Source organism: Flavobacterium sp. RHBU_24, assembly GCF_046613695.1.
Classification (GTDB): Bacteria; Bacteroidota; Bacteroidia; order Flavobacteriales; family Flavobacteriaceae; genus Flavobacterium.
In genome coordinates, this window is the sequence record NZ_JBKJHD010000006.1 from 115,343 (window position 1) to 173,013 (window position 57,671).

The 57,671-nt window shown below is 44.5% G+C and carries 54 protein-coding genes and 1 other RNA gene (2 of these 55 running past the window's edge); 25 read left to right on the forward strand and 30 right to left on the reverse strand.

Translation table 11 applies throughout. From position 1 onward, the window contains the following. Positions 1–120, forward strand: partial view of a response regulator gene (locus ACLI09_RS08165; RefSeq protein ID WP_411419114.1) — the end only. 288 nt of this gene lie to the left of the window's left edge; only the last 120 of its 408 coding nucleotides appear in the window; the start codon falls outside the window, past its left edge; the stop codon is at positions 118–120. A 10-nt stretch (positions 121–130) separates the two neighbouring features. Here the strand turns inward: ACLI09_RS08165 and cphA are convergent, their stop codons facing one another. The 9 genes from cphA to ACLI09_RS08210 form a co-directional block, all read right to left on the reverse strand. Continuing rightward, the gene (gene cphA / locus ACLI09_RS08170) at positions 131–2,749 is read right to left on the reverse strand and encodes a cyanophycin synthetase (protein WP_411419115.1); all 2,619 of its coding nucleotides are present in this window, start codon (positions 2,747–2,749) and stop codon (positions 131–133) included. A 273-nt stretch (positions 2,750–3,022) separates the two neighbouring features. Further along, entirely contained in the window at positions 3,023–3,370 is a 348-nt protein-coding gene (gene rplT / locus ACLI09_RS08175; protein WP_411419116.1) for a 50S ribosomal protein L20, read from the reverse strand. A 103-nt stretch (positions 3,371–3,473) separates the two neighbouring features. Continuing rightward, positions 3,474–3,671 carry a 50S ribosomal protein L35 gene (gene rpmI / locus ACLI09_RS08180; RefSeq protein WP_411419117.1) on the reverse strand — a complete coding sequence of 66 codons (198 nt, stop codon included), beginning with the start codon at positions 3,669–3,671 and terminating at the stop codon, positions 3,474–3,476. A gap of 115 nt (positions 3,672–3,786) precedes the next feature. Next, complete coding sequence (gene infC / locus ACLI09_RS08185; protein WP_411419196.1) at positions 3,787–4,338, reverse strand: translation initiation factor IF-3; 552 nt, start codon at positions 4,336–4,338, stop codon at positions 3,787–3,789. Between the two features lie 30 nt (positions 4,339–4,368). After that, positions 4,369–6,315 carry a threonine--tRNA ligase gene (gene thrS / locus ACLI09_RS08190; RefSeq protein ID WP_411419118.1) on the reverse strand — a complete coding sequence of 649 codons (1,947 nt, stop codon included), beginning with the start codon at positions 6,313–6,315 and terminating at the stop codon, positions 4,369–4,371. Between the two features lie 234 nt (positions 6,316–6,549). Then, positions 6,550–7,296, reverse strand: a complete 747-nt coding sequence (locus ACLI09_RS08195) for a restriction endonuclease (protein ID WP_411419119.1) — start codon at positions 7,294–7,296, stop codon at positions 6,550–6,552. Next, positions 7,293–8,405, reverse strand: a complete 1,113-nt coding sequence (locus ACLI09_RS08200) for a ParB N-terminal domain-containing protein (protein WP_411419120.1) — start codon at positions 8,403–8,405, stop codon at positions 7,293–7,295. The genes ACLI09_RS08195 and ACLI09_RS08200 overlap by 4 nt, the downstream gene beginning before the upstream one ends. A gap of 119 nt (positions 8,406–8,524) precedes the next feature. After that, positions 8,525–11,500 carry an ice-binding family protein gene (locus ACLI09_RS08205; RefSeq protein WP_411419121.1) on the reverse strand — a complete coding sequence of 992 codons (2,976 nt, stop codon included), beginning with the start codon at positions 11,498–11,500 and terminating at the stop codon, positions 8,525–8,527. Between the two features lie 1,085 nt (positions 11,501–12,585). Beyond that, positions 12,586–13,572, reverse strand: coding sequence for a hypothetical protein (locus ACLI09_RS08210; protein ID WP_411419122.1), 987 nt, complete (start codon positions 13,570–13,572; stop codon positions 12,586–12,588). Positions 13,573–14,045: 473 nt separating this feature from the next. On the opposite strand from ACLI09_RS08210, the gene ACLI09_RS08215 reads away from it, so the two are divergent. The 5 genes from ACLI09_RS08215 (at position 14,046) to ACLI09_RS08235 (ending at position 17,146) form a co-directional block, all read left to right on the forward strand. Next, entirely contained in the window at positions 14,046–14,669 is a 624-nt protein-coding gene (locus ACLI09_RS08215; protein WP_411419123.1) for a hypothetical protein, read from the forward strand. Positions 14,670–14,735: 66 nt separating this feature from the next. Continuing rightward, positions 14,736–16,085, forward strand: a complete 1,350-nt coding sequence (locus tag ACLI09_RS08220) for a 2TM domain-containing protein (protein WP_411419124.1) — start codon at positions 14,736–14,738, stop codon at positions 16,083–16,085. A 64-nt stretch (positions 16,086–16,149) separates the two neighbouring features. Then, positions 16,150–16,470 carry a 2TM domain-containing protein gene (locus ACLI09_RS08225; protein ID WP_411419125.1) on the forward strand — a complete coding sequence of 107 codons (321 nt, stop codon included), beginning with the start codon at positions 16,150–16,152 and terminating at the stop codon, positions 16,468–16,470. Next, positions 16,460–16,771 (forward strand): 2TM domain-containing protein, encoded by a 312-nt coding sequence (locus ACLI09_RS08230; RefSeq protein ID WP_411419126.1) that lies wholly within the window; start codon positions 16,460–16,462, stop codon positions 16,769–16,771. The genes ACLI09_RS08225 and ACLI09_RS08230 overlap by 11 nt, the downstream gene beginning before the upstream one ends. A gap of 51 nt (positions 16,772–16,822) precedes the next feature. Then, on the forward strand, positions 16,823–17,146 hold the full coding sequence (locus ACLI09_RS08235) for a 2TM domain-containing protein (RefSeq protein WP_411419127.1): 324 nt from the start codon (positions 16,823–16,825) through the stop codon (positions 17,144–17,146). 14 nt (positions 17,147–17,160) lie between these two features. Here ACLI09_RS08235 and ACLI09_RS08240 read toward each other — a convergent pair whose 3' ends face one another. The 4 genes from ACLI09_RS08240 to ACLI09_RS08255 form a co-directional block, all read right to left on the reverse strand. After that, complete coding sequence (locus tag ACLI09_RS08240; RefSeq protein ID WP_411419128.1) at positions 17,161–17,748, reverse strand: Crp/Fnr family transcriptional regulator; 588 nt, start codon at positions 17,746–17,748, stop codon at positions 17,161–17,163. 96 nt (positions 17,749–17,844) lie between these two features. Further along, complete coding sequence (locus tag ACLI09_RS08245; protein WP_411419129.1) at positions 17,845–18,192, reverse strand: VOC family protein; 348 nt, start codon at positions 18,190–18,192, stop codon at positions 17,845–17,847. A 32-nt stretch (positions 18,193–18,224) separates the two neighbouring features. Continuing rightward, entirely contained in the window at positions 18,225–18,767 is a 543-nt protein-coding gene (locus tag ACLI09_RS08250; RefSeq protein WP_411419130.1) for a DUF4199 domain-containing protein, read from the reverse strand. Between the two features lie 104 nt (positions 18,768–18,871). Then, positions 18,872–19,336: a response regulator transcription factor gene (locus tag ACLI09_RS08255; RefSeq protein ID WP_411419131.1), complete on the reverse strand. Its 465-nt coding sequence runs from the start codon at positions 19,334–19,336 to the stop codon at positions 18,872–18,874. Positions 19,337–19,642: 306 nt separating this feature from the next. On the opposite strand from ACLI09_RS08255, the gene yaaA reads away from it, so the two are divergent. Continuing rightward, the gene (gene yaaA, locus ACLI09_RS08260) at positions 19,643–20,401 is read left to right on the forward strand and encodes a peroxide stress protein YaaA (protein ID WP_411419132.1); all 759 of its coding nucleotides are present in this window, start codon (positions 19,643–19,645) and stop codon (positions 20,399–20,401) included. Positions 20,402–20,414: 13 nt separating this feature from the next. After that, entirely contained in the window at positions 20,415–21,320 is a 906-nt protein-coding gene (locus ACLI09_RS08265; RefSeq protein WP_411419133.1) for a hypothetical protein, read from the forward strand. 64 nt (positions 21,321–21,384) lie between these two features. Here ACLI09_RS08265 and ACLI09_RS08270 read toward each other — a convergent pair whose 3' ends face one another. The 5 genes from ACLI09_RS08270 to ACLI09_RS08290 form a co-directional block, all read right to left on the reverse strand. Further along, positions 21,385–21,675: a DUF3861 domain-containing protein gene (locus ACLI09_RS08270; RefSeq protein ID WP_411419134.1), complete on the reverse strand. Its 291-nt coding sequence runs from the start codon at positions 21,673–21,675 to the stop codon at positions 21,385–21,387. A 128-nt stretch (positions 21,676–21,803) separates the two neighbouring features. Next, positions 21,804–23,393 (reverse strand): MDR family MFS transporter, encoded by a 1,590-nt coding sequence (locus ACLI09_RS08275; protein ID WP_411419135.1) that lies wholly within the window; start codon positions 23,391–23,393, stop codon positions 21,804–21,806. 6 nt (positions 23,394–23,399) lie between these two features. Continuing rightward, positions 23,400–24,482, reverse strand: a complete 1,083-nt coding sequence (locus ACLI09_RS08280) for an HlyD family secretion protein (RefSeq protein ID WP_411419136.1) — start codon at positions 24,480–24,482, stop codon at positions 23,400–23,402. Positions 24,483–24,488: 6 nt separating this feature from the next. Next, positions 24,489–25,841: a TolC family protein gene (locus ACLI09_RS08285; protein WP_411419137.1), complete on the reverse strand. Its 1,353-nt coding sequence runs from the start codon at positions 25,839–25,841 to the stop codon at positions 24,489–24,491. Further along, positions 25,831–26,454: a TetR/AcrR family transcriptional regulator gene (locus tag ACLI09_RS08290; RefSeq protein ID WP_411419138.1), complete on the reverse strand. Its 624-nt coding sequence runs from the start codon at positions 26,452–26,454 to the stop codon at positions 25,831–25,833. Before ACLI09_RS08290 ends, ACLI09_RS08285 begins: the two co-directional genes overlap by 11 nt. A 351-nt stretch (positions 26,455–26,805) precedes the next feature. On the opposite strand from ACLI09_RS08290, the gene epsC reads away from it, so the two are divergent. Together epsC and cysK are read left to right on the forward strand one after the other, a co-directional pair. Beyond that, complete coding sequence (gene epsC, locus ACLI09_RS08295) at positions 26,806–27,621, forward strand: serine O-acetyltransferase EpsC (protein WP_411419139.1); 816 nt, start codon at positions 26,806–26,808, stop codon at positions 27,619–27,621. Positions 27,622–27,643: 22 nt separating this feature from the next. After that, positions 27,644–28,552, forward strand: coding sequence for a cysteine synthase A (gene cysK, locus ACLI09_RS08300; RefSeq protein WP_411419140.1), 909 nt, complete (start codon positions 27,644–27,646; stop codon positions 28,550–28,552). A gap of 150 nt (positions 28,553–28,702) precedes the next feature. On the opposite strand, the gene ACLI09_RS08305 is transcribed toward cysK, so the two are convergent. Next, positions 28,703–29,749, reverse strand: coding sequence for a glutaminyl-peptide cyclotransferase (locus ACLI09_RS08305; protein ID WP_411419141.1), 1,047 nt, complete (start codon positions 29,747–29,749; stop codon positions 28,703–28,705). Positions 29,750–29,843: 94 nt separating this feature from the next. Between ACLI09_RS08305 and ffs the strand changes: the two genes are divergently transcribed. The 11 genes from ffs (at position 29,844) to hisIE (ending at position 38,929) form a co-directional block, all read left to right on the forward strand. Next, positions 29,844–29,942, forward strand: an RNA gene (gene ffs, locus ACLI09_RS08310) — signal recognition particle sRNA small type. 276 nt (positions 29,943–30,218) lie between these two features. Next, a complete protein-coding gene (locus ACLI09_RS08315) occupies positions 30,219–31,022 on the forward strand; it encodes an SDR family oxidoreductase (protein WP_411419142.1) in 804 nt (267 codons plus the stop codon). A gap of 36 nt (positions 31,023–31,058) precedes the next feature. Continuing rightward, on the forward strand, positions 31,059–31,715 hold the full coding sequence (gene fsa / locus ACLI09_RS08320; RefSeq protein WP_411419143.1) for a fructose-6-phosphate aldolase: 657 nt from the start codon (positions 31,059–31,061) through the stop codon (positions 31,713–31,715). A gap of 342 nt (positions 31,716–32,057) precedes the next feature. Then, entirely contained in the window at positions 32,058–32,915 is an 858-nt protein-coding gene (hisG, locus tag ACLI09_RS08325; RefSeq protein ID WP_411419144.1) for an ATP phosphoribosyltransferase, read from the forward strand. Positions 32,916–32,921: 6 nt separating this feature from the next. Further along, the gene (gene hisD / locus ACLI09_RS08330; protein WP_411419197.1) at positions 32,922–34,202 is read left to right on the forward strand and encodes a histidinol dehydrogenase; all 1,281 of its coding nucleotides are present in this window, start codon (positions 32,922–32,924) and stop codon (positions 34,200–34,202) included. 1 nt (position 34,203) lies between these two features. Beyond that, positions 34,204–35,226, forward strand: coding sequence for a histidinol-phosphate transaminase (hisC, locus tag ACLI09_RS08335; RefSeq protein WP_411419145.1), 1,023 nt, complete (start codon positions 34,204–34,206; stop codon positions 35,224–35,226). A gap of 2 nt (positions 35,227–35,228) precedes the next feature. Beyond that, a complete protein-coding gene (gene hisB, locus ACLI09_RS08340; RefSeq protein WP_411419146.1) occupies positions 35,229–36,317 on the forward strand; it encodes a bifunctional histidinol-phosphatase/imidazoleglycerol-phosphate dehydratase HisB in 1,089 nt (362 codons plus the stop codon). Next, entirely contained in the window at positions 36,314–36,892 is a 579-nt protein-coding gene (gene hisH, locus ACLI09_RS08345; RefSeq protein ID WP_411419147.1) for an imidazole glycerol phosphate synthase subunit HisH, read from the forward strand. Before hisB ends, hisH begins: the two co-directional genes overlap by 4 nt. Further along, positions 36,889–37,599 carry a 1-(5-phosphoribosyl)-5-[(5-phosphoribosylamino)methylideneamino]imidazole-4-carboxamide isomerase gene (gene hisA, locus ACLI09_RS08350; RefSeq protein ID WP_411419148.1) on the forward strand — a complete coding sequence of 237 codons (711 nt, stop codon included), beginning with the start codon at positions 36,889–36,891 and terminating at the stop codon, positions 37,597–37,599. Before hisH ends, hisA begins: the two co-directional genes overlap by 4 nt. Then, complete coding sequence (gene hisF / locus ACLI09_RS08355; RefSeq protein ID WP_411419149.1) at positions 37,593–38,345, forward strand: imidazole glycerol phosphate synthase subunit HisF; 753 nt, start codon at positions 37,593–37,595, stop codon at positions 38,343–38,345. Before hisA ends, hisF begins: the two co-directional genes overlap by 7 nt. Next, positions 38,342–38,929, forward strand: coding sequence for a bifunctional phosphoribosyl-AMP cyclohydrolase/phosphoribosyl-ATP diphosphatase HisIE (hisIE, locus tag ACLI09_RS08360; RefSeq protein ID WP_411419150.1), 588 nt, complete (start codon positions 38,342–38,344; stop codon positions 38,927–38,929). Before hisF ends, hisIE begins: the two co-directional genes overlap by 4 nt. Positions 38,930–38,932: 3 nt before the next feature. Here the strand turns inward: hisIE and ACLI09_RS08365 are convergent, their stop codons facing one another. Continuing rightward, complete coding sequence (locus ACLI09_RS08365) at positions 38,933–39,379, reverse strand: hypothetical protein (protein WP_411419151.1); 447 nt, start codon at positions 39,377–39,379, stop codon at positions 38,933–38,935. Positions 39,380–39,406: 27 nt separating this feature from the next. Then, complete coding sequence (locus tag ACLI09_RS08370) at positions 39,407–39,967, reverse strand: DUF6642 family protein (protein WP_411419152.1); 561 nt, start codon at positions 39,965–39,967, stop codon at positions 39,407–39,409. A gap of 141 nt (positions 39,968–40,108) precedes the next feature. Here ACLI09_RS08370 and ACLI09_RS08375 point away from each other — a divergent pair, with 141 nt between their 5' ends. The 3 genes from ACLI09_RS08375 to ACLI09_RS08385 all read left to right on the forward strand — a co-directional run bounded on the left by ACLI09_RS08375 (position 40,109) and on the right by ACLI09_RS08385 (position 47,793). After that, positions 40,109–42,880 (forward strand): carboxypeptidase-like regulatory domain-containing protein, encoded by a 2,772-nt coding sequence (locus ACLI09_RS08375; protein ID WP_411419153.1) that lies wholly within the window; start codon positions 40,109–40,111, stop codon positions 42,878–42,880. 12 nt (positions 42,881–42,892) lie between these two features. After that, a complete protein-coding gene (locus ACLI09_RS08380; protein WP_411419154.1) occupies positions 42,893–47,440 on the forward strand; it encodes a TonB-dependent receptor plug domain-containing protein in 4,548 nt (1,515 codons plus the stop codon). A gap of 119 nt (positions 47,441–47,559) precedes the next feature. Then, positions 47,560–47,793 (forward strand): hypothetical protein, encoded by a 234-nt coding sequence (locus ACLI09_RS08385; RefSeq protein ID WP_411419155.1) that lies wholly within the window; start codon positions 47,560–47,562, stop codon positions 47,791–47,793. Between the two features lie 52 nt (positions 47,794–47,845). Here the strand turns inward: ACLI09_RS08385 and ACLI09_RS08390 are convergent, their stop codons facing one another. From ACLI09_RS08390 to purB, 3 genes are all read right to left on the reverse strand, one after another. Further along, a complete protein-coding gene (locus ACLI09_RS08390) occupies positions 47,846–49,717 on the reverse strand; it encodes a monovalent cation:proton antiporter-2 (CPA2) family protein (protein WP_411419156.1) in 1,872 nt (623 codons plus the stop codon). 1 nt (position 49,718) lies between these two features. Further along, a complete protein-coding gene (locus ACLI09_RS08395; RefSeq protein WP_411419157.1) occupies positions 49,719–50,321 on the reverse strand; it encodes an NAD(P)H-dependent oxidoreductase in 603 nt (200 codons plus the stop codon). A 139-nt stretch (positions 50,322–50,460) separates the two neighbouring features. Next, entirely contained in the window at positions 50,461–51,813 is a 1,353-nt protein-coding gene (gene purB, locus ACLI09_RS08400) for an adenylosuccinate lyase (RefSeq protein ID WP_411419158.1), read from the reverse strand. A 523-nt stretch (positions 51,814–52,336) separates the two neighbouring features. Here purB and ACLI09_RS08405 point away from each other — a divergent pair. Then, positions 52,337–52,678: a hypothetical protein gene (locus ACLI09_RS08405; RefSeq protein WP_411419159.1), complete on the forward strand. Its 342-nt coding sequence runs from the start codon at positions 52,337–52,339 to the stop codon at positions 52,676–52,678. A gap of 206 nt (positions 52,679–52,884) precedes the next feature. On the opposite strand, the gene ACLI09_RS08410 is transcribed toward ACLI09_RS08405, so the two are convergent. From ACLI09_RS08410 to ACLI09_RS08435, 6 genes are all read right to left on the reverse strand, one after another. Beyond that, positions 52,885–53,574, reverse strand: a complete 690-nt coding sequence (locus tag ACLI09_RS08410; protein WP_411419160.1) for an SIR2 family NAD-dependent protein deacylase — start codon at positions 53,572–53,574, stop codon at positions 52,885–52,887. 31 nt (positions 53,575–53,605) lie between these two features. Further along, positions 53,606–54,427, reverse strand: a complete 822-nt coding sequence (locus ACLI09_RS08415; protein WP_411419161.1) for a M23 family metallopeptidase — start codon at positions 54,425–54,427, stop codon at positions 53,606–53,608. After that, positions 54,428–54,832: a hypothetical protein gene (locus tag ACLI09_RS08420; RefSeq protein WP_411419162.1), complete on the reverse strand. Its 405-nt coding sequence runs from the start codon at positions 54,830–54,832 to the stop codon at positions 54,428–54,430. Positions 54,833–55,025: 193 nt separating this feature from the next. Next, a complete protein-coding gene (gene rimK / locus ACLI09_RS08425; protein ID WP_411419163.1) occupies positions 55,026–56,393 on the reverse strand; it encodes a 30S ribosomal protein S6--L-glutamate ligase in 1,368 nt (455 codons plus the stop codon). A gap of 152 nt (positions 56,394–56,545) precedes the next feature. Beyond that, positions 56,546–57,046 (reverse strand): hypothetical protein, encoded by a 501-nt coding sequence (locus tag ACLI09_RS08430; RefSeq protein WP_411419164.1) that lies wholly within the window; start codon positions 57,044–57,046, stop codon positions 56,546–56,548. A 118-nt stretch (positions 57,047–57,164) separates the two neighbouring features. Next, positions 57,165–57,671, reverse strand: partial view of a hypothetical protein gene (locus ACLI09_RS08435; protein ID WP_411419165.1) — the 3' portion only. The gene runs 294 nt beyond the window's last position; the window shows 507 of its 801 coding nt (coding positions 295–801); its start codon lies off the right edge, out of view — the gene reads right to left on this strand; the stop codon is at positions 57,165–57,167.

The following is a 57,671-nucleotide window of genomic DNA, read 5'->3' on the forward strand; positions in this document are numbered from 1 at the left end:
TCAAACGATGAGCAGGACCTTAATAAGGCAAAAAAATACAGCAATATAGTAAAAGACTATTTCCTTAAGCCCATTTGCAAGGAAGACCTTGAAAAAATATTTATTTTAGACCGCGCTTAGCGCGGTTTTTTTATACATATAGCCTTTCCGTTAATTTAGCCCTATGGTTATTAATTATCGCCACAACTTTATCAATCTTTTCGGTCAGGGCAACCACGAGGTCGCCGTCACCTGCAATTTCAAGCGCATGCTTTACCGCATGCTCCTCTTCAGATATTACGGTATAAGGTATATTCTTTTCGGCTAACCCCTCCAGTATCATATCTATAATGTGCTGCTCGGTGTTGCCGCGCAGGCTTTGTTCCTGCCTTATGATAACATGGTCAAACATGCGGCTGGCAATTTGCGCGCACAGTTTTATATCCTGGTCGCGGCGGTCGCCTATGCCTGATATTATCCCTATTTTGCGGTTAGCGTGTTGTGTTTTAAGGTACTCTTCCATTGCGCTGTAGCCGTGTGGATTGTGGGCGTAGTCTACCAGTACGTTCAGGCTGCCTACCTCAAAGCGGTTCATCCTGCCGGGGGTATTTTCATATCCCGGTACAAAACTTTGCAGGCCGCTGTTAATCTGCTCCGGCCTAAAACCATATACGTATGCTGCCAGCGCGGCAGCAAGCGCGTTAGCCACCATAAATTTTATCCTTCCGTTATCGGTAAGGGGCACGTTGCCTACGTGGGCAACCGTTACCGATTTTCCGTTACTTTTTATAACAAGGTTGCCATTTTGTAATACCGCAACGGTATGGCCTTTTTCGTAGTACCTGCATACTTCTTTATTATCGTGGTCGAGGCAAAAAAAGGCAACATTACAATCAAGCTCACGCGCTATGCGGTTGCAGTAGCTGTTTTCGGCATTTAGTACCGCCCAGCCGGTGCGTTTTACACTGCGGGCCACCACCGCCTTAACCTTACAAAGGTCGTCCAGCGTATGGATGTCGCTTAATCCCAGGTGGTCTTCCTCTATATTCGTTATTATGGCTACATCACAGTTATCAAAGGCAAGCCCGGAGCGCAGTATGCCCCCGCGTGCCGTTTCGAGCACGGCAAAGTTTACCGTAGGGTCTTTTAGTATAAATTCTGCGCTGTTAGGGCCGGTAGTATCGCCGGATTTTGCAAGCCGGTTGTTTACATAAATACCGTCGGTGGTGGTAAAGCCGGTGGTATAGCCGCTGCTTTGGGCTATATGCGCCATAAGCCGCGTTGTGGTTGTTTTGCCGTTAGTGCCTGTTATGGCAACGATAGGAATGCGTGGCTGGCTGCCTTCCGGGAAGAGCATGTCTACCACAGGTTTCGCCACATTGCGCGGTGTGCCTTCGCTGGGCGCAAAATGCATCCTGAAGCCCGGCGCCGCGTTTACCTCTATAACCGCGCCCCTTATGTCTTGTAAGGGTTTTTCAAGGGTTTCGGCAACAATGTCTATCCCGCATATATCCAGGCCTATGACGCCTGCTATGCGTTCGGCTGTTACTATATTGTCCGGGTGCACCCTGTCGGTAACATCTATAGATGAGCCGCCGGTACTAAGGTTTGCGGTAGATTTAAGGTATACCACTTCTCCGGCAGGCGGAATGCTGTCCATCCTGTAGCCCTGTTTTAGCAGTAAGGCATCGCTATCGGGGCCGGTTTTAATTTTGGTAAGCACATTTTCATGGCCGTTACCGCGCCGGGTGTCCATATTGGTAACGTCTACCAGGGCCTTGATAGTATCAATGCCATTGCCTGTTACATGGGCCGGCACGCGCTTGCTTGCAGCTACAAACTTGTTATTAATAACCAGCACGCGGTAATCAAACCCGGTAATAAACTGCTCTGCCACTATCTTATGGCTGTGCTGCTGCGCCGTGTTGAGCGCTGCGGCAGCTTCGTCCCAATTGGCAACATTTGTAGTTACGCCCCGCCCGTGGTTGCCGTTAAGTGGTTTTAAAACAATGGGGAAACCTATTTTTTCTACAATCGGCTTCAGGCTGTCAAGGTCGGTACAGGTGCCGCCCATAGGCACGGGAACGGCCGCTGCACCCAGGAGTTCTTTAGTGCGGTGCTTGTCGCTCGCTATATTTGCGGCAAGTACATTTGTTTTGCAGGTCATGGTTGCCTGAAAGCGCATCTGGTTAGCGCCATAGCCCAGCTGTACCATGCTGTCTGTACCCAGCCTAAAGTACGGGATGCCGCGTTTTACCGCTTCGTCTACAATGCTTTTAGTGCTGGGTCCAAGGCAGTTTGCGGCGCAAATGCTTTTTAGCTTTTGTATATCTTCATCAAGGTTATAATCGGTGTTTTCAGCTACGGCCCGTGCAATGCGTACCGCGGCTTTTGCGGCATAGATGCCTGCTTCCTCATCGGTATAAGAAAACACTACGTTGTACACCCCTGTTTCTTTAACGGAGCGTGTGCGGCCATAGCCGGTATCCATACCTGCAAGGGTTTGCAGCTCTAAGGCTATGTGTTCTATTACGTGGCCTATCCAGGTGCCCTGCTCTACACGGTTAAAAAAGCCTCCGTGGTTGTGCTCTGAGCAGCGGTGGTAGTGTAATGACGGCAGTATTGTTTGCAGCCTTTCTTTAAACCCGGGAATCTTATTGGTGGGCAGCTGCTCATATTCGCCTATATCCAGGCGCATTTGTATCAGCTTTTTGCGGTAGTTGCTCCAGATATTTGGCCCTCTCAGGACCTGGATTTTGAGGATTTCCATGCTGTGTAGTTTATTGGTTGCTATATGCAGCGGTAGGCTAACTTTACCACAAAGTAAGTAAGCAAACGTATAATAACCATATACCTTAAGAAAATTTTAGCTGTAAATATTAGGTTAAATAACCATGAATAAAGTGGTATTGGTAAGCCAAGGTAAGCTGTTCTAGATGTTAGCTTGTTTCAGGGGCGTTGCAGCATAATAAAAAAGGCTGCCTTATTGGGGCAGCCTCTTTATGTAAGTAAGAATAAATATATTGTTTTTATAGACGTATCGTTATTTTTTAACCTGGTTTACTATAGCAGCAAACGCTTCAGGGTGGTTAGCGGCTAAGTCGGCCAGAACCTTACGGTTTAGCTCTATACCTGCACCTTTAACGTTACCCATAAACTGAGAGTAGCTTAGGCCGTGCTGACGGGCACCAGCGTTGATACGCATAATCCATAGTGCACGGAAGTTCCTCTTTTTTTGTTTGCGGTCGCGGTACGCATAAACCATTGCTTTTTCTACCGCGTTTTTGGCTACTGTCCAAACGTTTTTACGTCTTCCAAAGAAACCTTTGGCTTGCTTAAGAACCCTTTTTCTACGGGCCCTGGAAGCAACTGAATTTACTGATCTTGGCATAATCTTGAATTGTTTTTGTAGCAGGCGCCCCTAATTTTATACTTTGGCGGGAACTTAAAAGCCATACTCCAGGGTTATTAATTTTTTTAACCGCAACAGCTATTTAGCGTAGGCCTAATTGCTGTTGAACGCTTTTCTCATCCGTTTTGTGAACAAGGGTAGCGTGTGTAAGGGCTAGCTTACGCTTTGTTGATTTTTTTGTCAGGATGTGACTCTTGAAAGCGTGCTTCCTCTTGATTTTTCCTGAACCAGTTAGCTTGAATCGCTTCTTAGCACTGGATTTAGTTTTCATTTTAGGCATTTTCTTGCTTTATTTTAATTTATCTTACTTACAATTTGGTCTTAAAGTCGAAAGCCATAAAGTCAAAAGTCCTTCGCCAAATAGGCTTTAAGACTTTTGACTTTAAGACTTTCAACTATTTCGCTTTTTTCTTAGGCGCGATGAACATAATCATCCTTTTACCTTCAAGCACCGGCATGGCTTCAACTTTGCCCCACTCCTCAAGGTCGGTAGCAAGCTTAAGCAGCAATATCTGGCCTTGTTCTTTGTAGATGATACTACGGCCTTTAAAAAATACAAACGCCTTTAGCTTAGATCCTTCTTTAAGGAACTTCTCTGCGTTCTTTCTTTTAAAGTCATAGTCGTGCTCATCGGTTTGCGGGCCGAAGCGTATTTCTTTTACCGTAATTTGTGTAGACTTGGCCTTAAGCATCTTGTCGCGCTTTTTCTGCTCGTACAAGAACTTTTTATAGTCCATAATCTTACACACGGGCGGTTCTGCATTAGGAGAGATCTCCACAAGATCTAACTCCTGCTGTTCTGCCCACTGCATGGCCTGTGATGTTTTATAAACACCCGGCTCTATGTTCTCGCCCACAAGCCTTACTTCTGGTACGCGGATGGCATTGTTAGTACGGTGCGCATCTTTTTTTTCTACTCGGGGCTGGTAGCCCCTGTTGTTCCTTATAGCTATGGCTGTAAAATTTTTAAGTTAAACTTAGAATGGTTTTAATGTTTTATCTATCTCCTGCTGCACCAGTGCAGCAAATTCTTCAATAGTCATCGTCTGGTTGCTCTTACCGGCATCGCCATGGCGGCGCACCGATATTGTGCCGTTTTTCTCTTCCTCTTCACCTACAATAAGCATAAACGGTACTTTTTGTACTTCGGCTTCACGGATTTTCTTGCCTATCGTCTCGCTTCTGTTGTCAATCTGGGCGCGAATTTCGTGATTTTCGAGCAAATCTAAAACTTTTTTAGCATAATTTTCATATTTCTCGCTCAAAGACAATATGATAGCCTGCTCCGGCATTAACCAAAGCGGGAAATTACCTGCTGTATTTTCAATAAGTATCGCCACGAAACGCTCCATAGAACCAAACGGCGCACGGTGAATCATCACCGGCCTGTGCAGCTCATTGTCAGCGCCTTTGTAGGTAAGCTCAAATCGTTCGGGCAGGTTGTAGTCTACCTGTATGGTACCCAGCTGCCACTGGCGGCCCAGGGCATCTTTAACCATAAAGTCGAGCTTAGGGCCATAAAATGCCGCCTCGCCATACTCTACCACGGTGTTAAGGCCTTTGTCCTTCGCCGCGTTGATGATGGCATTCTCAGCCTTCTCCCAGTTTTCATCAGAGCCGATGTACTTGTCGTGGTTTTCCTGGTCGCGGAGCGATATCTGCGCGCTAAAGTTCTCAAAGCCAAGCGAACCGAATACATACAGTACCAGGTCGATTACTTTTTTGAACTCCTCATCAAGCTGGTCTGGCGTACAGAATATGTGCGCATCATCCTGGGTAAAGCCACGCACGCGTGTTAGTCCGTGAAGTTCGCCACTCTGCTCGTAACGGTATACGGTGCCAAACTCGGCATAACGCTTCGGCAGGTCTTTGTATGACCATGGGCGTGTATTATAAATTTCGCAGTGGTGCGGGCAGTTCATCGGCTTTAATAAAAACTCCTCACCTTCGTTAGGGGTTTTAATGGGCTGAAAACTGTCGGCGCCATACTTAGCGTAGTGGCCACTGGTAACATATAGTTCTTTTTGCCCTATGTGCGGTGTAACCACCTGCTCGTATCCGGCTTTCTTTTGTGCTTTTTTAAGAAACTGCTCCAGGCGGTCGCGCAGGGCGGCACCCTTTGGCAGCCATAACGGAAGGCCTTGCCCCACTTTCTGTGAGAAAGCAAACAACTCCAGCTCCTTGCCCAGCTTGCGGTGGTCGCGGCGCTTTGCCTCTTCCAATAGCTCCAGGTATTCGGTAAGGTCTTTCTGTTTTGGGAAAGAGATGCCGTATACGCGGGTAAGCTGCTTGTTCTTTTCGTCGCCGCGCCAGTAGGCACCGGCCACGCTCATTATCTTGAACGCCTTTATAACGCCGGTATTGGGCAGGTGCCCGCCGCGGCAAAGGTCGGTAAAGGTTGCGTGGTCGCAGAATGTTATGGTACCGTCTTCAAGGTTCTCGATAAGCTCGGTCTTGTAGGGGTTTTCTTCTGCTTTGTAAAATTCAAGTGCTTCAGCTTTTGTAGCACTACGCATGGTGAACTCGTGTTTTCCGCGGGCTATTTCGAGTACTTTATCCTCAATGGCCTTAAAATCTTTATCGGTAACGTTGTGGCCGTTAAAGTCTACATCATAGTAAAAACCGTTATCAATAGCGGGGCCTATGGTAAGCTTAATGCCGGGGTACAGCTCCTGGAGGGCCTGCGCCATAACGTGGCTGGTAGAGTGCCAAAAGGCTTTTTTGCCCTCTTTGTCGTTCCAGGTATAGAGTACAAGAGCACCGTCGGTCGTCAGGGGTGTTTTGGTTTCAACTGTTGTACCATTAAAGGCAGCGGAAATTACATTCCTTGCAAGTCCTTCACTAATGCTCATGGCAACATCATAGGGAGTAACCCCCGCGTCGAAATTTTTAACCGAACCGTCCGGCAGCGTAATGTGTATCATTTTAATATTAAAAAATTATAGTGTGCAAAGATAGGGATTTTTAGTTGGTATTGCGTGGATGCGTTGATTTGTTAATTTGTTTTTTTTGGAGGGGAAAGAGGGGAACACTGATGACACAGATTTGAGGGATTTTTGCTGGTTTTGGGTGGGGGTGGGGCTGACTGGCGGGAGTGTCGCGCTCGTACCGGTTAAGTTAGGCAAGGATTGAGACGTTTGGTTTTGAGAGGTATTATTTTACAGTTCAATTTCTAGTTGTAATGCTAATTGACATAAAGCAATTCCATTTAAATACCAAATTCCCATATCTTTTGCATATTTTTTTGCGTCTGAATGAAAATCAGAAGTTGTCCAAAATGCAATTACCGTTGGCTGCAGAACACCTAGTTGTTCGCTCCTTGATCTTTTTAATTCAAAACCAAAATTTAATGATGCTCCAACAAATTCTCTTAATTCTTTTAACTTTACGTGATTACCATCAATATATCGTTTTGCCTGACCAATAACTAAAATGCGGGATCCTATTGTGGACGGTGCTGATAGTTTGTTTATTGATATATTGGTTGAATAGAAATCAATACCACCATCACTCGGACCTCCCGACACTATAGTATTCCCACCAAGGCCATCTAATATTTTTTTACAGAAAAATTCGAAATTGTCTGAAGTATCTTTTTGCAAAAGTCGTAGCAAGTGAATTTCAGGTTTATCTAAAAATTTGATGTAATAATTTTCATTATCATCTTCAATAATAAAATTTATACTAATACCATCATTAAAATTATCTGTTTTTTTAATAAATAATTCATTTGCTAGATCCTCTATACACCGAATATCTAGATAGTCCCAAATCTCTTCATCTGAAGGCGTAGGGAATTTTATTCGACAAATTTGGAAGGCCACATTTTCCAATTTATCAAACTCTAAATTATTACCTTTTTCAACGATAAGATTTGCTATGTACTGAGGTTGCGGGAACTTCATTTCAACAACTTGTCTCTATCTTCTATAACTATTTTAATTCTATCTTTCAGTTTAATCAAGGATTCCATTTCTTCAGGAGTCATTTTTTTCAGTGCATCGGCAGAAAGATTTGTTAAAATTGAGTCTGCTTTGATAATTGTTGGGTGCCAATCTTCTGGATGATCTGCCTCATATCTTGCTCTTGCACGTAGTAACGTTCCATTAGGGGATCTAAAAACTGATAATGCAGTTTCATCGTTAAGTATGGGGCCTAACTCACGAATACTTTTTGCCTCGGGTAATTTTGGATCCTGTAAATTTCCTTCATCATCTTGTTCGCCAACCATCCATGAATACATTTCACGCAAGCGAGCATAATTTTTAAACTTACGATCATTATCATCCCATTCTAACCAAAGTCTGACCTCTGGTTTTTTGAATATTTCTTCAAAATAACTATACATTTTTGGTTCAGAGTATTCTCCAAACTCTTCGTCATTTTTCATTTGTTCTAATGCCAAAAATGAACGCCATAAAGAATTAGCTCCACGTGTGGATAGTCCTAAGCTTTGTGCGGCTTCTTGCGGACTTGCACCCGATTCACGTAAAATAAAAACAGCGCGGGCTTTTTGATAAGGACCCCATTCTTTTATACCGGAAACATGGCGAAGACCTGGTAAAATCCAAATTGCTGAATCTGGTGCCTTATCTTGATCTAAAAGTAGAACTTCTAATTCTTTGAAATTTTCTAATTGATCTTCATTAAAAGTTTCTTTTGCGGAATTATGAAGATCTATTAACCATTTTAAAGCACTTACCCTTCTGTTTCCCTCTACTACTACATATTTCTTTTGTGATGGATCTGGATTATTTCTCCATTCTCTAACAACAATTTTATCCATGGGTAAGAATCCAATGGTTTTGATTGTATCTCTCAATTCTGATACCTCAAATTTATCAGATTTCATCTTATCAAAAGCATCCTTTTGAATTTTGGATTCAGCGAATCTGGTTTCAGGAATTAAATCTATCGAGTCACCTAATTCAGCGAAGCGAGGATTGTTTGGGTCAAGTAATATCTGATCAATATTTATAATTATTTTTGAAAGATACTTAGCAAGGTTTTCCATTTTTTTTAGTTTAAAAGAACCAAATGTAAATGTATACTTTTAAATTAAAGATAAAAGATTTCTCCACAAAAAAAAACTCCCGCCAATTGGCAGGAGTCCTCATTATAAAAACTGTTTTATTATTGCTTAATTACCCTGGTGGCAGTGTGCCTGCCGGTTAGGGTGGTTATTTGCAGCAGGTAAGTACCCGCGGCAAGCATTTCTACGTTAACTTTAACTTCGGTACCTGTAGTGTTCTGGTCAAGTACTTTTTGCCCCATCAGGTTAAAAACAGCCACACCGGCTATCCCTTCAGCTGAAGTTACGGTAAGTACCGCGGCCACAGGGTTAGGGTACACCCTCACGTTGTTTAAGCTAAACGTATCGGTAGCCAGTACTTGTGTAGCAGTTACTTCAAAGTAATCGCTTTCGCAACCGTTCATGGTTTGGGTAGCATAATAGGTTTCGCCATCAACTAATACCGTAGTAACAGGAACGCTAACCAGCTCATCGTCAACCATTACATACCAGCTAATTCCGGTAGTATTTGACAGGGTTAAGTCTGCAACGGTTTCACCTTCAGTAAAGTCCTGTGTGGCGTCGCCTATAGGCATTGCAGGAACAGCATTAATGGTAACGGCCACGGTTAGCGAATTGCTTTCGCATGTACCAAGGGTTTGGGTAGCGTAATAGTTACCCGCAACAAGTACGGCTGAATTACTAAGCGTTGTACCATTGCTGGTTAACGACCAGTTGATTGTAGCACCGCCTGAAGCAGTAGCAGATAAATCGGCTACGGTAGCGCCCGCACAAAACGACTGGGTCGTATCTGCTGTAGGTATTGCAGGGGTAGCGTTAATGGTAACGGCTACGGTTAGGGCATTGCTTTCGCAGGTACCAAGGGTTTGCGTAGCGTAGTAGTTACCCGCAACAAGTACAGCTGAATTACTAAGCGTTGAACCGTTAGAGGTTAACGACCAGTTTACAGTCGCGCCTCCTGAAGCAGTAGCAGATAAATCGGCTACGGTAGCGCCCGCACAAAACGACTGGGTCGTGTCTGCTGTAGGTATCGCCGGTGTAGCGTTAATGGTAACGGCTACAGTTATGGCATTACTTTCGCAGGTACCAAGGGTTTGCGTAGCATAATAGTTACCCGCAACAAGTACGGCTGAATTACTTAGCGTCGCGCCATTGCTGGTTAACGACCAGTTTACTGTAGCGCCGCCTGAAGCAGTAGCAGATAAATCGGCTACGGTAGCGCCCGCACAAAACGACTGGGTCGTATCTGCTGTAGGTATTGAAGGAACAGCGTTAATAGTAACAGCTACTGTTAGGGAATTACTTTCGCATGTACCAAGGGTTTGGGTAGCGTAGTAGTTAACTGCAACAAGTACGGCTGAATTACTAAGCGTTGCACCATTGCTGGTTAACGACCAGTTTACTGTCGCGCCTCCCGAAGCAGTAGCTGATAAATCGGCTACGGTAGCACCAGCACAAAACGACTGGGTCGTATCTGCGGTAGGTATTGAAGGAACAGCGTTAATGGTAACGGTAACGCCCACACGTATGCTTTCGCAGGTATCTACCGTTTGTGTTACATAATAGGTGCCGCTGGCGAGTGCCGTTGTGCCGCTTAGCGCGGTAGCCGAAGTGGGTGTAGCATACCAGTTAAAGGTAGCTCCCGTAGTTCCGGTGGCGATTAATTGTGCAACCGTGCCCGACTGGCAAAAGTTCTGTGCCGTAACCGACGGTGCCACAGGTGCTGTGCAGGGAGGTTCTACCGTGCCACAGCCCGGGGTCATTACGGCGTTTACCGACATGGTGGTTAGCGAACCGTTTATGGTTAGCGCCCTGCCTGAAAGTATTGTACCTGTATTAAGTATCAGCGCGCCGGCGTTTACAAGCGTACCCTTAAATTCAGAATAATCGTTTATGTTTACCGCCCCGGTTACTTTCCAGAACACATTTTTTGCCTGTGCCCCGTTTACCAGCAGGATTTTTGCATAGGTACTTGTGGTAAGTGCGCCATTTATCTGGATTACAAAAATGCCATTGGCGTTGTCCTGGGCATCCAGGATAAGGTTATTGGTAAGCACGGTTTCTGCATTCAGCAAATAAGTGTGCGGGGTTAAAACCAAATCATTACCCAGCTGTGCCGGATATAATAACTGAATGTCAAAAGGCAGCGTGTTAAGGGCTGTGTACAGTTCGCCCAGGTCGGCAGCGGCTTCGGCGGTAGAGGTATCGGCAGTAGAGTGGATGGTGCCTGTTACATTTAAATCGTCGTAGCCGGTGGTTAAGCCTCCGTTAGTACCTATATCGCCTGTTACATACGATACGCCGGTGTTAGACACCTGGCCTGTGGCCGAAAATAGGGTATAGCAGGCTACTGTGCCCAGCGCCGGGGCAGCCGGGCCGGTAAGCAACGGGCTACCACAGCCTACAGGAGTATATACTAACACTTCGTTAACCGTAATAGCGCCTGTGGTAGATAAGGCCCTGCCTTCAAGCTCTACGCCCGAACCCAGTACAATAGCCGCGTTATTAGCTATAATGGTACCTTTTATCGAAGTGCCCGTAGCCAGGCTTACAAGGCCTTCAACCTTCCAGAATACATTACACGCCTGGGCGTTATTGCTAAGCACCACCTGCGATGCCGCGCTGCTTGAAAAAGCGCCTTCAATTTGTATGATAAAAACGGCGTTAGCGTTTCCCTGTGCGTTTAGGGTAAGAGTACCGTCTAAGGTGGCACTTCCGGCAACGGAGTAAATACCGGCGTTGAGCGATTGCCCGTTACCTAAAAGCGGTGCGGGGAAAAGCGTGGGCGTGGCGGCATCAAGCTGGTTGTATGCTATAAGTAAGTCAGTTGCAGCAGCTACGCTTGCGCCATTACTATCATTCATAACGCCGTTAACATTGCCAAAGGCCGTGCTCGATCCGTTATTTGTTCCCACATTTCCGGTCAGGTGAGACAGCCCGGTATTGCTTATGGCGCCATTTGAAGAGAAAAGTGCAAATTCTGCCGTTGTGCCCAAAGCAGGGGCCTGCGAAAAACCGGTATTAGGCAGTGCCACTACTGCAATCCCGGTTAAAATAAACAATAAAGTTCGTTTCATATATAGATGAATTAACTGCAACGGTGTGTTGCATGGGGTAAAGGTGCTGCTTAAGTTTCCCATTACATTCCCAATTAACAATTACCTATATAATAAATTGGCAATAAAGCTAAATTGTAACTATTTTTTTGTTATAATTTAACTATTTTATTTACTATTTAACTTCTAAAACGTTGTAGTGAAAGCATTTTTTAAATGTTGAGGTTTGGAGTGGAGAGAGTTTGATGTTTTTTTTGGAATGCGGATGAGGCGGATACTGGACAGTCGCTGATTGATGCGGATGTAAGCAGGAGTGAAGCTATTCCCCTCTTGAGGGGTGCCCGCAGGGTAGGGTGGTTTTTATGGAACTCGGATGATGCGGATGCTGCACAGTCGCGGACTGAAGTGGATTTTTTAGCGCAGGAGTGAGACTACTGGTGCGAGCATCTTGCTCGTATTGTTAATTGAGCGGGACGCTAGCGGCAGTGTGATAAATCTCTGTAAATTTATGAGTCATTTTATTTTATTAAATTCATATAGCATAAAATTATATAAATTGGATACAGCTTTAAAAATGAAAAAAATAAAATTTAAAATGAATGTAATCAGGAAAAATCGATAAACTATGATCAATAGTGCAGTTAAAGTAACATGATAATCTATATTTTCAAAATCTAATATATATAAACTCAAATCCAAATCGTTCAATTTTGGATATAAAGAGCCCAATACAACAAATACTATCGACAATAATGCCACCAAAATTGAGTAAGATAATGAGAACATAAAAAGCTTCAAGTAATTCTTGATTTGCAATTTTTTCGATAATTCTAATTCTGTGTCAAACTCTTTAGTTTCAATATCTTTGAATTTATCAGGTATTTTAATAAGTACACCAAACATTAAACCAGAAAATAAAGATAACAACGTCCCAATAATTTTTGGGTCTTCAAAAAGTTTTGTTCTATTATAGTAAACTATAATTAGACTTATTAATGGTATAAAAAAGTTGACACAGATATAACTTACACATAGTTTATTTACTCTACCATTTATGTCTATGTAAAGTGATTTTTGGGCATTACGATATATTTTGAATATTTGTATCATTCGATTTCCTGAACTCTGGGCTCAGTATTTACTATTTCTGATAAAAGATTGTCGCAAAAAACTTTCAATTCGTCAAAGTTAGGAACTCCATATGGACTAATTGAAATTCTATTATGCAGATATATTCTTGGCATAATATCACCAGTTCCATCTAGTTCAAAAGTTGCATCTCGTTTAGTCTGACGATTCTTCAAGGTAATTTTTTTGCCATCGAAATCTTCAAGTTTTTTATTATTAAATTCTTTTGATAGAAAAGGTGTAAGAAGAGAATTTAAAAACTGTGTCCCAAAAGTACTTCTTACAGGTGTTATTTTTACCTCTATTTTGTATTCCTCGTTTATAGAAACAAAGCTTGCTGATTCGTCAATTTCCCTAGAGAGTAGCTTCTCTGTAAATTTTAATTCTTTGACTTTTGCTCCGTGCTTAAATTCATCTTTTATGCTTTGTGGTAAATAAGGGTCAAAATTTGGCATGTTGTAGTCAGGGTCATGTTTGAAAAGTCCTTTAAAGATATAATTGAAAAATTCGTGTCTTATGCTATCTTGTTGATAAACTTGAAACATTATGTATCCTCTATCAGAATTCAAGGGAATGTGTATATAAAAGAAGTATTTATCATTAATAACATTTCCGTCAAGTGCATTTTCATCATTTTTATCAGAAAGCTTTCTTCTTGTTTTACCTTCACCTAAAGGCCCGCCATCTAATATTCCGAATATTGTTTGATTATTTGAATTAAAACTGGTTTCGTTATTGGTATTGATTAAAGTGAATGCTTTGTTTTTAATTTGTTTGTATTCAGTATCCAAAGTTGTAACTAGTGCCCGGAAAAAAGCTATAAATAAGTTTTCATTTGATGTGTTGTTTGGAACTGAAAGTACTTTAAGAAACAAATCTCTGAATGTTATATTCCCTGCATAATTTCTCCCGGGATTTAAGTTAAACTTATAGACCTCTAATTTTACGTTTTCGGGTTTGTTCATAAAAAATAATATAGTATATGGTTAATCGTTAAATTTAGCTATATTTTCGTTAGATTTCAATACCCATTAATAGGTATTTTCTATAATGGCTTTATCCGACCACAAAATTACAACCCATTCCCACACCGAGTACTGAAGCCATTCTTTCAGTACAACCCATCCAAAAATTGCGTATGCGCTGCTCGTTAAAGAACATCTTCCACACAAAAAGTGGACTATTGTGTAAGACGAGATTTTTAATTGCTGAAAATCAATGCTTTTACTTTTGGCATATGTGAAGCAAATTTGTGGAATTGTAAAGCAAAATGTGAAAGATATACCCATATATTGTAAGAAAAATAATTCAAGAATTATTTTCTCCACAATTCATCCCTAAAATTCTACAGTTGGGTAATTCGTTTTTTCAAAGGCGTGATTTTGTGCGCAACTTTGTGCTATCAAAATAGAACAACAAACCTTTAAAATTTAAAAGTATGATACGCATTATTACAACAGCATTTTTATTCATCTGCGGCTTCTTAAGTGCTCAGAACCAGTATGAAACGGGTATGAACAAAGCCTTTGGCCTGTGGGGCGAAGACAAGCCGGCAGAGGCTTCGGCACTGTTTGAGCGCATTGCCTCGGTAGAGAAAACCAACTGGCTTCCAGGTTATTACGTGGCACTGGTTAACACCACCGAAGCTTTTAAGACTAAAGACAAAGAGAAGATAACGGCACTGCTTACCAAAGCGCAAACCGCTCAGGATAATGCAGTTATGATTTCGCCAAACAACGCCGAACTGTATGTAATGCAGGCCATGATTTATACCGCCTGGATTGTATATGACCCCATGACAAACGGCATGAAATATGGCGCTAAAGTTAACGAGCAATATGCAAAAGCCCTCGCGTTATCGCCTGATAATCCGCGTGCTGTGTTTTGCAAAGCAGAATATGACATGGGTTCGGCGAAGTATTTTGGCTCAGATACCAAGCCAATTTGCGCCCAGGCAGAACGTTCTTTGACGCTTTTTGCTAACTTTAAGCCGGAAACGCCATACAGCCCAAAATGGGGCCTGGACCGCGCCGAGCAAATGGTGGCTGAATGTAAGAAATAGTAATCAGTTGGCAGTGGTCAGTGTGCAGTAAATCAGTAGGTTATTGGCAGTAAGCCGTAAAAGTATATGAAAAAACCAAATGTATTAAAAGAATTTTTCAGGGCCGTAGGGCTTGGGTTGGTAATCTTTATGGTGCTGTATATCATTGCGTTAGCAGGCGGCAGGCCACTGGGCTGGAACGACGACCTTATACGCCAGTTCCTGTATGTAATGCTCTACACCATACTGCTTCATATGGGTAATATGCTGGTTTTCATGCTGATGGACCACATTTTTAAGGGTGTGCGCATGTCGGCTAAACGGTTGATAGCCGGATTTTTAAGTTCGTTCTTAGTATCGCTGCTTATTGTATTCCTGCTGCGCGTTTTTGAAGATGTGGCCATGGAAGGCGAAACGTTTACGCAGTTTATTGAAGAAGAGCGTATTAGCAACTATTATGTTGCCATGATTATCACGCTGATTATTACTTTTTCGCTGCACCTGTTCCATTTCTATAAAAAGTACCAGGAAAACCGGGTTAAGCAGCAAAAGATTATAGCGGGAACGGCTTCGGCTAAGTTTGAAACCCTTAAGAACCAGATAGATCCGCACTTTTTGTTTAACAGCCTTAACGTGCTGAGTTCGCTGATTGAGGAGAACCCCGATAGCGCCCAGCGTTTTACTACGTCGCTGAGCAAAGTGTACCGTTATGTGCTGGAACAGAAGGACAAAGAGCTGGTAAGCGTAGAAGAAGAACTGGCCTTTGCCAAGACCTATATGAACCTGCTCAAGATGCGCTTTGAAAATTCAGTTTTTTATGAAGTGCCTGAAAAAGTATCTAATCCTGAGGCACTTGTGGTACCGCTCTCACTACAGCTGCTGCTGGAAAACACGGTAAAACATAACGTGGTAAGCCAGCAAAGGCCGCTGAAAATCAGGATATTTGAAGAAGACGGTTACCTCGTGGTTCAAAACGATTTCCAGAAGAAGGAGGTACTACAGGACCGGCGGGGTGTGGGGTTGCAAAACATCATCAGCCGCTATGCAATAATCACTAACCGTAAGGTAGTTATAGCGCCTACGGAGCAATTTTTTACAGTAAAATTACCCATGTTAACAAAACAAGTAACCATTATGGAACCGATATATACAGAGGACGAAACACGCTACTACAAAGCACAGAAAAAAGTAGATGAAATAAAGGGTTTTTACGGCAATTTATTTTCGTATGTTATTGTTATTGCAGGGCTTGCAATTTTAAACCTCGCTACAACTCCCGAGCACTGGTGGTTTTTGTACCCGGCGTTTGGCTGGGGACTGGGTGTGGTGCTGCACGGTATGAGCGTGTTTAACTACATGCCTTTCCTGGGCAATAACTGGGAAGAACGCAAAATAAAAGAACTTATGGAGCGGGAGAAGAATAATAAGTGGAAGTAGTAATCAGTGTTCAGTCGCAGTTTGCAGTCAAAGTGCACCTGGCAACAACTAAAGCAAAGAAATCATGGAACATTATAACGAGAGAGAAGCCTACAAAAGGGCAAAAAAGAAAGTAAAGGAAATAAAGGGTTTTTATTATAACCTGTTGTGCTACTGTATTGTTATACCAATACTTATATTTGTAAATTTAAAATTTTCGCCGGAGTTCCAGTGGTTTTGGTTCTCTATGGTAGGGTGGGGCACAGGTGTGTTATTTCACGGGCTGAGCGCCTTTAACGTAGTGCCTTTCCTGGGCTCCGACTGGGAAGACCGCAAGCTGCGGGAGTTTGTGCAAAAAGAAGAAAACAGTTCCACATTTAAAAACCACAAGCAGTATGGAGACTAACAATGAAAAGGTTGACAAAGTAAGTGAAGCCTATGAAAAGATAGAACACCTTAAGGGCTTCTATGTACACTGTATTATCTATGTCACTGTAAACACATGCATTTACCTGGGTTCGCTGCACGGGTTTGGATTGCCCGAGACGTTCTGGAAAATCTCGATTTTTGTAACGCTCGTTTACGCAGGATTGGGCGTTATAGGCCACTGGGCGGGTGTTATAGGCTACCGGTTTATTTTTCCCGAAGCTAAAGAGCGCAGCCTGCTGGAAAAGTTTATAAAACAGGAAGAAGATAAAGGAGTTTAATCATCAGTCAAAATCAACAATAATTATATTAACTATTTAAAATACAGTATTATGGAAAATTCAATCAGCGACCAGCTAAAACTGGAACGGGCACGTAAAAAGGTAAAATCGATAAGAGGTTTTTACAAGCACCTTACGGCCTATGTTATTGTTAACGCAGTATTACTTATTATAAAAGCGGTAAACCTTGAGCCGGGCGAACCTTTCTTTGCTTGGGGTACATTCAGTACTGCGCTGTGGTGGGGCTTAGGGTTGTTCTTTCACGGGTTTGGGGTTTTTGGCACCGACGTATTTTTAGGCTCGGGCTGGGAAGAGCGTAAAATAAAAGAGTATATGGATAAGAACCCGGGCGAGGGCAATACCAAATGGGAGTAGGGGGCTGGCGGTGATTATATCCGCGCCAGTTTAGCTCTGGTTTTGCTTAAAAACTCAGCAGAAATGCCTAAATATGATGCTATATAATGCTGGGCAACACGCTGCGGCAGGGTGGGGTACTGGTCCAGGAACTCCACATATTTATCAAGGGCGGTTTTGCTTATGGTATTTATGAGCCTGTTTTGGGTAACCCACAGGTGGCGCTGCATCAGTATGCGGAACGCCCTTTCAAAACGGGGCGCACGGCGAAAAAGCTCTTCTTTGCTTTCGGGGTTAAACATCAGGAACTCGCAGTCTTCCAGCGTTTCTACAAATAATTTACTGGGCGCCTGCTCAAACACGCTGAACGATATATCGCCCACCCAGCCATCTTCAATAGCAAACTGAAGTATCACCTCAAAACCATTAGGGTCAATGTAATACTTACGCACACAGCCTTTTACCACAAACGCCTCAAAGTTGCACATGTCGCCTTCGTGCAGCATTATGGTCTTTTTAGGCACGGTTTTAAACTCCAGCAGCGAGTTGAGTATTTCAAGCTCCTCGTCAGTAAAATCTACATATCGGCTTATACTTCGGTTTATCTGGGCGTATGGGTTCATAATGTAATGTTTCTTACAAAAATAACAAATTAGATTTTTGGGAACAGGATACTTTTACATTTTACCACACCCGAGGGTGTGGTAAAAATAAAAAAACTACTCCCCCGCCGGTTCCCAAAGCTCTATCTTATTCCCTTCAGGGTCATATATCCAGGCAAATTTACCGTATGATTCTTCCATGCGGTTGTCGTCTACCTTTACGCCGTCTGCTTTTAGCTGTTCGATTAGCTCATCGATCCCCTCCACGCGGAAGTTCATCATAAACTGCTGGCTGTCATTGCCAAAGTAGGTTGTATCTTCCTTAAAGGGGGCAAATACCGTAGGCCCGGCTTCCTGTGCCCATTCCATACCATTAATGCCCAGGTGTTTTTTGTACCATTCTGCCAGCGCCTTGTTGTCTTTAGAGCGGAAAAATAATCCGCCAAATCCCGTTACTTTTGCCATAATTAGTTTATTGTTTGGTTTAAAGTTATTGTTTAGGAAGTAGCCAGCTCTCCCTGTTGTTCATTTCTTTTTTTCTTGAGTATCAGTGCCGCAATAATCGATATTATAATGCCAACGGGCACAATCTCGGTATAGGTAATACCTGCCCTGTAAAATACATTGCCATCATACTGCGCCCTGAACTCTTTCATTTCTGTAGCCTTTGCCTTTATCTGCGTGGCGGTGGCGCCTTCATTTGCCATCGCCTTTAGGGTCGAGGCCGTATATTTTTCCAGGAAATCCGGATTAAAGTATGCATAGTCTATAAGCCATACCACTACATATACTGTAGCCGTAACAAGTGTAATAAGCAAGCCAATTTGCAGGGCCTTACCAAAGGATATAACACCTCCGTTCTGCTTGTCGCGGTAGTTTTTAACAGCCACAAATATCAGAGAAAAGGCTAATATCATAGAGGCAAAGCCTGCCACCATGCCCCAGGCATCTTCGGTACAACCCATTAAAAGAAATCCCGTAAGGCTTACCGCGCCTCCTATGAGGCCGTGAATGATTATACTTTTTGTAAGTGTGCTCATCTGTTTTTGTTTTATGTTGATGGGGCAAATTTGGCAACTTTCCCACACACTTCCCTCATACCAAAGTATGATTTTTAATCGTAGTACTTTAGTATGGTTATGTCTTAATCTATGATAGCCAGCTGTTTGGCTTTTTCTACCGCCTGTGTACGCCTTTTTACGCCGAGTTTTTCATAAATATTGCCTGAATGCGTTTTTACCGTACTGAGCGACACAAAAAGCGTGTCGGCAATCTCGGCGTTGCTCATGCCTTTGCCCATCAGCGCCAGCACCTCGGTTTCGCGCTTGCTCAGGCTGTGTGCCGCCGCCGCGTCTAAATCGGGCGATGGTGCATTGGCTACAAACACTTCCTTTTCCACAATTACGGTTTCTTTTTTTGGTTTAGCCAGTTTCAGCGTTAGCCACACGCCAAGCCCCATAAATATAACTGCGATGAATGCCGTATACACTTCCTGTGCGTTGCTGATAATAAGATAGCGGTACTCCAGCCGCCGCATAAGGAACAGCAGGGCAGCCAGGCTAGCGCCGTATAAAATAACCGATTTATATTTTGAGAATGCCTTTTGCATTAAAGCAAAGGTATAAATATTTTGAAAGCTTGTTACACAGAGATTCTCAGAGGAGCACAGAGATATACAGAGAGAAATAGGCAATACCTTAGGTATGAGAACACAGAGTGTTATGGATACTGTTTCTGCACGGCTCTGTGTTCTTGCGCCGCAAGTGCAACCTCAAATTTTAAACGCTGTGTGTCTCTGTGCTCCTCTGCGAATCTCTGTGGTATAAATCCCGGATTTTATCCACTTATAATAATCCTGCCCTGAATATTGCACCGATAACTTTTACCCCCTAACTTTGTTACACAAACACATTTTATGAAAATAGTTATTTCCCCGGCCAAATCGCTGGATTATGAAACCAAACTGCCGGTGCGCAAGCATACCCAGCCCGCTTTTTTAAAAGAAGCCGAAGTGGTGCATACCGCCGTTAAAGATAAAACACCCGCCCAGTTGAGCAGCCTGATGGATATAAGTGATAACCTGGCGCAGCTCAACTGGACCCGCAACCAGGAGTGGAACACACCCTTTACTACTAAAAACGCCCGCCCCGCTATATATGCCTTTAACGGCGATGTATATATAGGGCTGGATGCTTATACAATCCCTCCCGCGAAAGTGAACAAATTGCAGGACACGTTACGGATACTTAGCGGGCTGTATGGCTTGCTGAAACCGCTTGACCTGATACAGCCCTACCGCCTTGAAATGGGTACGCACCTGCCCGTAGGCGATAACAAAAACCTGTATGAGTTCTGGAAACAAACCGTTACCGATGCGCTTAACGCAGAGCTTAAAGACGGCGAACTCTTTGTAAACCTTGCCAGCCAGGAGTACTTTGGCGCGGTAGATGAAAAGGCTCTGAAAGTACCTGTAATTACCCCGGAGTTTAAAGACTACAAAGATGACAAGCTGCGCATGGTAAGCTTCTTCGCTAAGAAAGCACGCGGCATGATGGTGCGCTACATTATAGACCACAACGTAAAAACGCTTAAGGGGCTTAAAGGCTTTAATTATGAGGGCTATGCGTTTGATGCAAAACTGAGCAAGGGGAATACATTAGTTTTTACACGTTAATCAACCAAAGTACATGCCTTTACTCACTAAAAAGCGAAAACGCCTGCTGTTTATTATAATTTCCTTTTTTATAATTACTGAGCTGGTGCTACGCTGGTGCTTTGGTTTTTGCAATGCAACCCTGTATGTAGCTAGCCCTGATTATGAATACATTGCCGCCCCTAACCAGGACGGTACCCGTTTTGGGAAGCACTACCATATCAACTCGTTTTCGCAGCGTAGCGATGAACCCGATCCCGGTAAGGAAAAAATCCTGGGGTTGGGTGATTCAGTATTATATGGTGGTTCTCCCATCGACCAGGACAGCCTGGCCACTACGCTGTTTACAGCCCGTACCGGGGTACAAATGCTCAATGTATCGGCCGGAAGCTGGGCCCCTGATAATTGCGCGGCTTACCTTAAAAAACAAGGTACCTTTGGCGCAAAAGCCATTATACTTGTAGTTAGCGGGCATGATGCATACGACACTATGAACTTTAAGCCGGTAGTAGGGGTATTGTCATCCTATCCTGAAAAACAATCGGTATTGGCCTGGGGCGAACTGATAAACCGTTATGTAATTTTGCGTTTATTTAAGGGAACTTTTAAGGAGGAAAACGTAACCCAGCCCATAAAGCATAAGGGGAGTATTTTTAATCCCGGCTTTTCTGAGTTAAAAAAAATTGCCCAAAAAGCCGGTATACCATTAATTGTTTATTTGCACCCGGTAAGAATAGAGGTTAGGAAGCACTATAATACTGATGATGCAAAGGAAATTATCACCTGGTGTAACCAAAATAATATTCCGATTGTAAACGGGCTTGATTGCGGTTTTGTTATATCAGATTATCGCGATATAATTCATATGGAGGCCAAAGGGCAAAATAAGCTGGCAGAAGTAATGCAGCAGTATTGCCGGAAAGAAGGAATTGTAAAATAATTACGAATTACGAATTTCAAGGCTTATCCATCCTGCTCAATTCGTAATTCGTAATTGAAAATTCTTAGTTACCCTTAAGTTTCTTCATAAAGTCTTTAAACGCAGGGAAAAACTCCTCAAACAAGGCATTATCCTTATTTTTTAGCAGCACCTCGCCAAACATTTTAAGGCCTATGGCAAACTCTGTGCTTTGGCCCATATCGTTAAACAGGTCTTTGTCCTGCAACATATCTATTGTATTAAACAGGTTGTCGTGGTTGTCAAAAACCACTTCTACACGCCGGTGCAGGTCTTCGCTTTTAGGGCTGTGGATGTGCTCCAGGGTAATCTTGTAATGATTGTAATTTTTATTCAATTTTTTTGATTTTTTTGATGATGAAAAAAAGAAAACCTGCGGTATGTATGTTTCGGCAGGTTTTCCGGTTATATATATAAAGTGGATGTTGTTTTTAAAAAAGCTGTCAGATAATAGCTGTTAGCTTGTTAATGCATCGCGTCGGCCACGTCTATCTTCGTTTTGCCCTCTTTTATAAGCAGTATAAAAGGTATGCAAATGGCGAACAATATGCCCAGGTACATGAATATATCCATATACGCCAGCACGGTGGCCTGTTTCATTACGCCCCCCTGTAGCGCCGCATAAGCTTTTTGCAATGCTTCGTTAGCGGGAAAGCCCTGGGCCATAAAACCTTGCTGTATCTGGTTTAAACGTTGCTGTACGGCATAGTCGGTTACCTGCTCATGGCTTACCAGCGTTACGCGGTGCGCCTGGGTAAAGCGTGTTAAAAACGTACTGATAATGGCTATACCAAATGAACCGCCCAGCTGCCTTAGCATCCCGGTAAAGGCAGCGCCTTCGCCTATGCTCTTGCCTTTAAGCGTACTAAGCGACATGGTGGTTATGGGTACAAACAGCAGCCCTAAGCCAATACCGCGAAGTATGAGCGGCTTAAAGAAATGCTCTACGCCGGTATCGGGTGTCATTACGGCATACATCCACAGGGTAAAACCCACAAAGATGCTAAAGCCGGCCGCAACCATATAGGTTTTCTTCAGGCCACGCTGTATCATCTGGCCTACAAACGGCATCATAAAGGCAGTGGTTAAGGAGCTGGGTATTAGTAAAAGCCCTGCATCAGTAGCCGTCCATCCTAAAATAGACTGGGTATACAGCGGTATAATAAAAGTAGATCCAAACAAGCCAAACCCCATAATAAACGACATAATGGTACCTATGCGCAGGTTACTGTCTTTTAGTACCTTTAGGTTTACTATTGGGTGGTCGTACACACTTTCGCGCCAGATAAAGGCTAACAGGCCAAAAGCGCTCAGTACACTAAGCCCTATAATAAGAGGGTCTTCAAACCAGTCGTCCTGCTGGCCGTGCTCCAGTACAAACTGTAACGAACCAATAAACGCAATAAGGAACAGCATGCCCCACCAGTCTACCTTGTCAGCGCTTAGTTTTTCGCCGTATTTAGGGCTTTTTACATACACAATGGTGAGCATTGTGGCTATTATGCCCAGCGGCACGTTAATGTAAAATATAAAAGGCCAGCTCCAGTTGTCTACAATCCAGCCTCCCAGGGGCGGGCCTAAAGTAGGCCCTACAATAACGCCCATACCATAAATGGCCTGAGCCATGCCGCGTTTTGCTACGGGGTAGCTTTCGGTAATAATGGTTTGTGCTGTTACCAGCAGCGCGCCACCGCCCATACCCTGGAGAAAGCGGAAGGCCACCAGTTCCCAGATGTTTGTGGCATTACCACACAAAAAAGAGGTAACGGTAAACAGGATGATGGATGCGGCAAAATAGTTTCGGCGGCCAAACTGCTGCGAAAGCCAGCTCGTCATGGGTATTACAATTACGTTAGCAATGGCATAGGCTGTAATTACCCAGGCCACATCAGTAAGGGTAGCGCCCAGGCTGCCCCTCATATTATTAAGCGCAACGTTTACAATGGTAGTGTCTACAATTTCAAGCAGGGCACAAAGTACCGCTGTTATGGTTATAATAACCCGCCTGTAACCGTATTCTACCAGGTCGTCACTTATCGGAGATGCTCCTGCCATGTTGTTTTATTTTACGTGTACGTCTACTTCTACGTTCATACCAGAACGAAGCAGCTTCACTTTTTCTTTGTCGTTGTTTTCAGTAAGGGTAATTTTTACAGGAAGCCTTTGCACGGTTTTTACAAAGTTACCGGTAGCATTATCCGGGGGTAGCAGTGAAAAGCGTGCGCCGGTAGCAGGAGAGAATGACGATAGTTCGCCTTCAAATTCCACGCCGGGGAAAGCATCTGCCTCGATAATCACTTTTTGGCCTGCCTTCATTTTTGTTATCTGCGTTTCCTTAAAGTTGGCAATAACCCATGCTGCCTCATCGCTTATAATGTAAAACAGCGCCTGGCCCGGTTGTACCAGCTGCCCCGGCTGGATGTCTACCGTGCTTAGCTGACCGTCTACGGCAGCAGTAACAATAGTATAGCTTTTGTTAAGTTCGGCTGCGGCCAGGGTTGCTTTTGCTTTCTCTATATTGGCTTTTGCCACTTCCGTTTGCGATGCTGATACATTGCTGCGGCTTACGCTGGCGTTACGCTGGCTCTTGCTTGCCTGCTCTGCCTGTTGTAATACCCTAAGGTTCGCTTCGGCTTCCTGCTTGGTGGCCTGTGCCTGCTCAAACTGTTGTTTTGTAATGCTCTTGTTGTTGTACAGGTTCTGGTAACGGGTAAAGTCGTTAGTAGCCCTCCATACGCGCACTTTTGCTGCCTCAATATTACCCTGGCTTGATGCTATGTTAGCATTACTAACCGATACACCTGCTGCCGCGCCGCCCACATCTGCTTTAGCCGCTGCATAGCTGCTTTCTGCCGCCGCAAGTGATGCTTTTGCTTCTTCCACACGCACTACATAGTCTTTGTCATCAATGGTAAACAAGGTATCGCCTTTTTTTACCTGGGCATTGTCTTTAACGTATACTTTAGTGATGTACCCTGATACGCGGGGTATGATAGGGTTCATGTTTTTATCTACCTGGGCGTCATCAGTAGTTTCGTGCGCCTGCGCGTGTATGTACTTATACGTTCCGTAACCGCCGCCTAATACTACAAGGGCGATAAGTATAACAAGGAACTTCTTATTTGTTTTTTTCTTCTCTTCCATGATGGGTTATTTGTTTTGTGTAAGATTAAATGAAGTAGTTAATTTTCCTGAAGCGTTAAGCAGCTCATAAAAACGTTCAGTAATATCTGCTTTGCTAAACGTCTGGTTAAGTTTTGCCTGTAGCTGCTGCACGTCGGCCTCAAGCAGGTCGTTAGTGTCTACAAGGCCGTTATCATACTTGTCTTTTACAATGCGGTAGTTTTCGTCGGCCTGGGTAACAGCTTCGGTATACACCTTGTTTTGCTTTATGGCAAAGTTGTAATTTTCAAGCGCGGTTTTTACCTGCACTTTTACATTCTCGGTCATCAGGTCAAGCTGCTGGTGCGTTTCGTTGCGGCGGCTTTCGGCGGCTTTTATCTTTTTATTGTTTTTCCAGATGCCGGCAATATCATACGATAATCCCACACCTACGTTAGCAGCGTTATATACCTCAACAAAATTCGGTACGTTAATGTACACATACCCGGCAGCCAGAGACAGCGAAGGGTAGTAGCCCGCCCTTGCAATCTTAATCTCATTCTCTGCGGCTTTCTCCTGGTAGCGAATGGCCTCAAGGTCGCTGCGCTGCGCTATGGCATCGGCTTCGGTAACGGCAACCTGTGCATCCTGGTTTTTAAAGTAACCGTTCTCTATGCCTATTTCGGTATTTTCAGGAAGGTGCAGTAATGTTACCAGCTGGTAATTGATGGTTACAACATTCTTTTTAGCCTCTTCAAGGCTTACCTGTATGTTGCTGGCCTGTAACTGCGACTTAAGCAGGTCGTTCCGCGCTATAAGCCCGTTCTCTTCCATGGCAGTAAAGTCCTTCACCCGCTGGTTAGCGCTCTTAAGGTTTTCTTCAATAAGCGTAACCGACTGCTGTGCTTTGTAAAGGTTAGTGTATAAAATCACCGTTTGCAGTGCCAGCTGTTCTTTAGTATAGGCCGCGTTAAAGGTTTGCGCCTTATAGGCATTGTCGCTTGCCGCGATGCTGTTTTTTATTTTACCTCCGGCGAATATGGGCAGGCCGGCATTGGCAAGGCCAAACATGGCGCTGTTTACCGTGGGAGTTGATGAGCCACTACCGGAATCGGTACCATCGGCAGGGGCGCTGCCACCGATATTTTTAAGGTTTATGGTAGGGTCGCTAACACGCAGGTATTGCCCGGTTACGGTAAACGATGGGTAGGCGGTGTTCTTTGCATTGCCAAGTTCCAGTTTCGCCGTTTCTACCCGCGTATCCGCAAGGCTGGCCTCGGTGCTTTTTGTTACGGCCAGGTTTACGGCTTCGTCCAGCGACAGCTGTTGCTTTTGCTGCGCGTGCACGGCGGCACCCGTTACAAGCAGAAGCCCTAAGGGCAGCAGTTGTTTAATTTTCATGTGCTAAAAGCGCTTTAATAGTTTGTTTGATGTGATGTGTTACTTCGGTTTTTACGTAGTGGTCGTACTTCTCTTCGGTGTCCAGGTTCAGCGTTTTTTCAAAGTACAGCCTGTTGGTATGAAAATGTGTAAGGATACCCAATATGGTGGTAGGGATAAGGGTAATGTTTATGTCCTTGCGGAAGATGCCCTTTTCCTGCCCGTCTTCAATAATCTTACAAAAGATGGCCGAGTTTTCTTTTTTTATATCCATAAAAGAATCCATGTTGAGGATCCTTTTTTTGGTAGACAACTCAAAGTGCATAATCTGGTACATGCACTTATTCTGGTTGATACGCGATATATACAGGTCTATTAACCGGTCTACTTTCTGGGTAGGGGAGAGGTCTTCGTTAAAGATGGTTTGCAGCTGCATTTTCATGCCCGATGTACGGTAGATGATGAGCGCTTCCAGCAGTTTTTCTTTCGACCCGAAATAGTAGGATATCATCGCGATATTTACATTAGCCTCCTTAGCTATGGTGCGGATGGAAGCGCCGTCAAACCCATCCTCAGCAAACAGCCTTTCAGCCACCTGCAATATCTCGGTTTGTTTTTCATTAAATTCTATCATGGCGATACTCTTAAATTACATTGCAAAGTTAAACACTTGTTTAAATTAAACGTTTGTTTAAACATATGCTTAACATAATATTAACAGAAAACGGTTGCGTTTGCACTCATAGATAAATTCTATATTGATAAGTTATTTATTTTATAATCAGAATTATGTTAATGTTTATATAAAGTGATAGTTTTAATATTAATATTTGTAATGTGTTTAAAGCGGATGTATTGATTTTGTCATTTTTGGCTCAATATTAATCTACTGTTTTAGTAGAGTATGTAAAATTTTTCCCTAAATTTGTTAGGCTTGCGCGTAACCCTGTAATGGTAAGCAGGCGTTTTTCTTTTTGACATCGTTATGAAACACCCTATTTATACCGCTAATTATTTAAAATCCGGAGTGCTCCCGGACAAACAAAAAACAGAAAACTGGATAGAAGACCTGTTTCGTTGGATGTTTTGCATAGGGCCGCAATTTGCCGTTTACGATTACTTTTTAGCCGAAGAAAACGCACTGCGCGCCACCCTTAAAGAGCTGCTGCTTTCGGCGGGTGTTGAAGAAGCCAACTGCGATGCTTTTATCTCTGCGTTGGATGGTAAAGCTATTGAAATCCATCACCAGCTTGAGGAAGACTTAAAGGCCATCTTCCGGTTTGACCCGGCGGCCAAATCACGCAGCGAGGTGCTGGTAGCCTACCCGGGCTTTTTTGCCATAGCCGTATACCGGATAGCGAATAAGCTCTGGAAGATGAAAGTGCCGCTTTTGCCCCGCATGCTAAGCGAATATGTGCACGGTAAAACGGGTATAGACATTCACCCGGGCGCTACCATAGGGAGCCGCTTTTTTATAGACCACGGCACGGGCATAGTAATAGGCGAAACCGCCGTTATAGGCAACGATGTAAAAATGTACCAGGGCGTTACCCTGGGTGCGCTGAGTGTGCTAAAAGCCGAGGCCGACACCAAGCGCCATCCCACCATAGGCAATGATGTTACCATATATGCCAACGCCACCATACTGGGCGGGCGTACGCTGATAGGCAACGGCAGCGTGATAGGGGGCAATGTTTGGATAACGCATTCTGTGCCCGAAAATGCGCTGGTGTACCATAAAAGTGAGGCCACAATCAAGACGAAGGAAGTATTCCCCGAACCGTTAAACTTTGTTATATAATATTTCAATATCAAAATAAATTATGAAAGCAGAAAGTATTTTACAAACAATAGGCAACACGCCGCACGTAAAGCTGGGAAAGCTGTTCCCCGGTAAAAACGTGTGGATAAAGCTGGAGCGCACCAACCCCGGCAACAGCATTAAAGACCGTATAGCCCTGGCCATGATAGAAGATGCCGAGGCTAAAGGCATACTGACCAAAGAAAGTGTTATTATTGAGCCTACATCGGGCAACACGGGTATAGGCCTGGCACTGGTAGCGGCCGTTAAAGGCTATAAACTGATACTGGTAATGCCCGAGAGCATGAGTGTGGAACGCCGCAAGCTGATGTCGATATACGGCGCGGAATTTGAACTTACCCCGCGCGAACTGGGTATGAAAGGCGCTATAGCCAAAGCAGCTGAACTTACTGCCGCTACGCCTAACGCATGGTCGCCAAGCCAGTTTGATAACCCTGCCAATGTTGAGGTACACCGCAAAACCACCGCTAAGGAAATTATAGCCGACTTCCCTGAAGGGGTAGGCTACGTGATTACCGGAGTGGGCACAGGCGGCCACATAACCGGTGTAGGCGAGGTGTTGAAGCAAGAATGGCCGGACATAAAAGTATTTGCCGTAGAGCCGGAACTTTCGCCCGTGCTGAGCGGCGGCGCACCGGGCCCGCACCCCATACAGGGTATAGGTGCCGGGTTTGTACCGAGCATTTACAATAGCGAATTTATAGACGGCGTAATACAGGTAAGCAAAGACGAGGCCTTTGCCTTTGCCCAGCGTATTGCTAAAGAAGAGGGCATATTAGTGGGTATATCTACCGGGGCATCGCTCGCGGCAGTCAGCAAAAAGATTGACGAGATACCCAACGGCGCTACCGTGCTTACCTTTAACTACGATACAGGAGAAAGGTATTTATCGGTTGAGGGATTGTTTTAATTTATGATTTCAGATTTCAGATTGAGCTTCACTCAAGCCGTAGAAATCATTAGATAAAAATGGCTGTCTAATTTTAGACAGCCATTTCTTATATCGATTGTTAGCGTTTGAGTGAAGCTCAATCTGAAATCTACATTCTGAAATCTGAAATTACTCCTTAATCCTCACCTCAAACATCTTATCCCACAGTTTTCCGGTAATAAAAAACGTACCCGTTTTAGGGTTGTATGCAATACCGTTAAGCACGTTGGTTTGCGGGGTTTTGTTTATTTTGGTTTCAAGTTCGGCCATATTCAGTATGCCTTCAACCGCTCCGGTGGCAGGGTCTATCACCATAATGCCGTTAGTCTGGTACACGTTAGCGTATAATTTACCGTTTACATATTCCAGTTCGTTAAGCTCCTTAATTTTACGGTCTCCGGCATAAACGTTTATGTAGTCAACCTCCTGCAGCGTTTCGGGGTCAAGCTTGTATATCTTTTCGCTGCCGTCGCTTTGGTACAGGTACTTGTCGTCGTGCGTAAGGCCCCAGCCCTGTATGGCTTTGGCATAGTTAAAATCTTTTATCTTGTTAAGGTTATCGGCGTTGTAAATAAAACCGGTATTTTCCTTCCAGGTAAGCTGGTAAATTTTATTGTTAAAAATGGTAATGCCTTCGCCAAAGTACTTGCCGTCAAGCGATACTTTCTTATACGCCTCACCGGTTTTGTAGTCTTCCTTGCGCAGTACCGATTGGCCGTACTGCCCCGTACCTTCTACCAGCGTATCGCGGTAAAACTCCAGCCCCTGGGTGTACGAAGTAACATCGTGCGGATAGGTATTTACAATTTCGTATGAAAGTATCTTTGCTTTAACGCCGCTTATTATCTCTATCCTGCCGCTGCTTTCGCCATAGCCGTCGGGGTAATAGGTAGTGGCTTTAATATCCTGGTAACCCAGCTTTACATTGTTTAACGGCACGCTTAGCTTTTCGTTGCCTTTTACACTACCAACTTTTTTATTGGAAAGATAGTACACAACTGAATCAATTTGCTGTTTTTCGGGGTTCGATACCGTTAGGGGAAGCGTCTCCCCGGCGGTATATTGCCCTTTTATTGCCGAAAAATCGATGGGGAACAATTTATTTTTCTCCTCCTGGGTTTTAGAACAGCTTATAACAAGTACTCCCAATGCAATGAGAGATAATGCTTTATACATTTTTATCGGGTTTTAAATATCTGTAGCAATATACAACGACGTTTTATATTGGGCAATATGCTTGCAAAAAAAGAAAAAGGTTGTAAATTTGCACCGGCAAGTCCTACACGACCAGCTCCTGCAGACTCCTCCAGGGTGGGAACGCAGCAAAGGTATGTGGTTGTAGCGGTGCGATGTAGGTCGCTTGCCATTTTTTTCTTTTTTTAGATGATCTCCGTTAGGGGATTTTTTTTGACCTCACCCCGGCCCTCTCCAAAGGAGAGCGAGCAGTTTCACTCAAATAAAACATAGTTGGCAAAGGCCACAAAGAAGGCACAAAGTTTTTCAAAGTTAATTTTGGGCTACATGATTATTTATAGTGCTGATTTTCTTTGTGCGACTTTGTGCCCTCTTTGAGAATCTTTGTGCTATAGCTTTAGGCTTTTTCACCTCAAAAAAGTAATTTAGCGGCTCTTAGAGAAATACACACATGAGCAAAGTAATATTCATAACCGGCGGCTCGTCGGGCATCGGCAGGTCTGTAGGCGAGTTTTTAATCGAAAAAGGCTACCGTGTATACGGCACCAGCCGTAACCCTGACAAAGTTTTTGAATCGAAGTTCCCCCTCGTGGCCGTTGACGTGCGTAATGCCGAAAGCATAAAGGCCGCCATAGCCCATGTAGTTGCCGAAGCCGGAACTATAGATGTACTGGTAAACAACGCCGGGGTAGGCATTACCGGGCCGATTGAAGAAATTCCCGCTGCCGAGATACAAAACCATTTTGAGGTAAACCTTTTTGGCCCTATCGAGGTTATGAAAGCCGTGCTTCCGCAAATGCGCAAACAAAAAAGGGGACTCATAATAAACATTACAAGCATAGCAGGGTACATGGGGCTGCCGTACCGTGGCATTTATTCCGCGTCTAAAGGCGCGCTGGAACTGATAACCGAAGCGCTGAGCATGGAGGTAAAAGGCTTTGGCATTACCATAACCAGCGTAGCCCCTGGCGACTTTGCCACAAACATTGCCGCAGGCCGTTACCATGCCCCGGTAATTTCAGGGTCACCCTATGAGGTACCTTACGGAAACACGCTCAAGGAGATGGATACACACGTAGATACCGGCAGCAACCCGCTGCAAATGGCCGAGGCAATATATGCTATAATGAAAGACCCAAACCCCAATGTACACTATAAAGTAGGCGCTTTTATGCAAAAGTTCAGCATAGTGCTTAAGCGGGTGCTTCCGGACAAACTGTATGAAAAAATGCTGATGAACCATTATAAGTTGTAGTTTTACAGTAGATTTTTAAACATTAAAAAAGAGACTATGAAATTTTTTATTGATACCGCAAACCTGGCACAAATTAAAGAAGCACAGGAACTTGGCGTTCTTGATGGCGTTACTACAAACCCTTCGCTTATGGCTAAAGAAGGTATTACGGGCAAAGACAACATCCTTAAGCATTATGTAGACATCTGCAACCTTGTGGAAGGCGATGTGAGCGCCGAGGTTATAGCGCTTGACTTTGACGGCATGGTGCGCGAAGGCGAAGAGCTTGCCGACCTGCATGAGCAAATAGTGGTAAAGCTGCCCCTTACTAAAGATGGTATTAAGGCATGTAAATATTTTTCGGACAGGGGCATTAAAACCAATGTAACCCTTGTATTCTCGGCCGGGCAGGCACTGCTTGCCGCTAAGGCAGGCGCTACGTATGTGTCGCCATTTGTAGGCCGCCTTGATGATATCTCTACCGACGGGCTTAACCTTATCGATGAGATTCGCCTGATTTATGACAACTACAGTTTTGAAACCCAGATTTTGGCAGCATCAGTGCGCCACACCATGCACGTTGTTAACTGTGCCAAGATAGGTGCCGATGTTATTACCGGCCCGCTTAGTGCTATTTCAGGTCTGCTGAACCACCCGCTTACCGACCTGGGCCTTGCGCAGTTCCTTGCAGATTATGCTAAAGGCAACCAATAAGTTTTGGGTTGACTTACTATTCTACAAATACAAAATCCCGGTTGTACTTACGCGGCCGGGATTTTTTGTTAGAAAGAATTACAATATAATGTTAATTTTTGACAGGTGCTGTTGCTGCTAAAACTATTTACTATACATTTGTAATGCATACAAATCACAATACCATGTTTACAAACAAACTGCATCATCATCATTTCAGCACTGGCTCAAACGCGAGGAGGAAATGATATGGCAGTAACCTAAGATATTTCATAAACCCGTTTGAGTAAGTCAGGCGGGTTTTTTGTTTGTACCAGTACTACTCACACCGCTTTATTTACTCAGGCACCACAAACAAACACCATGGGTACATTAAAAATTGCAGTACAAAAAAGCGGCCGCCTGAGCGAAAAATCATTACAATTATTAAGTGATTGCGGCATACGCCTGAGCAATGGCGAGCGCAGGCTCAAGGCAGTATCGCCAAATTTTCCGGTTGAGATCTTGTTTTTAAGGGATGACGACATTCCGCAGTACGTAGAAGAAGGCGTAGCCGATGCAGGCATACTGGGCCAGAACGAAGTGTGGGAAAAAAATAAGGACGTTACCGAAGTGAAACCGCTGGGCTTTGCCGGATGCAGGCTTTCACTGGCCGTGCCAAAGGATGCTTTATATACAGGGCCTGACTTTTTCAACAACAGGAAAGTTGCCACCAGCTACCCGGTTATTTTGCAGAAGTATTTTGATGAAAACAACATAAACGCTCAAATAGAAACCATTAGCGGCAGCGTAGAGATAGCCCCCGCTATAGGCCTTGCCGACGGTATTTTTGATATTGTAAGTACGGGCAGCACGCTACAGATTAACGGCCTTAAAGAAGTAGAGCAGGTAATAAAAAGTGAGGCGGTACTGATTGCCAACAAAACCCTGACCCCTGAAAAGCAGGAAATACTTGATAAGCTGCTGTTCCGCATACAATCGGTACGCAACGCGGCAGAGAACAAATACATATTACTTAATGCCCCAAATGAGTCGGTTGCCGAAATAAGCCGCATATTACCCGGCATGAAAAGCCCTACCGTACTACCCCTTGCCGAGGAGGGGTGGAGCAGCATCCACTCCGTAATTCGTGAAGATACCTTTTGGGACATTATCGATAAACTTAAGGCGCTTGGCGCGGAAGGGATTTTAGTAACAAATGTTGAAAAAATGATACTTTAAGTTATGATACAGAAAGTAGTAAACCCCGACATAGCTCAATGGCGCTCGCTTTGCGAAAGGCCGGCCATAGCTGCCGACGACCTTGATGCCGTGGTACAACAAATATTTACCGAAATCCGCCAGAATGGCGACGCGGCATTATGCAAATACACCGCCTTGTTTGATGGTTCCAATCCAGTCGAGATCACGGTATCACAAGAGGAAATAGCTGCCGCCGTAGCTTTGGTTCCGGAAGAATTAAAAAGCGCTATACAACTGGCAAAAGCCAATATTGAAAAATTTCATACCGCACAGGCAGAGGAGAAAAAGATTATTGAAACCACAGCCGGAGTTACCTGCTGGCGTGAAAGCCGTGGCATAGAGCGAGTGGGTATTTACATTCCGGGTGGGTCGGCGCCGCTGTTTTCTACGGTGCTGATGCTTGCGGTGCCTGCCGCCATTGCCGGTTGTAAAGAAGTACTGCTGTGCACCCCGCCCGATAAGCGGGGCAATATCAACCCTGCTATACTCTATGCCGCGCAGCTGGCAGGGGTTACGGCTGTATATAAAGTGGGTGGTATACAGGCCATTGGCGCGCTTACGTTTGGTACAGAAAGCATTGGCAAAGCCGATAAAATTTTCGGGCCTGGCAACCAGTACGTTACTGCTGCAAAACAGGCCGCCTTTGCTTACGGTACAGCCATCGACCTCCCCGCCGGGCCAAGCGAACTGTTGGTAATTGCAGATGAATCGGCTAACGCTGAATTTGTTGCAGCCGATTTGCTCTCCCAGGCGGAGCACGGTGCCGACAGCCAGGTGGTACTGGTATCGGACAGTGAGGCTTTGGTAATTAAAGTAAGCAAAGCCTTACAGGAACAGGTAGAAGAACTTCCCCGCAGGGAAATTGCCCTAAAAGCATTGCAGAATAGCCGTGCTATTATTTTGCCCGATACCCAGAAGTGCCTTAACTTTAGTAACGCTTACGCCCCCGAGCACCTTATTATTGCCACCCGCGATGCCGATGTATTGGCGGAAGCCGTAACAAACGCGGGTTCGGTATTTATAGGCAACTACAGCTGCGAGAGCGCCGGCGATTATGCCAGCGGTACTAACCATACGCTGCCTACTAACGGCTATGCCCGCAGCTACAGTGGGGTATCGCTGGACAGTTTTGTAAAGAAAATAACCTTTCAGAAAATCACGGCACAGGGGCTGCAAAACATAGGCCCGGCTATAGAGGCCATGGCAGTGGCAGAGCAGCTACAGGCACACAAAAACGCGGTGACCATTCGATTAAAAACGCTTTAATATGTTTGACCTCAGTAAAATAGTACGCCCTAATATATTGGCTTTAAAGCCCTACAGCTCTGCGCGCGATGAGTTTAAAGGTACCGCCACGGCCTACCTTGATGCCAACGAAAACCCGTACGGTATGTTTAACCGCTACCCAGATCCGCAACAAAAGCAGCTCAAGGAAGCACTTTCCAAATTAAAAAATGTACCGCAGGAAAATATTTTTGTGGGCAACGGCAGCGATGAGGCCATCGACCTGTGTTACCGCATTTTTTGCGAACCGGGTAAAGACAGCGCGCTCACGTTTACGCCTACTTATGGCATGTACAGCGTTTCGGCAGATATCAATAATGTAACGCTGGTTGAGCTTCCTTTAGATAAAAACTTCCAGATTGATGTAGATAAAACATTGCCATTATTCAAAAGAGAAAACCTGAAGCTCGTGTTTATCTGTTCGCCTAACAACCCCACCGGGAACAGTATTGACGCCATCGAAACCATCCTTAAAAACTTTGACGGTATAGTGGTGGTTGATGAGGCGTATATCGATTTTAGCGCAAGTGCGTCGTTGTTAGAAAAGCTGGAACTATATCCTAACCTCGTTGTACTGCAAACCTTTAGTAAAGCCTGGGGGCTGGCTGCAGCCCGTGTGGGCCTGGCGTATGCAAGTGCCGAAATTATCAGTTATTTCAACAAGGTAAAGCCGCCCTACAACGTGAGCCGCCTTAACTATACCGTTGCCCTTGCCGCGATAAGCCAGCCGGAACTTTTTGAAAACCAAAAAAATAAACTGCTGGCCGAACGCGAAAAAATGGTGCATTCGCTGCAAAAATTAAATGTTGTAAAAAAAGTATATCCATCGGATGCCAACTTTTTGCTGGTTGAAGTAACTGATGCAGACGGCATTTATAATTCCCTGGTGCAAAAAGGCATCATCTTGCGCAACAGGAATAACGTAGTGCCTGACTGCCTGCGCATAACCATTGGCTCCGCCGAAGAAAATGACTTATTATTGACTGCCCTAAACGAACTTCCCTAAAAATGAAAAAAATATTGTTTATAGACCGAGACGGCACCGTGATTATCGAACCTGTTATCGACCAGCAGGTAGACAGCCTTGAGAAGCTGGAGTTTTATCCGGGTGTGTTTTCAGGCCTTGGCAAAATAGCCAGGGAGCTGGATTATGAGTTGGTTATGGTTACTAACCAGGACGGCCTGGGTACCGATTCGTTTCCCGAAGATATGTTTTGGCCGGCCCAGAACGCCATGCTTAAAGCCTTTGAAAACGAGGGCATAAAGTTTGCCGAAATATTGGTAGACCGCAGCTTTCCACACGAGAACCTGCACACCAGGAAACCAGGTACCGGCATGCTCACGCATTACATTAAGGGTAATTACGACCTTGAGAACAGCTACGTAATAGGTGATCGTTTTACTGATGTGCAGCTGGCGCAAAACCTGGGCTGCAAGTCGATTTTTATGGGAGCGGACTGCGAGGATGCCTCACTGTGTGAAACCAGTTGGGAAGGCATTTACCGCTTCCTGAAAAGCCAGCCCCGTAAAGCGACGGTAATCCGAAAAACAAATGAAACCAGTATCGAAGTTACCGTTAACCTCGACGATAACAGCAAAACCACTATTGGTACCGGTTTAGGCTTTTTTGACCACATGCTCGACCAGGTGTCGCGCCACGGCGGTATTGGTCTCGATATTAAAGTGCAGGGAGACCTTTGGGTAGACGAGCATCACACGCTTGAAGATACGGCATTGGCATTGGGCGAAGCGTTCCTGAATGCACTGGGCAGTAAAAAAGGCATAGAACGCTACGGCTTCTTATTGCCTATGGATGACTGCCTGGCGCAGGTCGCTATCGACTTTGGCGGGAGGCCGTGGCTGGTGTGGGATGCCGAATTTAAACGCGAGAAAATAGGCGAACTGCCTACCGAGATGTTCTTCCACTTTTTTAAGTCGTTTAGTGATACTGCGAAGTGCAACCTCAACATAAAAGCCGAGGGCACTAACGAACACCACAAGATAGAATCCATTTTTAAAGCCTTCGCGAAGGCCATAAAAATGGCTGTTGCGAAAACGGATAATTACGCAATTCCCAGCACAAAAGGCACACTATGATAGCTATTGTAAAATATAATGCAGGTAACACCATGTCGGTCGACAATGCCCTGAAACGGCTGGGCTACGATTGTATTATTACTGATGATGCCGCTACGCTACAGGCGGCAGATAAGGTGCTGTTTCCGGGAGTGGGGCATGCAGCTCCGGCTATGGCCTATTTAAAAGAACGCGGACTTCACGAAATTATAAGGTCGCTCACACAGCCCGTATTAGGCATTTGCCTGGGCATGCAGCTAATGTGCAGCTATACCGAAGAGGGGAGTACCGACGGGATTGGGATTTTTGATACCGAAGTACTTAAATTTCCGCCGGAAGATAAGGTGCCCCACATGGGCTGGAACAGCCTGCAATGCCTTGAAAACGTGTTTCTACGGGATGCCTGCCATGAAAAAGACATGTATTTTGTGCACAGTTACTATGCCGAACTCTGTGAGTACACTACCGGCGTAACCGATTATATACTACCTTTTAGCGCGGCCTTGCAAAAAAATAACTTTTACGCGGTGCAGTTCCACCCCGAGAAATCGGGTAGTGCGGGCGAGCAGTTACTTAAGAACTTTTTAGCCTTATGAAGATTATACCGGCCATAGATATAATAGGGGGCAAGTGCGTGCGCCTTACCCAGGGCGATTATGCGCAACAGACAAACTATAACGAAAATCCGCTTGAGGTCGCCAAAATGTTTGAAGCCGCCGGTATACAGTACCTGCATTTGGTTGACCTGGATGGCGCTAAAAACGGGCGTATTACCAACCAGGCAGTACTCGAAAAAATCGCAAAAAACACATCACTGCACATTGACTTTGGCGGAGGCCTTAAAACCGATGAAGACGTGCAGGCAGCCTTTAACAGCGGCGCGAAACAAATAACCGCCGGGAGCATTGCCGTTAAATCGCCGGAAACGGTTTACCGTTGGATAGCAAAATTTAGCGCCGATAAAATTATATTGGGGGCTGACTGCCGCAACCGTAAAATATCGGTAAACGGTTGGCAACAAGAAAGTGAACTCGATGTAATCGACTTTGTAAACCAATACAAAACTAAAGGTATACAGCAGGTAATCTGTACCGATATCAGTAAAGATGGCATGCTGCAGGGACCATCGTTTGAGCTGTATACCGAGCTGCTTACAACAGGCATTGGCCTTGTAGCCAGCGGTGGCGTTACCACTATTAACGATGTTGTCATGCTTAAACAAATGGGGTGCACGGGTGCTATAATTGGCAAAGCCATTTATGAAGGCACCATTACCTTAAAACAACTGACAGAACTATGCTAAAGAAACGGATAATTCCCTGCCTTGATATAAAGAACGGGCGCGTGGTAAAGGGCGTAAACTTTTTGGGCCTGGCCGATGCCGGCGACCCTGTAGAGCTTGCTGCACGCTATGCTGCCGAGGGTGCCGACGAACTGGTATTCCTCGACATCACCGCTACGCTCGAAAAGCGCAAAACCCTGGCCGAACTGGTTAGCCGCGTGGCAGCCGCCATCAACATCCCGTTTACGGTGGGTGGGGGTATCAACACGGTAGACGATGCCGAATACCTCATTCGACGCGGGGCAGATAAGGTGAGCCTGAACTCGGCTGCGGTTAAAAATCCGCCACTGATAAAAGAGATTAGCGATACGCTGGGCTGCCAGGCGGTGGTGGTGGCTATTGACGCCAAGCGCGTTAATGATGAATGGGAAGTATTTATCAACGGCGGCCATACGGCAACCAGTATAAAAGTAACTGACTGGGCGCAGCAGGCCGAAGCCCTGGGCGCGGGTGAAATTTTGCTTACCTCTATGGATAAGGACGGTACCAAGAGCGGTTTTGCACTTGGTTTATTAAAAGAAGTATGCAATGTGACAAACATACCCGTTATCGCTTCGGGTGGTGCGGGGAGCATGGCGCATTTTGCTGAGGTATTTACACAGACAGAAGCTACAGCAGCGCTGGCGGCAAGCCTGTTCCATTATGGGGAGCTTTCTATTCCCGATTTAAAAGATTATTTAAAACTACAAAACTTACCCATACGATGATACTTGACTTTGAAAAACAAAACGGGCTGATTCCCGCAATAATACAGGATGCCGCTACCCAAAAAGTGCTGATGCTGGGCTACATGAATGAAGAAGCTTTGGCCAAAACACAGCAGGAGGGCAGGGTAACGTTCTTTAGCCGTACCAAAAACAGGCTGTGGACCAAGGGCGAAACATCAGGCAATTACCTCACGGTGAAAAATATTATGCAGGACTGCGATAATGATACGCTGCTGATTACCGTAATTCCTGACGGTCCGGTCTGCCATACAGGCGCGCAAACCTGCTTTGGTGATGTGGATGCCAAGGGCTTTTTATACCAGCTGGAACAAACCGTAGCACAGCGTGCGGATGATGATGTAGCTGAATCCTACACCAACAGCCTGTTGAAACGAGGCATCAATAAAGTCGCCCAAAAAGTAGGGGAGGAAGCGGTGGAGCTGGTCATAGAAGCCAAAGACGATAACGCCGACCTGTTTAAAAACGAAGCCGCCGATTTGCTGTTCCATTTTATGGTACTGCTCAGGGCAAAGGGTTTTACGCTGGAAGAAATTGAAGGGGTATTGAGAGATAGGGCGAAGTGAGACCTAATCTGGGCTGATAAGATCGCTTTTAGAAAAAGTAATGGCCTTATTATTATCAACAGCTACTAATTCAACTGTACTGGTTTTGGTACCGTAAGTATATCCGGTTTTTGTATCGTCAACCGTTTCAACAGACATTGAATACGTACCATTAATCGAGGGGTTTTCAGCAGACCGGATCACTAAGTTGCCATTTTTAAGAATGCCTATCTTCGCTTCTATATTGCCGTGCTTCAACGTTCTTATAAGCATATCACTTCCCACTATTTCCACACTGTTGTACGTAAATCCGTAGCTCAACTCGGGTTGGGCTACATCTTTACCTTCCAGATAGCAATAATCTAAATGCCATGTACCATTGAGGTTAGGCTTCGGGTTTAACGGATAAAACCAAATAAATAACAGGCTGAGCACTACCAGTATAGCTATTATCCATCTTTTGTATCTCATTGATTGGCTATTGGGCACTGCAATATATTAATAATACAGCCTGAAATCAAGCAGCTTGCACAGCGCGTAATATTTTTTGTGCAGCTCCTCTACGATGTTTATCACATCATCATCCTCTTCAAAAAGGCTGAAAAACGCCTTATCCAGACCACTGCTGGTTACCCTGTAGGACTTCTCTCCATAGCCCGATACCGCCTTTGCGCCGGTAATGTCTAAAAAATACTGGGCTTCCTCACTGGTAAGGTCAACCGTTTTTGCATTGGCAAAGTGTAGTATCTTGCCTTTAAGGCGGCCTTCAAACAGTTCGGCAATCTCTTCCATACTGTAGTAATAGCCACCCAGGGCAATGTTGTTTTCCTGCCCAGGCATTATCAAGTATATAATTTCGTAGTTCTTAAAATTATGGTCGCTATACAATAGGGCGTTCAGGCTTTCCTCAAGCCCTTCAATGCTGTCGCAGGTTTTGTAAATGCTGCCTATACCGGTTTCAAAAGCCAGCCGCTCCAGGTTACCTACGGTTTCGGTAACCACCTGCGCATCAACATCCGCTACGGCTTCGAGGCAAAAAATAAAATTATCATCGTTCATTTGTCAACCTTTGGGTACTATCTCTAACAAAGGTAATGCCGAATTGTTAGTTTTAATATAGCAGGCTGTTGCAAAAGTTTTTTACAGCCATTCCCAACCTTTACTACTAAAACGTTATCCTTATATAAAAAACCAATCGTCATGAGGTATCTTTTCCTACTCATTTTCTTTTCAGGATACAGCCAGGTATTTACCTACCAGGGCAATGTAAGCGATAACGGCTACCCGCTGCCGGGCGCCACAATTTGCGTAAAGGGAACAACAAACTGCACGTCGTCTGACATTGATGGTAATTATTCCATACTGGTAAACAAGGGCGACGAACTCGTTATTAATTTTATAGGCATGCAAACGGTAACCCTTAAAGTTACGGGGCCTAATACGAATAAAGCGGCTGTAAAAAGTGGCAACGTAGTACAGCCCATTTTAAGCGATGCCTTTAGCAACAGCATCAACCGTGAGAATGACACGCTGGAGGTTTCGGTGCCGTCGGGTACAACCCCTGATTATTCTGATAAGAAATATGCCTACGCCGATGTTGCCTTGATAAAAAAATCGGCAGGTGATGTATACCACCTTAAGCACAAGGGTGAATATAATACGCTGTATCTTGAGTTGTTTAGCGAGTTTATAACCGGGCAGCCCATACGGCAGCACCACTTTCAAAATAGCTATGCGCAGGGCAGGAGCTTAAACGGCGAAGCTACCTACCAGGGGCCGGAAACTAACGAGGTTTTCAGTTGGGGGCCATTGGTAAGTACGCTGCAAACATCGGGCACGGCTACGCCTTATTACCCTAATGGCGCTATTATAAGCGGTGTAGGCAACGCTGTGCCGTTATACAACCGTAATGATTTTTTCAGGAATACCTTTGAGCAGAAAACCACACTGTCCACGCGTTTTGTAATGCGCAACCGCGATTACCTAAAGCTCAACCTGGGCTACAGGAACAGTAACGTGAGCCTGCCCACCGGTAAAAATGATGAGGTTAATGCTACACTGGCCTATCATAAGCATTATGATGCGCATCAAATCTCGGCAAACATCAACGTTAACCGTTACGAAAACAACCTGAGTAATGCCAACTTTATATACAATAAAGCCATTTTTGCCAATGCCACAACACCGGCACATTTTAACAGCAAAGCCGGCGATGTACTGCCTAACGGCCTGCCCCGAAATTTTAGCGCACTTGAAAATAACCCGTATTACCTGCTGCACAACAACCGAGATACAAATACAAGCAGCCAGGGCGGACTCTTTGTGAGCGATACCTATACTAAAAATAATGTGGAAAATACAATAAGGGTGGTGTCGCAGTTTTCTGATATTAAAAATACGGCAGGAAATATTCCTTTTGCGGCACAGGTAAGTAACCCGGATTATAATGAACGGACCGAAAAATACAGCATGCTAAACGTTTCAGATGCCTTTAAATATACTTTTAGTTCCCGCACCCGCATTGGCGCCAGCCTTGATGCCAAATACCAGAACCGGCTGTTGAACCGTGAGTATGGGAGTGGCTATACCAGCTTGGCAGGCTACCCCGGTAACCCTGCGGAGCAGTATACAGTAAGGCGGGAACAAAACCGTTTTGAAACCGGCCTGAACGTTAACGCAAGCCATGAGTTACAGGATATTTTTTATTACAACGACGATGACCTGAGGTTTGAGGCAGGAGGAGGGCTTGCCTATTCTTCAACCGTAAAAAAAAATGTGTATGGCAACGCTACGGCGGGTTTTGTGTGGAATAATTTTATTACGCGCAACCTTAGCATTTACGGGCATGCGTCCTACAAAGCGTATGAGCCCGACCTGCAAAACAACAACCTCTACTTTAACAGCCTTGCCTACCGCATCGACCAGTTTAAGCAGATGGGTAACAACTACGAAATTTTTACACCAAATACTACCAGCACTACAAAAGAGAACAATTACACGGCAGGCGTACGCTATGATTCACGTGTAGATATGGAACTTGAACTGTACCGTAAAAATGTAAAAGGCTTATATGCACCCCTGTACCAGGGCGATGGTTTTGCGTGGTTGCCCGCTGTAGATTATTACCAAAAGGGGCTTGAATTTACACTTAACTATAACCGTTACCTCGACCTCGGAAATAGCAACCGCCTGCAGTTATCTACCAACTTTAATTTTACCGCATATAAAAACGAGGTAACCGGCATCAGTGGTAATTATGCACGTATACCCATAGCGGGTTTTGCAGATGTAAATAAAAACTACATAGTGGGCCAGCCGTTGGGGGTTATTATGGGCAGTGCCTATAAAAGGGATGCTTACAATAATATTATCATCGATAGCCAGGGTTTCCCTGAAGTGGCCGGTGTGCCTAAGGTTATCGGCAACCCAAACCCTGATTTCGTCGTGGGGTTTTCGCAGGGGTTTCATTACAAAAAATTTAGCCTTAAGCTTAATCTCGACTGGAGCCAGGGCGGTGACCTGTGGAACGGTACGCAACAAACGCTTAATTACTATGGTGTATCTCAAACTACCGCTAATCAGCGCAGCGTTACAGGCTATGTGTTTAACGGCGTTACAGAAGCAGGGGTGGTCAATACACAACCCGTGAGTTTTTATGATACCAATCTGCCTGTTACCCAAAACCGCTGGACGCGCTACGGCGTGGCGGGTGTAGCCGAGGATGCTATAGAAGATGCCAGCTATTTCAGGCTCAACAACATTACGCTGAGCTACAGCAAAAATACGGCCTACTATGCCGAAACGTTTAATATTACGGTTTCTGCATTCGTTAATAATGTATTTATCCTTTCAAAAAGCGATACGGCTTTCGCAGCCAATACGCTTTTTAATTCCTCCGAAACCACCGGGCTTGACTACTTTAATTCACCCATGCTCAGGATGTACGGACTGTCATTCGCAGTAAAATTTTAAACTTACCCAGCCATGAAAACACTACTTAAAATAGCCTTTTTGTTTATAACTGCCAGCCTGTTTGCACAGCAGGGCAAGGCGTTGAAAACCTATTACACCCAGCAGCAACCGGAAAAAATATATGCCCACCTCAATAATGTGCTCTACCTGCCCGAAGAGACGGTGTATTACAAGCTCTACGGTACCATGGCGGGCAACAATCCGTACACAAAAAGCGATTATGTATATGTAGATATTTACGACCCGTCTGGTAAAAAGGCCGATGCCCAAACCTATATGCTGACACAGGGCGGGGCGGCGGGTTCTTTTACGCTAAGTGCCGAGGCGCCATCAGGCATGTATGTGATAAAGGCCTATACAAGGTACCAGCAGCAACTGGGCGACACCCCTTTTGAAAAGCAGTTTTTTGTGCAGAAGGTTATTGCACCAAGGGTGCTGATGACGCTCGATTTTAAAAAGAAGGGCTATGGCGCGGGCGAAAGTGCCGAAGCCGATTTTGTGCTGAAAAACAACCAGAACCTGCCGATACGCAATCAAAATGTCGAATTTGAGATATTCATAGCCGGAAAAACCCAAAATACCCTTACGGCGGTTACTGATACTGAGGGTAAGGCTACGCTTGCGTTCAGCCTGCCGGATGACCTGCAATCAAATGATGGTATTATCAACGTTAAGGTATTGTATGATAATATCAAGGAATCGATAACTAAATCCATTCCCATAAACCTCAATTTTGCCGATTTGCAGTTTTTGCCCGAAGGTGGAAATTACATCGCAGGGCAGCCGTCAAACCTGTTCTTTATCGCGAAGAACGAATTTGGCAAACCGCTCGACGTTTCGGGTTATATACAGGATGAAGCCGGTAACAGAGTACAGGAGTTTACCAGTTTTTATGACGGTATGGGCAAGGTGGCCTTTACGCCGCAGGCAAATAAGAAATACTCGGCGGTGATTACCTCACCCTTCCGTTCTGAAAAGCGTTATGAATTCCCTATAGCGCTTTCATCCGGATATCAGTTAAACGTTGGTGCAGCTATGCAAAGCCTGGCTGTAGCAGTGTATAGCCCTGAAAAAGCTTCGGGCGAACTACTGCTCAGGAGCCAGGATAAGGTGGTAAAATCAATTCCCTTTAACGCTAAGGAAGGTTCGTCTATGCTTTCTATAGAAACTAAAGGCGTACCGATGGGTACTTACGCGGTGTCGCTGCTCATCAATGGGCAGATAGTAGCCGAACGCCTGGTATTTATAAACTATCAGGACGGACTAAGCATCGAATTAACTACCGATAAAGAAGTATATGGGCCGCGCGAGCAGGTTAAAGTAACCGTAGTTACTAAAGATGAGGAAGGCAAGCCGGTACCGAGCAGCCTGTCGGTTGCGGTAGTAGATGAAAAGCTGCTGACCTATATGGACGATAAGCAGCACAACCTGCTCACGTGGATGTTCTTTGGCTTTGAGCTGAAAGGTAATGTGCATGAACCCCGTTTTTATTTCGATGAAAAAGAGCCTTTGGAGAAAAGGCTTACCGCGCTCGACCTGCTCCTTAATACCCACGGGTGGCGGCGCTTTTCCCAAAGCGAAATAAACGCTTATGATGGCGCACCCACAACGATAATAGCCGAACGAAGTAATGATATTGAAGGCTTTGTGCTGGATAATAAAAACGAGCCGGCTTCGCTAAAAGTATACCTGATATCAGACACGGGCAAGGTGTATGAAACCCACAGCGATAAATCGGGATTTTTTAAATTCACACGCACACATTTTGAAAAAAACGCCATGCTGGCCACAGAGGGCAAACGCGGTAAAGAGTACACAATAAAAAACTCGGTATCAGATATCCAGTCGGTTTTAAAACTGAAGGAAGAATTTAAAGTAGCCGCCGATGCGGGAAACAAAGTTTTTGAAACCCCGGGCAGGACTTTAGCTAAGCCCGCCGATGCGGTAGCCCTTGCCGATCAAAAAGGTGAAGCTGTAAATATGAAAGAGGCATCAAATAATCTTGAGGAGGTGGTTGTTGTGGGCTACGGTGCAATGAATAAGCGCGCTGTAACCGGTGCGGTGACGGTTGTTAGTGCGCACGACTTTTCCGTTACCAAAAGCCTTGCAGGGATGCTTGCAGGAGTAAATGTAACTATGGGCACAGGCGCACCCGGAAGTGGCGAAACAGTACGGATAAGGGGCGTTGGCACAGTTAATGGTAATCTTGAACCCTTAGTTGTTGTTGATGGCGCTCCATACAGCAGAAACGAAAACGGATCTGTGCTGGGCGGGCTTAACCCCCAGATGATAGAATCGTTAACCGTGCTTAAGGACGCGGCGGCAACCGCTATTTATGGTAGCCGGGGTGGTAACGGGGTAATAATTATAACCACTAAAAGGGGCGCCGGGGGCAATGGTATTTTATTGGGCAAAAAGCGCCATTATACCTTTGAGGAAATAAATAAAGATACCTCCCGCAAGCTTAACATCCCGGCGGGTTTCTATGCCCCTGTATATACTACGACAGAAACGGAGCAGAAAACGGATTTCCGCAACTGCATTTACTGGAACGCAACGGTACAGACAGATACGAATGGGAGCGCCGCGTTTGATTATTATAATTCAGACGAAACAGCTACGTTTACCATTTGGGCAGAAGGCACATCCTACAAAGGCGACCTTGGGCTTAAAAAGCACTCCTATGCCGTAAAAGAGCCGGTGGAAACCGACCTTAAATTGCCGTTATTCACCACCCAGGAAGACGAGATTAAAATTCCATTGCGTGTTAAAAATAATTCGGATAAATCCCTTGACGTTGATGCCCTATTGTCAAAATCAGGATATTTTGAAACGGTAGGCGACAACATTCAGCTTAGCCTTACGGCCAATGAAAGCAGGGTAGTGTACTTTACCATAAAAGCTGTTACCGCGGGTCAGAAAATCCCTGTGCGGGTTACATTATCGGCAAGCGGGCACACGGTTGCTATTGATAAAACAATTGACATTTATAGCAAAGGCTTTCCTAAAACCGTTAACTTCTCGGGTGTTAAAACAGGTGCAGAGAACTTCGTTATCCAAAACCCAGTGCCGGGCAGTATAGAATCGGGCATAAAGTTTATCACTAACCCATACAACTCGTTTTCTGATGGTATAGAGTCGATGCTGCGCGAACCCCACGGTTGTTTTGAGCAGGCTTCGTCATCTAACTATCCTAATGTTATGGCGTTACAGCTGCTAACGTCTCGCGGTATTAATGATGATGTAAAGAAGAAGGCATTGTCACTTTTAAAGAAAGGCTACGAGATGCTTAAAGGCTACGAATCTAAAAGCGGTGGCTTTGAATGGTTTGGCGGCGATCCCGGCCACGAGGCCCTTACCGCTTACGGGTTGTTGCAGTTCCACGAAATGCAGGAATTTATGGATATTGATAAAGACATGATAAACCGTTCTATAAAATGGCTCAATAAACGTAAGGATGGCAGAGGAGGCTATACCCAGCACTCTGGGCTTGATGCCATAGGGCACGGTAAGTATGAAGTGGTAAATGCCTATATTGTATTTGTACTTAGCGAAATGGGGCAAAAGGAAAACATATCTGAAGAATATAGAACCGCACTTGCAGAGGCCCTTAAAAGCAAAGATGCCTACCGCTCGTCGCTCGTGGCTATTGCGGCATATAACCTGGGCGATATGGCATCTTACAGAAAACTGCTGGATAACATTAAGGGTGAGGTTGCGAAGCTAACACATGATAAAGTTGAAGCAGACGCTACCATAGTAAACAGTTATGACCTTTCTAAAAGCATAGAGTGGGCTTCGCTGTACGCAATGGCAATAATGAAAGGGGGCAATATAACCCCTGAGCTGCCTGATGTGCTTAATTTTATACAGTCGTCTAAAAAGCTTAGTGGCTTTGGGTCTACCCAGGCTACGGCACTGGCCATGAAAGCCATTACCAACTTTAGCAGGATGACAAAAGCAGGCTCTTCGCAGGCAAAAATTACTGCTACAATAAATAATGTAGCAGTAAATATATCAAGCGTAGATGATGGTGGCAATATAAGTGTAAATACTACCGGAAACATAAATGGAGGAACGAATAGTGTTAATGTAAATATTGAAAACGGCAAGCAGGTGCCGTACCTGTTCTATGTAAGCTACTCGAGCTACCAGCCCGAAAATTCGCCTGAGTGCCAACTTAGCCTTAAAACCGGGCTTACCCGCAGTAAAATAAAAGTGAGCGAAACCACAAGGTTAGAAGCCCAGGTGACCAACAACACTAATGCGCCGGTAGCTAACCCGCTGGTGCGCATAGGCATACCGGGCGGTACATCGCCGGAAATATGGCAGCTTAAAGAACTGGTAGACAAGAATGTTATTGCATACTATGAAATATTCGGCAGTGAGCTGGTGCTGTATCTCCGTAGCCTAAATGCGCGTGAAATCCGTAATATCAACATCGACCTAAAAGCTCAGGTGCCAGGCATGTATAAAGGCATAGCGTCATCGGCCTACCTGTACTACAACAACGAGCACAAAAACTGGATTTCCGGTCTGGAAGTGGAAATAATAGAATGATTTTTTATTTTTATTTCCCCTATATTACTTAAAAAATAATTTTTTTGTATAAACTTGTTTTTTTAAAAATAATCTTTATTTTTGTTCTGTGATTAATAATAATTTAAACCCCAAAAATTATGAAGAATAGTCTTTTAAAATGGTATATGTTTGCCTTTTTATTTCTAGGCAATCTAGCTGTATTTGCTCAAACTCCGGATAATGACTGTGGCTTTCCCGATTGCCATGTTGAAAATGACAATGATACTAATGCTACACCAATTAACGGAAAACTTATTTACCTAAGTATTGTAGCTATTATTTTTGCATACATTTACTTTAAGAGAAACAACCAAAGAAATGTTAATGCTTAATGTTATCAAAGATAATGTAATAAAAAAGGTGGTTTGTAATAAGCCACCTTTTTTATTTGTTCTGATTTTCTTCTTTTATTTCTTCGCTTTCCCAGCCATGGTCCTGGGCGGTTTTTAAGGCGAATAAATCTTCTTTAATTAAGTGCTCCTGTATTTCTATCTCCCGTAGTGTTCCGGCAATTAAAGCCTGCTTGTCATTCTTTTTCTGTGCAAGGCGAAGGGTAGCTTCTTCATCATATTTTATAAAACGTTGGCCCTGGCGTGTCGCAGTATATCGGCGGTGCCCCATTTCTGTAAGCGCGTCTACACCAAGGTGAACAGCACTGTATAAATTTTCACGATAAAAATCATTTATTCCCATATTTACAAGATCAAAAGCATCATTCCTGTTTCGTGCGCGGGCAAGGACTTTCAGGTGGGGGAAATGTTTTTTAATTATTTCTACAACCTGTAAATTTACCCTTGGATTATCTATCGCGGCTATAAAAATCTTTGCATTTTCACATCCGGCTGCTTTAAGTAACTCTAACCTTGAAGCATCTCCATAGTACACTTTAAAACCAAGTTTACGCAGCGAATCTACCCGGTCTGAGTCCATATCAAGTACTGTAGCAGGTATGCCATTTGCCTTTAGTAAACGCCCTATAGTACTGCCAAAGTTTCCAAATCCGGCAATAATCACTTCATTCTGTTCTTCTATATTGTCATATTTACTTTTCGGGCTTTCTTTTACGCCAAAATAAGGGTCTATCCACTTTTCATTTATAAGTAACAAAAATGGTGTGCCAAGCATACTAAGCGCTATAACAGCCATCATTTGGTTTGAAAGTTCTACGGGGATTAGGTTAAGCTGTAGCGCAAACCCAAATATTACAAACCCAAACTCACCTGCCTGGCTGAGCGCAAAGGCAAACAACAGGTTTTGGTCGGCACTCTTTTTATAAATTTTTCCTACTCCAAGTAAGACCAAAAATTTTATAGCATTGAATATGGTGGTAAATACAATTATAAATACAGGGTCAGCCAGCATGATTGTAAAGTTTATTGAGGCACCCACACCTATAAAAAAAAGTCCCAATAATAAGCCTTTAAAGGGCGCTATATCGCCTTCCAGCTCATGGCGAAACTCGCTGTTTGCCAAAACCATTCCGGCAATGAATGCACCGAGGGCAGGGCTTAAGCCAACCAGTTGCATAATAAAAGAAACACCCAAAACAAGTAGTAATGCCGAGGCTGTAAACATTTCTTGTAGCCTTGTTTTTGCCACAATATGAAGCAGTGGGATTATTATATAACGCCCGCCAATATAAACAAAGCCAATTGCGCCAAAAACGATCAGCGTTTGAAGCCAGTTATCAAGATTTGCAATCAGCGAATGATTGGCCGTTTGCCCGGCTATATGGCCTTCAGCCAGTAACGGTAAAATCGCCAGAATAGGTATTACTGCAATATCCTGAAAAAGGAGCACTGCGAAAGACGACCTGCCCATAGAGGTTTTGCTAAGCCCTTTCTCTTTTAGCGTTTGCATTACAATGGCCGTAGATGATAATGTAAGTGCAAGTGAAATGATAAGTGTAGTTTCCCAATGCCAGCGCATTACAACTGAGCAGGCAATAAAAATAACAAGCGCCGTACCTACTAATTGCAGGCTGCCCATGCCCAAAATAAATTTACGCATCCGCCAGAATTTTGAGGGTTCGAGCTCAAGCCCAATCAGGAACAGCATCATGGTAACGCCGAACTCTGCAAAATGCATAATATCCTGGCCTTCCTGGCCAATTAACCCCAGCACATACGGCCCTATAATGATACCCGCAAACAGATAGCCTATTATAGAACTAAGCCCCAGCTTTTTTGCCAGGGGCACACATATTACCGCAGCGAGCAGGTAAATTATTGCCTGAAAAAAAAATCCGTCGGCCATTTTATAGAAGTTTTGTTGCTATCCAGTCGTTAAAGTAATAGTAGTCGGCCATTTCTGAAATGTCAAAGTCTTTATTTTCAAGATATTGTAATGCCTTGCCGTAGATTTCTCCATTATGTTCAAAATCTTCAGTTTCCATAAAATGGGCACCATGAAATACAAATGGGGGCAGGTAGTGCATGTTGCATACCCTTGCCGTCTGGCAAAAAGGCTCCACAAGTTGTATGATAGTAAATCGGTCTTTTCCCCGGGGTGTATAATTTTCTTTTTTCCCCCCGGTAGTAATTACCTGTAATACCATCTTGTCCTTAAGGGCTGTGCCGTCCTTTCCGTAGGCCCAGCCGTGTTCCAGCACAAGGTCTATCCATTGCTTTAATAGCGGCGGGCAGCTGTACCAGTACATAGGGTGGTGCCAGATGATAATGTCGTGCAATAGCAAGAGTTCCTGTTCGCGCCTTACGTCGATATCAAAATCCGGGTACTCCTGATAGAGGTCATGAAACGTAATGTTGTCTGACTGTGGTATATTGCGCACCAGCGCGCCATTTGCGTTTGACTTTTCAAAAAGCGGATGTGCAAAAAGTATCAGGATCTTACTGGGCATAAAAAAGCCTGTTTAAATTTAATAACTCATAAGCAATATACAGATTTATCCTCTTAAAATTGCATTGAGTTTTCCAAAAATAGGCCTTTACTTCCTTCTTCGGGTTAAATTTAAACAGGCTTTAACATTTATATAAACCTTACGGCTGTATGCCAAGATAGTTTGCGGGTGTAATGTACAGCAATTCTGCCTTTACAGCATCGCTAACGTCTAAGGTGCCGATGAATGCGTGAATCGACTCTTTATTTATGACCGTATTGGTACGTGTTAGCTCTTTTAACGCTTCATACGGGTTAGGGTAGGCCTCGCGGCGTAGTATGGTCTGTATGGCTTCTGCTACAACGGCCCAGTTTTTCTCCAAATCTTCAGCAAACTTATCAGCGTTAAGCAGCAGCTTGTTCAGGCCTTTTAGCGTGGCTTCAAAAGCAATTAGCGTATGGCCTATCGGTACGCCTATGTTGCGCAGTACGGTGCTGTCGGTAAGGTCGCGCTGCAATCTTGATATTGGCAGTTTTGCCGAAAGGTGCTCAAACAGGGCGTTTGCGATACCCAGGTTACCTTCGGAGTTTTCAAAGTCGATAGGGTTAACCTTGTGCGGCATGGCCGACGATCCTACTTCGCCTGCTTTTATACGCTGCTTAAAATAATCCATAGACACATACGTCCAGATGTCGCGGTCAAGGTCAATAATGATGTTGTTGATGCGCTTAAGGGCGTCAAAAAAAGCGGCGAAATGGTCGTAATGCTCTATCTGTGTGGTAGGGAAGGAGTGTTTAAGCCCAAGTGTACCCTCTACAAAATCTTGTCCGAATTTGCGCCAGTCGATTGCAGGGTAGGCTACAAAGTGAGCATTAAAGTTGCCGGTAGCGCCGCCAAACTTAGCCGCAAACGGCACGTTAAATAACAGCCTCAGCTGCTCTTCAAGGCGTTCTACAAACACGTGTATCTCTTTGCCCAGGCGGGTGGGGGAGGCAGGCTGGCCGTGGGTACGGGCAAGCATGGGTATATCGGCCCACTCGGTGCTCAGTTCTTTTAGTTTTGAAATAAGGCCAATTAACGAGGGCAGGTACACATCTTCAAACGCCTCTTTAGTAGAAAGCGGTATGGCGGTATTGTTGATGTCCTGGCTGGTTAACCCAAAGTGTATGAACTCTTTATGGGCTTGAAGGCCCAGTTTGTCGAAAGCGCTTTTTATAAAGTATTCTACGGCTTTAACGTCGTGGTTGGTAGTTTTTTCTATTTCTTTTATGGCAAGTGCATCGTCTGCCGAAAAGTTCCTGTAGATATCGCGCAAGGCTTCAAACAGGTTTTTGTTAACGCCACTAAGCTGAGGCAGAGGCAGTTCGCAAAGGGCGATAAAATATTCAACCTCTACCAGTACGCGGTATTTAATAAGCGCCTGCTCAGAAAAATAAGGGGAAAGCGACTGGGTTTTGCTCCTGTACCTGCCGTCAATGGGCGATATGGCATTCAGTTCGGTCAATTGATGCATAAATATTTGTGTTGTATTATTTATGCACGCAAATATAGGGTTTTTGTGGGGATAATGAAAAACATAATTTAACCAAGAATTTAGTCTTTAGTCCATCTCAAGCCCCCGGAAAACTTTAACATTTTGGCCTCAAAAATGGGTTTATCTTCCACTTTATGTTATCTTCCATTGCACTTTGTCGAATAAATGAGTGTAAATTCCCTTTTAAGTGTACTTGATTATTAGATGATTAAATTTTTGGTTTTGCACATCTTCCACTTTATCTTTCACACAAATTACTGAACAAATGCCTTCAGTACTTTAGGGTAACGAAATGCTTATTTCATAGTAGATTCCGGGGAATAATTTTCTTCATGTAACATCATTAAAATGCATCAAGCAACTTCATTATTTTTTGGTAACTAAATACTATTTTACACCGGGAGTGGAAAAAAAGAAAATATGAAGCAACTATTAGCATAATTTTGTATCTAAGGTATAAATACTATGTTTTATGAAAAATTACATCTGCTGTCTGTTATTTATGATGTTCTTAATTTCCTGTGACAAGGAAGTAGGTACAGATGGCGTAGTTATAGATGCTGTATCAGGAGAGCGGATTGAAAATGTTGAAGTATATATGAAGTCGCAGGAGCAGGGAGACGAGCACGATACTACTGATTCAACAGGCTACTTTTTTACATATAAAGCATTTAGTTGTGGCATTGCCAGTTGTAACACAAATTATAAGGTATCTTTTAATAAAGATGGCTATGTGTCTAAAGAGATTACTGAAAATTATGAAAATTCATCTGATGCCGAATTTATTGCCGGAAGTTCTACTTCTGGTGATACATTAGTTATAATGTTAGACCCTATAGAGTGAATAATATTTATAGGGTAACTTCTTTGCTTGTGTATATTTCAAATTTATCTGTTTTTAGCTTTCAGGCAAAAGACCCACGTTCTCATCATTAAGTATCCGTGTGGTATCTAATACAAAACCACAATCTTTTTGGGCGAAAGTTGTTGATAACGAAAAGAAAAGTATCAGGCAGTAAAAGCTTAATTTTATTTGGTTATATATTTTAGTTATTGTAAAAGCCTCTCCCTCACAACCCCCATGCCCTCACTTGCTTTCATCGCCAAAACTTCGACCTTATTGTTCAGTCCGCTAACATCGGCCGGGTTAAGGTCAATATAAAAAATCTTAGCATCGCGCCTGGCAAAGTCAACTAGTCCCGCGGCGGGGTATACCTGCATGCTGGTGCCCACAACAATAATATAATCGGCCTGCTCTACATAGGTTACGGCGGCTTCAATAGTCGGTACCATCTCGCCAAACCATACAATATGCGGACGCAGCTGCCTGCCGGTATCGGGATGCTTTTGGCCCGGGGCAATATCGCCCGTCCAGTCGATAACCGCGTTTTCATCTACCGTGCAGCGTGCTTTTAAAAGTTCGCCGTGCAGGTGCAGCACGTGCGTACTGCCGCCGCGCTCGTGCAGGTCGTCTACATTTTGGGTGATGACGTTAACGTCAAAGTCCGCTTCAAGGCTGGCTATTATTTTATGAGCATCATTGGGCTGCACGTCAAAAAGCTGCCTGCGCCGCTGGTTATAAAAATCAAGCACCAGTGCCGGGTTCTTCCTGAAACCTTCCGGTGAGGCCACATCCATAACGTTATGGCCTTCCCACAGCCCGCCCGCGTCGCGAAAGGTAGCCACGCCACTCTCGGCACTTACACCCGCACCGGAGAGTACTACAAGTTTTTTTTTCATAAGTTATTTTATTATTGGCTGTGTGCCAAGCCTACTCTTTTTTAACCACATTGCCTTCTTTAAGCGCCGCGCCTTCAATACCACCCGTAAACTTTACCGGTACCGATACCAGCCCTCGGGGTACGGCAATAAGCGCGTTAAAGTGCAGGTGTGCCACATCCGTCCAGCCTGTTTTACCGGAAAGGCCTATGGACTGTCCACGGGTTACGGTATCGCCAATTTTTACTAAAACACCATTGTATTTAAGGTGCACATATTGGGTATACAACCCGGAATGCGGGTGGTATAATGTAATATAGTTAGCATAGCCCGCCCATTTTTTATGGGCACCGCCGTGTTTATACTCTTTTATAACGCCCACAACCACGCCGCCGTCGGCGGCACAAACGGTATCGCCAGCCTTTAGGGCAAAGTCTATGGCGTATTTTGAATACTTTTCGTTGTGCGAGTAGCTGCCGTCATACGCCTGTATTACGTTATATGCGGCACCTTTTGCAAACGGGAGTTCAAGCGTAGTTTGTTTTGCTTGTTTGCGGGGGTCGCCCAGCATGGTGTTTAGCACTATGGTTTTTACGAGCAGGCTGTCGGCGGCAATGTGTACCAGGCTGTCGGTTTCCGGTTGCAGGACCACCTGGTGGTAACGTTTTATTTTGGCGTTAAAAGCGCTGTCGGTACTGGTTATAAAATACCGTATGGGGCTTTTAAGCGGGTTGTTCAGCTTAAAGTGTATGGTGTCGTTTAACACATTTACGGTAGTAGCGGTTTGCGCCTGGAAGTATTCCTTACGTGGTACACTGCAACTTATCGTCAATATAAAAAGTACCGTATAAAGCCAACTTTTGGTATTTTTCATTTACTTACTCTCACTTACCAAAAACACCTCGTCTATCCGCCTGAATTTAGGATTGTTAGCCACCTTTACATGCTGAATATAAGAGCCTTCTTTTACCTTGGTAATTTTTACCGTCATGGTGCCGGCTTTTAATACCTCTTTATTACGGGCAGCAGTAGCGGCGGTGGGGCTTAGGGTATAGGTGCAGTCGTCTATCCATACCAGGTCAAAATCATACACCTCTTCGGCATCCTCCATTTTCTCGGTCTGGATGTTGCCGGTGCGTTTAATAGTGCAGGTTTTTTTAGAAGTGGGGTCGGTAAATTTAAACGTACCCTCTTTAACACGGGAACAATCCAGGCCCTGGCTGTAGCCAAAAGCGGTTACTAATAGCGTAACGATAAGCAGCAACGTATTTTTTTTCATGACTATGGGTATTAGGGCTTATTATTTCCGGCTCAAGAGGCTGATAAATATAAGCATTACCCCGATAATAATCAATATCCCTGCCAAAATTTGCATCTCAGCTGCCCAGGGCCAGTGCAATAGTTTAAAAAGCACCGCCGGGAGCGCCACGACAAACCCTGAAACTACAAATACGGTAGCTGCTTTCCTCATGTTATTTCCACTTAAAGTTCTTCTCAATGGCCTTAATCATTTCGCCGGCAATGTCTTTATGTGTAGCGCCTTCTATGCCTTCAAGCCCTGGCGAAGAGTTTACCTCAAGCAGGAGCGGTCCCTTTGCAGAGCGGATAATGTCTACACCGGCCACCTTAAGGTTCATGGCCTTGGCGGCTTTTATGGCAATGCGTTTTTCCTCTGCGGTGGCGCGAATTACCGTTGCCGTACCCCCCAGGTGTATATTTGCCCGGAACTCGCCCGGCAGTGCCTCGCGCTGTATGGCGGCTACTACTTTGCCGTCTATTACAAAACAGCGAACGTCTTTACCGTTTGCTTCTTTTATAAATTCCTGAACGAGTATATTAGCATTTAGGCTCTTAAATGCGTTTATAACACTCTCGGCAGCTTTTTTGGTCTCGGCTAATACCACGCCCTTGCCCTGGGTGCCTTCTAATAATTTAACGATGAGCGGGCTGCCGCCCACCATTTTTATAAGGTCGTTAGTATCAAGCGGCGAACTTGCAAAACCGGTGGTAGGGATGTCGATACCGCTATTGAGCAGCAGTTGTAATGAATATAACTTATCCCGGCTCTGGCTTATCGCCATAGATGAGTTCAGGCAAAATACCTTAAGCGCCTCAAAATGCCTGGTAAGGGCACAGCCGTAAAACGTCATGCTGGGGCGTATGCGGGGTATTACCGCATCAAAATCATCCAGCACGCGCCCGCCGCGGTAGTGTATTTCAGGTTTTTCGGCATCGAGCTTCATGTAGCAGTACTTCAGGTTCAGGAAATGCATTTCGTGGCCGCGCATTTCGCCCGCCTCCATAATGCGCCTGTTGCTGTACAGCTCAGGGTTGCTGGCTAAAAGCCCTATCCGCAACCCTTTTTTTGTTTCTTCGTCCTTTTGGTAGTACTGCTTAAGGTCTTCCCGGCTTGGCTCACCCAGCAGGTATTTTTGCTCGGGGTCTACCATTAAGCGGCCGCTCATGGCTTCGCGGCCCAGCAGCATCCGGAAGCCCATAGAGTCGCGGTTAGTTAGCGTTACCTCCACATCCCATTCCTGCCCGCCCACGCTTACGCGTGTTTTTATAACATAGCGCTGCTCGCGGTAGCCGCTGCTGCTTTTTACTATGCGCTTATCTACAAGCGGCGCCTGGCAATGTATAGTAGCTTTTGTATTATTCTGGATGGGGTTTATGTCGAACTTTATCCAGTTTTCTCCCTCTTTTTCAAACGGCTGGATGTTTATGGCATGCAGGGCAGAAGTTTTTGCGCCGGAGTCTACACGGGCTTTAATGGTGGGTATATCAAGCAGCGGAAAGGCGCACCATTCTTCACTTCCTACTATTACTTTATCAGGCATTTTATGTTACATTTTTGCAACCTAAATTACTCTTTTTTTTAAAAGGCAGGTACTATTGGCACTAATTTTACATTAATTTTATATTGAAATGCCTTAGCCCTAACGTTCAGTAAATTGCAAAAAAAATCCCGGTATAAACCGGGATAATTTTATTAGAATTTGTATCGGATGGCTAATGCCAGATCCGGGCCAAAATTGTCTCCTCCGTAATCTTCGTTAAAGTAAAGTTCCGGCCTAAAGTCTACTGCAATCTGGAGCGGTATATCAAAGTTATATTCAATACCTATGTCTCCGGCTACAAAAGCAAAAGTACCGTCGTCTTCATAATGGTCTGGCCCCGGCTTATCGTTGTCATAGCCCCATGAGCCTACACCGCCACCTACACCTACATACCAGTCAAAACTGCCTTCAATGTTCCATACCCATTGGTATAAACCTGTCAGCTTTATAGCATCGTAGTTGTTTGAGTTCCTCCAGCCAAGGTCAAGCTCCAGCCTGTTGTTAGTACTAAGGTCGCGTTGGTACGAAACTTCGGCGCCAAACCCGTCGTTATCGCCAAAGCGTAAACCCAGTGCATTCCTGTTACCATCTTGTGCCTGTGCGCTAAATGCTAATCCTACTAACATTGCAGCAGATAAAAATAGTTTTTTCATAAATAGTCAATTAGGTTATTTCATTTTCCCTGACCAAAATTAGAACCATTTTATTTGTAGGAATATCATTATGTTAATGTTTTAACAGTTATCGTTTTGTTAAAACTAAATAGTGCTGTTACTCTATATTATAGGTGTCAAGCTCCTCGTCCTGGTGGGCGCTGCCGCTTTGCGGTATGGGTAATGTAACACCCAGCGAAGAAAAATCGGCAAGGGTATACTCAATATCAGTAGATGTTTTAACAACACCAACCCCTTCTGCAAAATACTGGTTAGAAACCACAACATCCTGTTCCTGCAATAATACTATGCCAAATACAGCGTGTGCTATTTTAAGCCGAAGGGTGGTAACTACTGTTTTTAGATTTGTATAATTTTCCCCGTTTACCGTAAGTGTTGCTACATCATTTGCAGCGGTGGTTTTTAGCGTATAGGTAAAGGCAAGCGGAATTTCTTCGATAGTCTGCTGAAAGGAACCCGATGTACTGCCTATCTGGTCGCCGGTGGAAGCATCTGCATCAAAAAAAGCAAAATCGTTTATTGTAATGCTGAAGGGTATGTCTTCAGATAATGCCAGGGAAGTACTGCCTGTAACCAAAAGCTTGTTGCCCGAAGCCCTGACCGC

Coding starts and splice junctions, on each gene's coding strand:
- cphA (WP_411419115.1), bottom strand. CDS start 2,749: ATGGAAATCCTCAAAATCCAGGTCCTGAGAGGGCCAAATATCTGGAGC.
- rplT (WP_411419116.1), bottom strand. CDS start 3,370: ATGCCAAGATCAGTAAATTCAGTTGCTTCCAGGGCCCGTAGAAAAAGG.
- rpmI (WP_411419117.1), bottom strand. CDS start 3,671: ATGCCTAAAATGAAAACTAAATCCAGTGCTAAGAAGCGATTCAAGCTA.
- thrS (WP_411419118.1), bottom strand. CDS start 6,315: ATGATACACATTACGCTGCCGGACGGTTCGGTTAAAAATTTCGACGCG.
- ACLI09_RS08195 (WP_411419119.1), bottom strand. CDS start 7,296: ATGAAGTTCCCGCAACCTCAGTACATAGCAAATCTTATCGTTGAAAAA.
- ACLI09_RS08200 (WP_411419120.1), bottom strand. CDS start 8,405: ATGGAAAACCTTGCTAAGTATCTTTCAAAAATAATTATAAATATTGAT.
- ACLI09_RS08205 (WP_411419121.1), bottom strand. CDS start 11,500: ATGAAACGAACTTTATTGTTTATTTTAACCGGGATTGCAGTAGTGGCA.
- ACLI09_RS08210 (WP_411419122.1), bottom strand. CDS start 13,572: ATGAACAAACCCGAAAACGTAAAATTAGAGGTCTATAAGTTTAACTTA.
- ACLI09_RS08215 (WP_411419123.1), top strand. CDS start 14,046: ATGATACGCATTATTACAACAGCATTTTTATTCATCTGCGGCTTCTTA.
- ACLI09_RS08220 (WP_411419124.1), top strand. CDS start 14,736: ATGAAAAAACCAAATGTATTAAAAGAATTTTTCAGGGCCGTAGGGCTT.
- ACLI09_RS08225 (WP_411419125.1), top strand. CDS start 16,150: ATGGAACATTATAACGAGAGAGAAGCCTACAAAAGGGCAAAAAAGAAA.
- ACLI09_RS08230 (WP_411419126.1), top strand. CDS start 16,460: ATGGAGACTAACAATGAAAAGGTTGACAAAGTAAGTGAAGCCTATGAA.
- ACLI09_RS08235 (WP_411419127.1), top strand. CDS start 16,823: ATGGAAAATTCAATCAGCGACCAGCTAAAACTGGAACGGGCACGTAAA.
- ACLI09_RS08240 (WP_411419128.1), bottom strand. CDS start 17,748: ATGAACCCATACGCCCAGATAAACCGAAGTATAAGCCGATATGTAGAT.
- ACLI09_RS08245 (WP_411419129.1), bottom strand. CDS start 18,192: ATGGCAAAAGTAACGGGATTTGGCGGATTATTTTTCCGCTCTAAAGAC.
- ACLI09_RS08250 (WP_411419130.1), bottom strand. CDS start 18,767: ATGAGCACACTTACAAAAAGTATAATCATTCACGGCCTCATAGGAGGC.
- ACLI09_RS08255 (WP_411419131.1), bottom strand. CDS start 19,336: ATGCAAAAGGCATTCTCAAAATATAAATCGGTTATTTTATACGGCGCT.
- yaaA (WP_411419132.1), top strand. CDS start 19,643: ATGAAAATAGTTATTTCCCCGGCCAAATCGCTGGATTATGAAACCAAA.
- ACLI09_RS08265 (WP_411419133.1), top strand. CDS start 20,415: ATGCCTTTACTCACTAAAAAGCGAAAACGCCTGCTGTTTATTATAATT.
- ACLI09_RS08275 (WP_411419135.1), bottom strand. CDS start 23,393: ATGGCAGGAGCATCTCCGATAAGTGACGACCTGGTAGAATACGGTTAC.
- ACLI09_RS08280 (WP_411419136.1), bottom strand. CDS start 24,482: ATGGAAGAGAAGAAAAAAACAAATAAGAAGTTCCTTGTTATACTTATC.
- ACLI09_RS08285 (WP_411419137.1), bottom strand. CDS start 25,841: ATGAAAATTAAACAACTGCTGCCCTTAGGGCTTCTGCTTGTAACGGGT.
- ACLI09_RS08290 (WP_411419138.1), bottom strand. CDS start 26,454: ATGATAGAATTTAATGAAAAACAAACCGAGATATTGCAGGTGGCTGAA.
- epsC (WP_411419139.1), top strand. CDS start 26,806: ATGAAACACCCTATTTATACCGCTAATTATTTAAAATCCGGAGTGCTC.
- cysK (WP_411419140.1), top strand. CDS start 27,644: ATGAAAGCAGAAAGTATTTTACAAACAATAGGCAACACGCCGCACGTA.
- ACLI09_RS08305 (WP_411419141.1), bottom strand. CDS start 29,749: ATGTATAAAGCATTATCTCTCATTGCATTGGGAGTACTTGTTATAAGC.
- ACLI09_RS08315 (WP_411419142.1), top strand. CDS start 30,219: ATGAGCAAAGTAATATTCATAACCGGCGGCTCGTCGGGCATCGGCAGG.
- fsa (WP_411419143.1), top strand. CDS start 31,059: ATGAAATTTTTTATTGATACCGCAAACCTGGCACAAATTAAAGAAGCA.
- hisG (WP_411419144.1), top strand. CDS start 32,058: ATGGGTACATTAAAAATTGCAGTACAAAAAAGCGGCCGCCTGAGCGAA.
- hisC (WP_411419145.1), top strand. CDS start 34,204: ATGTTTGACCTCAGTAAAATAGTACGCCCTAATATATTGGCTTTAAAG.
- hisB (WP_411419146.1), top strand. CDS start 35,229: ATGAAAAAAATATTGTTTATAGACCGAGACGGCACCGTGATTATCGAA.
- hisH (WP_411419147.1), top strand. CDS start 36,314: ATGATAGCTATTGTAAAATATAATGCAGGTAACACCATGTCGGTCGAC.
- hisA (WP_411419148.1), top strand. CDS start 36,889: ATGAAGATTATACCGGCCATAGATATAATAGGGGGCAAGTGCGTGCGC.
- hisF (WP_411419149.1), top strand. CDS start 37,593: ATGCTAAAGAAACGGATAATTCCCTGCCTTGATATAAAGAACGGGCGC.
- hisIE (WP_411419150.1), top strand. CDS start 38,342: ATGATACTTGACTTTGAAAAACAAAACGGGCTGATTCCCGCAATAATA.
- ACLI09_RS08365 (WP_411419151.1), bottom strand. CDS start 39,379: ATGAGATACAAAAGATGGATAATAGCTATACTGGTAGTGCTCAGCCTG.
- ACLI09_RS08370 (WP_411419152.1), bottom strand. CDS start 39,967: ATGAACGATGATAATTTTATTTTTTGCCTCGAAGCCGTAGCGGATGTT.
- ACLI09_RS08375 (WP_411419153.1), top strand. CDS start 40,109: ATGAGGTATCTTTTCCTACTCATTTTCTTTTCAGGATACAGCCAGGTA.
- ACLI09_RS08380 (WP_411419154.1), top strand. CDS start 42,893: ATGAAAACACTACTTAAAATAGCCTTTTTGTTTATAACTGCCAGCCTG.
- ACLI09_RS08385 (WP_411419155.1), top strand. CDS start 47,560: ATGAAGAATAGTCTTTTAAAATGGTATATGTTTGCCTTTTTATTTCTA.
- ACLI09_RS08390 (WP_411419156.1), bottom strand. CDS start 49,717: ATGGCCGACGGATTTTTTTTTCAGGCAATAATTTACCTGCTCGCTGCG.
- ACLI09_RS08395 (WP_411419157.1), bottom strand. CDS start 50,321: ATGCCCAGTAAGATCCTGATACTTTTTGCACATCCGCTTTTTGAAAAG.
- purB (WP_411419158.1), bottom strand. CDS start 51,813: ATGCATCAATTGACCGAACTGAATGCCATATCGCCCATTGACGGCAGG.
- ACLI09_RS08405 (WP_411419159.1), top strand. CDS start 52,337: ATGATGTTCTTAATTTCCTGTGACAAGGAAGTAGGTACAGATGGCGTA.
- ACLI09_RS08410 (WP_411419160.1), bottom strand. CDS start 53,574: ATGAAAAAAAAACTTGTAGTACTCTCCGGTGCGGGTGTAAGTGCCGAG.
- ACLI09_RS08415 (WP_411419161.1), bottom strand. CDS start 54,427: ATGAAAAATACCAAAAGTTGGCTTTATACGGTACTTTTTATATTGACG.
- ACLI09_RS08420 (WP_411419162.1), bottom strand. CDS start 54,832: ATGAAAAAAAATACGTTGCTGCTTATCGTTACGCTATTAGTAACCGCT.
- rimK (WP_411419163.1), bottom strand. CDS start 56,393: ATGCCTGATAAAGTAATAGTAGGAAGTGAAGAATGGTGCGCCTTTCCG.
- ACLI09_RS08430 (WP_411419164.1), bottom strand. CDS start 57,046: ATGAAAAAACTATTTTTATCTGCTGCAATGTTAGTAGGATTAGCATTT.